This window comes from Psychrobacter vallis (genome assembly GCF_904846715.1).
Taxonomy (GTDB): domain Bacteria; phylum Pseudomonadota; class Gammaproteobacteria; order Pseudomonadales; family Moraxellaceae; genus Psychrobacter; species Psychrobacter vallis.
Window position 1 is genome coordinate 115,344 of record NZ_CAJHBU010000002.1, and the last position, 57,671, is coordinate 173,014.

Consider the following 57,671-nt stretch of genomic DNA (forward strand, 5'->3'; position numbering starts at 1 on the left):
GTGCAAGCCCAAACCTCTGATGGTAGCGTTAGTAGCCAAAACCCCAGCCAACCAAACTCTCAGCGCGTGCCTGTTTTTACACGCTCTGACGAACCTGCCAGTCGCCCTATGCTTATGAGCGAAGAACAGCATCAACGCTTACTGGAGCAAAATCAAGAATATGAGCAGCGAATGGCTGAGTGGGCAGCACAACTAGATGAATCCGTAATAGAAGAGCATGATCAAATTGAGCAAGACAAAAGAGAACAGCGCATAGAAGAGCAGCAAAGGCTTGGAGATTTCCGTAGTAAACAAAACAATCCTCCTAAGATTACCCGTCCTAGCGCGAATGATCGTAATATAGAAATAACCACTGGTAGCTCGGGTAAAAGCTTTAGCCTATCCGATGGTCAGTCTAGTATTTCTGGCGACACAGCCACGACTAGCCCTTCGAAAGGCAGCCGATCTGCTGCAAGTGGCAATAGCGGTGCCAGCAATAGTGAAATTATTGGCCTAATCAAACGCAACTACAATCCGCCTACCGCTGCTAAAGGCTCGACTCAAAGCGCTACTTTAACCATCACTGTCAATGCCAGCGGCAATATCATCAATGTCTCTGCTTCAGGACCTGATAGCGCTGTCAATGAAGCAGCCAAACAAGCGGTATTAGAGACTGGCAGACTACCGATCGATGCTGACGACCCAAAATACCCCACTTTTACCGTACAGTTTAGAGGCAGTAATTAATCAGTTGCTCACGCCTTATATTATTGATAATGTTATATTAAACGGCTTATATCACACCATTTTAGGAGCTCAACCAAATCATGCATACTCAAAAGAAACTATTCATCGCTTTGCTTGGTAGTGCCACAGCTCTTCTTGCTTCTCCTAGCTTGTTTGCAGCGCCTGTTGTCTTAGAACTGGATTACGACATTCCTGTGCAAAAGAACCAAGTCGCTTTTGTACCGTTCGCTGGTGACTCTGTTTTATCGCCTATTATCTTAAACAATTTAAGCAAAACAGAGCTAACCGTCACCAGCCAAAACCTACCACAGCAACCACGTAGTAGCAGTGAGTTGGCAGGCACTCTCCCCGTTTGGCAAAGTATGGGAATTCCTTATCTGGTCGTTGGTAGCACGCGCAGTAATCGCGGCAAAATAGTGACCGACTATGAAGTGATTGATGTCAAATCTGGTCGAGTTATCGAGGGCAAGCAAAGCTTGACGGCTGACAATAATACAGAAAGCATGCGTTATGCAGGTCATGTCATCTCCGACAAAGTATATGAGTTGATTACGGGTATTCCAGGTGACTTTTCGGGACGTATTGCTTATATAGAAGAAACTGGCGTTGGCAAAGAGAAAGTATCACGCCTCAAAGTGATGGATGCTGATGGCGAAAATGCCAAAACCATTACTGAGGTGGCAGGCTCTATCTTCTCGCCAACATGGTCACCAGACGGTAACCGTATTGCCTATTCAGTACAACGTGATAAATCATACCCTGTTATCTATGTACAAAATGTTAGCGGTGGCGGTGCCACATCTTTGACGCCTTTTGCTGGAAATAACTTGAGTCCTTCATTCTCACCTGATGGCAGCAAGATCCTGTTTTCCAGCAGCTTTGAAGGCAGTGCTGATATTTATGAGATGAGCGCCAGCGGTGGCCAACCTAGAAAAATCACCAGCTGGCCCAGTAGTGAAGTACAGCCAAGCTATGCCCCTGACGGTAAATCCTTTGTGTTCGTTAGTGATCGAGCAGGATTCAATAAACCACAAATTTATCGTTACGAGTTTGGCTCAGGACGTACGACCAAGGTATCCAATAGCGGCTATGCCACCAGCCCGCAGTTTAGTAGCGATGGCTCACAAATTGCTTTTTTAAGTGGTCGCTCAGCCGCCATCATGAATAGTAGCGGTGCAGTAACTGCCAATTTAGGCAATACAGGTATCGATGAAGCACCCAGCTTTTCTCCCAACGGCAAGCGTGTGGTATACGCCTCTAAGCAAGGCGGTAAAGGCGTTCTGACCATCAAATCACTTAACGGTGGCGAATCGTTTGGTAAATCTGGACAAGGTGTTATCCGCTCTCCAGTATGGTCTTCGGGCTCTCAATAGACGCTTTAACTCATAAGTTTTATGCATGAATAAAGTGTTAAACATGCCCTAATGCCGTCAAGTGCCTCCTGAGATACCATTATGAAGTTATTAACCTTCGTCTATTTATTGACAACAGCACTGTTATCTACAGGTTGCCAATCATTTCAATTTGTTGAAAGCCCCATTCCTGTTACAGCCCATCCCGCACCAATAGTTATCAATCAAAATACTGCGCCATAAGATAAAAAAACAGACATCGATTTGATGTCTGTTTTTGCCGTTCCATAAACAATTTTTAGTGATTTAATACTCGTTTTTAGCCTCTTAATACAGCCGGTTGATGCTTGATAATGGTTTTAGCAAGATGATCCCCAAACCAAATGGCCGTATCGATATCGCCAGATCCTGGCGTTTCTTCGGGTGGCCCATCAAGCGACTGCGTCATCAAACCCAAAAAACTGGATAGACGGTTTAAATCATGCGGCTCATGACCCGTTGGCATCAACGGTAATCCTATCCAGTTCATGCCATGCTGCATCGCATAGAGAGAAATCTGCTGTAATACCGCCAGCTTATCACCGCTTAGACCACCAGAGTTGGCAAAAGCAGCTGCCCATTTACCTTCCCATGTGCGCTGATACCAACGCTTGGACGTCTCATCCATAAAAGTCTTAAATTCAGCAGTTACGCTACCCATATATACAGCACTACCGAAAACCAACAAGTCGGCCTGATCCAAATATTCCCAATCAACATCGTGAACATCAACGGCTTTGGCCTGTGATTTTGGAAGTTGCTGATGAGCACCTTGGACGATGGCTTCGGCAACACGTTTCGTATGACCATAATTGCTATGAAAAATAACGGCAATGGACACATTAGGGATATTATCAGTGGGCGTTAAAGACGATTTGGCAGATATATTCATACAAACTCTAATAATGGCTGTAAATGGTTGAATAACGGTAACAAAAATGAAGAATGAATCGCGGGTGATATTTCCCGCTGGTCAATAGCGAATTCTTATGCAGAAACACCGCGCACGATAACCAGTGCCATACGCCCTGTTGCTGGCTGCTGCAAATGCGTCTGACGCCGATAAGAATAATAGTGTTCATCAGCATAACTACAGCTTATGAGTGATGCATTGTCTAACATCACACCAGCGGCGCTTAACTGGTCTGCGGCTAATTTTGGTAAGTTTAGCTTAATTTTTTCCGATGTCACTGTAGCATAACTTGATGGTTTATCAACTGTCTTATGTAAATGCTGAGCATTATCATCATGGTTCAAAGCCGTATCAGAATTTACTACATACAGCCGATTGAAACTGTCGATGCCGTCTAGGGTCAATGATTTATTTTCTATACAACCTTTGAGTAGCTGGGCGCGGACATGCGTGCCAACTTCATAATTGTCTTGACTGATACAAACGCCTATCCAAGCCTTAATAGGCCCAGATTCGGTAAAGCGCTGGACAGTCGATTGTATCACGCCGCATGCCAGCCCTTGCCAACCTGCATGAATCGCTGCTATCTGACCGCTTGCTGGTTGGTATAAGACAATGGGCACACAATCTGCCGTCATTATCGCAAGTCCAAGACCTTCTTGTTGACTGATCATCGCATCAGCAGCCATGGGTTTCATATTCAGCGTGGTGCCTTCAATATCATGAATCTGCTTACCGTGAATTTGATTGACCCAATGCAAGCTTTTAATCCATAAAGGCGGTTTACTCTCTAATGACAAGTGCGCTAATTTTTCATTGATGGCAGCCAGCAGACGCATGCGGTTGTTCAATACTTGTGCCGCCTCATCATTGACATGCAAACCCAAATTTAGCGTCCCATAATTGGCCTGACTTTGGGGTATTAACTGATTATTTTTTGCATTAGGCTCATTAATATCATCACTGATGAAAGCCGCCGTTTGAAAAACAGCCACATCATCAATGTGCGCAAGCAATGTCATAGGAAGTGTGTTAATCATGGCTGATCTACCCTATTAAGGATTCGTCATCGTAACCGTCGCTTAGCACTGCAATTAGTTGCTGCATATCTTCAGGCAGTGGTGTGGTGACTTCAATATCTTCACCAGTCGTTGGATGAACAAAGCCCAATGTATAAGCATGCAAGGCTTGACGCGGAAAGTTACTGATCGCTTGGCGCTGTGCTTCTGTTAGACCTGAACGTAATTGGCGACGACCACCATAGATACGGTCACCGACTATCGGATAAGTAATATGACTTAAATGCACACGGATTTGATGGGTTCGCCCAGTTTCAAGTCCCACATCTAATAAACAGTAATTGCCATTAAGGGGAGTGACGTTTAGCAAATGCGTGACCGCCTCACGTCCTGCCGTCATGACCGTCATTTTGGTACGCTGGGTGCGATGACGACCAATCGGTGCATCGATACGGCGATGGCGCATCAAGCTTGCCTGATCGCCTGCCACCACACACTGATAGTGGCGATAGACTGACTTGTCTTTTAATTGCTCCATCAATGCCATTTGGGCAGGCTTGGTTTTACCAATCAACAACAGCCCAGAGGTGTCTTTATCAATCCGGTGTACTAGACCTGCACGCGGCAGATGGTGCTGCTGTGGATAGTGATACAGTAACGCATTGACCAAAGTGCCTGTCTGATTGCCAGCGCCAGGATGAACCACCATGCCGACTGGCTTGTTAATCACCAATACTTCATCGTCTTCATAGACCACTTCAATCGCTATATCTTCTGGCTGATCTCCACTATGCTGTTGTAACGTCGTGGATAAATGCAAAACATCATCGGCCTTGACGCGAACTTTTGGTCGTTGCACACTGCCGTTGTAAAGCAAGCTACCGTCACTGATCCAGCCTTGTAACTGAACCCGCGAAAAATCCGTGAATACTAATGAGGCTAATTTATCGATACGCAGACCTGCCTGATCTTCTGTGACTGTATGCGTCATATCAATAACCACTGGCACTGCTTGACCAGCGATGGATACTTCATCATCGTCACTATCAGCAATGTCCTCACCATCTTCATCAACATCGTCGACTGTATTTTCGTCAAACTCATCACTCTCTTTTAGCATCGCAGCTTTTGACACCGCTTCTTTTGAACGGACATCGTCATATGCTTGTTCATCGAGCGCTGGCTGATTGTCGTCAGGTAACTCATTATTATTTAAAACGTCATTTGGCATTGGTGACTCTTGTGCTGATGAATCAGTATCTAGCGATTGATTCGGTGTTAAATTGGTGGTCATAGTATTATTATTCATAGCGGATTTATACAGGGTGAAGTTTCGAACAGAATTTTGTAAGGCAAGTTTAAAGGGCAACTTCAAAAAATAGTATTATAAAAAAAGACTGCCGTTCGCTGATTCATGGCGTATTATAAAAATAATCGTCGGCAAAAAAACGAAGGCAATATCGCGCTAGTGTATCATGCCGAGCGCTTAAGCCCTATAGAAGGTGTCCGTTATCTGTCGTTTTTTGATGATAAAGCGCTGCGCCAAACGTCAAACCCTAACTCTCTAAAACATGACATTGCTGTAATTTACTGTATATTTGCCAATACCAGCGACATTCGATATCGCTCACAACAGCCGCCCATGCTAAAATGCCAAGCTGAAATAAGTTATTTATGCGTGTTTAACCCATCCTAACTACAATATAGATGGCGAAAAAATAGACGAAGCAAACGTTATTCTATAAAGTATAGCCATATTTTACTGTATGCTATGGCACTACATTTTTAAAATAACGATATTTTATTAGCAGTAGACAGTTATCTGATGCCATAAGCATCATTTTTTATTATTAATATACAGCATAATAGCGCTGCTGCTATTATGCGACTTGTGTCGGAGAAGAAGTATGCAAGCTGTTGGCAATACATTTATCAAACTGTCCTCTATCACCCTACTGGCGTTAAGCATAAATCTAGTGGGCTGTCAGACTTTTAGTAATCTGACTGGCGGTAAAGATGTCGATGCGGTGGAAACTGCCGAAAAGTCAGAGCAAGGCTACTATAACGACGCCATCGCCCAGATTGATAAAGGTCGCTATACACAAGCCATCGAAGATCTGACCAATCTACGCACTTTTTATCCTACTGGACAGTATGCTGAACAAGCCCTGCTCGATATGATGTATGCCCAATACGCCAGTGGCAAATTTGAAACCGCTGCTGCCAGCGCTGAGCAATTTATTAGCCTTTACCCTTCTAATCCGCAAGTCAGTTACGCCTATTATGTGCGCGGTGTGGCCAATATGGAAGGGTCGTCTGAAGGCTTGAAACTGTTTAAATTAAACCAAGCTGAGCGTGATACGGCCTATTTACGAATTGCCTTTGCCAATTTCCAAGAACTTATTAATAAATATCCTAACAGCCCTTATACACCAGATGCTGCTCAGCGCATGACTTTTATTTACAACCAGTTTGCCGAAAGCGAGATGAGCGCAGCCAATTGGTACATCGAGCGTGAAGCTTATGTTGCCGCTGCAAACCGTGCCAAATGGGTATTTCAGTACTATCCACTGAGCGAATCCATCCCTGATGCTCTCGCTGTCCTCGCCTATAGCCATGAAAAACTGGGTCTAACAGACTTGGCACAAAAGTATAAAACACTATTGCAGATTAACTATCCAAACATGTTGACCAGTAACGGTAGCGTAAAACTGAGTACCAAACGTGATAGCTCTTGGCTCAATAGAATCACCTTTGGTAAGCTCGGGCGCTCAAGCGTAGAAGACACGTCGGTTGCGACTGGTGAGTACAACGGCGCAACCAAGACACAAATGATTCGTAACGCCGGTCAATTAAGATTGCCTAGCACGAATGTTGCACCGACTACTGCGCCTGCAGCCAATAGCTTTATAGCACCTAATACTGGTCTCAATATTGGTTTAGGTCTGCCTGAAGCGTCAGCGGAAAGAATCACTAGCCAATCAAGCACTGGCTCTACGGCTAGAGAAGCCAACGTTGACCCACAAAACATCAACCCAACGCGCCGCACGACGTTGCCTGAATCTGACCGTGATAGCATCTTGCTCACCCCATCTGATACCGATATGAATGATGATTAATTAACTCAGATTCAATCATATTAATGGACTTTACACCGTCTATTGCACGCCGTAAATAATAAGGTCAACGCTCTGTTGGCCTTATTTTTCTGTCTCTATTCTGTCCCCCAACATAATTGACCTATGGTAAACTGTTTTTTGTATGAGCATCCCCAACCATATCCTCGAGCAATTAAATAGCCAAGCTGATTTAATCAGTATTATTGGGCGTCATACCACGCTTAAACGTGCGGGAAATGAGTACAAGGGCTGCTGCCCGTTTCATGGTGAAAAGTCACCGTCGTTTTATGTCAATCCACAAAAAAACATCTATCATTGTTTTGGCTGTAGTGTCGGTGGCAATGCCATCAGCTTTTTGCGTGATTATGAAAACTTAACGTTTATCGAAGCGGTCAATGAGTTATCAAAGCAGACTGGCATTGAAGTGCCAAAAGAAGAACAGCAAAACGTCAGTTACCAACGCAGTGCACCCAAACCTGTTGCACCGCCGCCTCTGCCTAGTCCAACTATAGCTCACAGCAATGCCAATCACAGCAACATAGATCAGAACGAGATAAATCAGAATCCACAAGCGTATACAGACTCACCTCCCTATAATGACGACAATAGCTATGACAATTATCCACCACTAGACGCTTATGATTCAGCGCCTTATCTAACCGACTCGTATGGTTCAGACTATCAAAGCGGCAGTAACGATAGTAGTAACAGTAGTGACAATGGGTATCCGCCCCTGTGGCTGACAAATACCGATGAGAACACAGATCCGCACAGTATGAATAACCATGCTGATGAAGATGGCAATCTGTACGAGCTATTAGAACAAATACAGCAATTCTATCAACGCAATCTCACCATCCATCCTCACGCCAAGCATTATTTTTTGTCACGCGGTGTTACTGAAGAGATTTTTGAGACTTTTGGCTTGGGCTATGCACCGTTTGGCTGGCAGCACCTTGAGCATCAGTTCCCGCAAGATATCGCAGGCCTAAAGGCGCTCGGTTTGGTACGTAGCTCAGAGTCTGGACGCGATTACGATCTGCTACGTGACCGAGTGATTTTTCCCATTCGAGACAATCAAGGTCGCACCATTGGTTTTGGTGGGCGGGCGCTTGATGATGAGGTAAAACCCAAGTACATCAACTCCTCAGACTCGCCAGTGTTTCATAAGCAGCATGTGCTGTATGGCTATTATGAGTCACGCCAGCAGCGCGCCAATAGCTGGCTGGTAGTCGAAGGTTATATGGATGTAATTGCCCTTTATCAAGCGGGCATCTACGGGGCAATCGCCTCTATGGGTACTGCGATTAACGAGAGCCAAATATCGCGATTATTGACGCTTAACCCGACTTTGACCTTGAGTTTCGATGGCGATAGCGCAGGACAAAAAGCCGCTTGGCGTACGCTTGAAATTGCGCTCCCTGTGCTGGCCGATGACAAAGAACTGCGGTTTTTGACATTACCAAACAACCATGATCCTGATACGTTTATCAAAAGTCAGGGCAGCGATGCCATGCATGAGCAGATCGCTAATGCCATGCCACTGTCACAGTATATTTTTGCGTACTTGAGTGAGCGTTACGATCTAAGACTGGCAGAAGGCAAAGCCAAGCTGATGTCACAAGTGCGCGCTTTGACCACCGCCTTACCTAAAGGCAGCAGTTTTCGTTATTTGCTCAATAATGATATTTATCAAAAGCTTGGTGGCAAACGCAGTCAGAACGTTGAGGCCAAAGATGCGCTGCTCGATTTTGATGGAGATATGACCATCAGCCAGCAGTTGCAGCTTTGTTTTTTGTTTCAGCCGCGTGCATTGACAGACGATCCTATTGAATCGATTTGGCGGCAAGCAGGCATCAATGACTTACACTTGCCGGCACATATTAAACAAAAAGTCACACCCGACATTTTGCGCCCAGTTGCTTGGGAAGATTTACAAGACAGCGCCTTGATTGATATTGTTGGCACCATCAAACGTTGCCTCAATTATCTACCAAAAGATGCCAACGCTGCGGCACATTTTATATTATCGAATGTCAAACCAATGACCCAAGAAACCCTTAGTCGCAGCTGGGGCGGATTTTATAAAACGTTGACTGCAAGAAATATTTTGAGCCTTGATGAGATGATTGACAATTTGGTGATGCAACTGCTCAAACTGCATCTACAAAAAAAGATGCAAGAGCTGATAAAAAATCCCGATCATATTAAACTGGCGATTGTCCGTAAACAATCGCAGCTATTGAACGATTGGTTACGCGCGCAGCAAGCGGAGCAATCAGCGCAGATGGTCACGGTACAATCATAATCTGTGGCCTTGTTTTTTCTTTTGCAGCGCACGCCCTTTAAAAGCATCACTGCTGCCCCCACTATTAATGATTATACCCAGTAGCATGAGCCGCTCCTGAATCCTTTGACTGACAGCAAATAATCAGTAAAAAATGGTCGGTAGATACTACTACCTCGTGCTTGACGACTGTGGTCTGTGTTAAACTGTGTCGCTGTATATTGACAGCACTGCTTGGTGAACGATTGTGAGCATGCATCGTTAAGCACAAATTTTAGGTATTATTTTTACGTATCAGCTTTTAGATACCATTTTGCAGTCTTTTTAGCTTTTCTAATTTTTAGCTGTTTTTTAGCATTGTTATTGTAGTGTTTTGAGCCTTTATTCATATCAACTCATTTTTGATATTACTGACGACCTCTACGCCATATTTTGATCAATCGATTGATAAGATCAACGCACCCAGCCAGCGATAGCGAGTCACAATATAAAAATGTCCGATGCAAGTAAGCGAGTATTTATGAACGATAAGTCAGTTTCCAAGTCCACATCTCAACTGGCCACCTTAATCCAAATGGGTAAAGAGCAAGGGTATCTAACCTATGCTGAGGTGAATGACCAACTGCCCGACTCTATTACCGAAAGCGATCAGATCGAAGATATTGTGCAAATGCTGACCGACGTTGGTATTAAAATCTTTGAATCAGCCCCCGATGCCGATGACATCTTGATGAACGACGATTCAAGTGATGACGACATGGCAGCGGATGAGGCAGCGGCCGTACTAGCTTCTGTTGAGACTGAACCAGGTCGTACCACTGACCCTGTGCGTATGTATATGCGTGAAATGGGTACCGTTGACCTACTCACCCGCGAAGGTGAGATTGCCATTGCCAAGCGTATCGAAGAAGGCATTCGTGACGTGCAGCATGCCATGTCTTACTGGCCGGGTACGGTACAGTTCGTCCTTGATGAGTACCAAAAAGTACAAGATGGCGAAAAGAAACTGTCTGACGTCATTACTGGATTTTTAGATCCTGAAACCGAAGCAGATAAAATCGCAGCGCAAGAAGCCAAAGAAGCCGCGAAAGAAGAAAGAGAAAGAATTAAAGAAGAAAAAGAAAATCCGCCGATCATCAAGACAAAAGCCAAAGCGCTTGCGTTAGATGATGATGACGAGGATGAAGACAACGTTGAAGAAGAAGCCGAAGAAGAAACCAGTGGTATCGATCCAGAAGAAGTGCGCTTGCGTTTAGAAGAAATCGAAAATCTATTTATCAAAGCCAAGCAAGCCTTATTAGATTATGGCCGTGGTAGCGTACAAGCTGATACAGCTTATGCCCTGCTAGCAGAGCGCTTTATGATGTTGAAGCTCAACAACCGCTTATCAGATCAAGTCATGGCCATCATGCATGATGTCTATGATGACGTGCGTAAGCAAGAGCGTCAAATCATGCGTTTGGTCATTCGCCGTGGACGTATGCCGCGTGAAGAATTTCGTAAGACCTTTCCAAGCAACGAAACCAATGTCGATTGGCTGATTGAGCGTATCAAGGGCAAGCCTGCGTTTGCTGGTACGCTAGAAAAAGTCACCGACGATGTTATTTTATTACAACGCAGAATTCGTGATTACGAGCAACAGCTCGATATGCAAATTCACGATATGAAAGATGTGGCACGCCGTATGGCGGTTGGTGAAGCAAAAGCACGCCGCGCGAAGAAAGAAATGGTTGAAGCCAACCTACGTCTGGTTATCTCTATCGCCAAAAAATACACCAACCGTGGCCTACAGTTCTTGGATCTGATCCAAGAAGGTAACATCGGTCTGATGAAAGCGGTGGATAAATTTGAATATCGCCGTGGTTATAAATTCTCAACCTATGCCACATGGTGGATTCGTCAGGCGATTACTCGTTCTATCGCTGACCAAGCACGTACGATTCGTATCCCTGTGCATATGATTGAGACGATCAACAAAATTAACCGTGTCTCACGTCAGTTGCTACAAGAAATGGGACGCGAGCCAACGCCTGAGGAATTGGGCGAACGTTTAGAAATGGACGAAGTTAAAGTCCGTAAAGTGCTAAAAATTGCCAAAGAACCTATCTCTATGGAGACACCTATTGGTGATGATGAAGACTCGCATCTAGGCGATTTCATCGAAGATGGCACTATCTCAAGCCCTGTTGACGATGCAACGGCAGCTGGTCTGCGTGAAGCGACTCGTGATGTGCTGGGCAATCTGACTGAGCGTGAAGCACGTGTGCTAAAAATGCGCTTCGGTATTGATATGCCAACCGATCATACTTTGGAAGAAGTCGGTAAGCAGTTCGATGTGACGCGTGAGCGTATTCGTCAGATTGAGGCAAAAGCCTTGCGTAAACTGCGTCATCCTTCACGTTCTGAGCACCTACGTTCTTTCCTTGAAAATGACTAAACTCTCAAGGAAATACTGAGCCTAGATAATAGGCCTCAGGTATTCGTAACTACAAATAAAAAAAGCCGAGTATATCTCGGCTTTTTTGCGTTTATTAATACGGCATAGTCAGTAACCTGACATGACTATTAATTGAATATGATCAATGAGCGCCTAGATTTTGCTCAGCATCCGATTTTTCATGCACACCAAAGCTCTCTATCATCGCTTGGCTCGCTTCATTGAGACCGACAAGCTCAACGTCAGTCCCTTCACGGCGAAATTTGATAATAACTTTGTCTATGGCAGCGACTGCTGTCACATCCCAAAAGTGCGCTCGCGACACATCAATGATCACTTTAGAGACGGACTCTTTAATATCAAAGGATTCAGTCATACGCTCTGCTGATGAGAAAAAAACTTGCCCATCAACTTGATAATAACGCGTTCGCTCTGCTTCATCCATGTGGGTATGCACGCTCATATAGCGTTCAATCTTATTGGCAAAGAACAGCGCTGATAACAGTACGCCAATGAGCACGCCATACGCCAAGTTGTGAGTGGCGACCACTACCGCAACAGTAGTAATCATAACAATATTACTTTGCAATGGCTTGGTTTTTAGCTCTTTAAAAGAACCCCAGTTAAACGTACCAACTGAGACCATAATCATTACCGCGACTAATGCTGCCATTGGAATGATCTTTAACCAATCACTTAAAAATACAACCATTAATAACAGGAACACCCCTGCCACTAAGGTAGAGAGACGCGTATAACCGCCTGATTTGACGTTGATGATCGATTGACCAATCATCGCACAGCCTGCCATACCTCCGAAGAAACCGCTCACGACATTTGCGATCCCTTGACCTTTACACTCTTGCGTACGATCACCTTTGGTATCGGTTAAATCATCCACAATGGTCATGGTCATCATAGATTCAAGCAAGCCGACTATCGCCAGACTGATGGCATACGGCAAAATAATCAGCAAGGTGTCTAGATTTAGAGGAATATCAGGTAACAAAAATATCGGCAAGGTATCCGGCAGTTGTCCCATATCGTTGATGGTACGTGCTTCTGCACCTAAGAAAATAGCGATCGCTGTCACCAACACAATACTGACCAGCGGTGAAGGAATCATCTTACCGATTTTGGGAATGTACGGATAACCATAGATAATGATTAAGCCCAGCGCCACCAGACCATAGACGTGGACTAGGTTTGAGCCTGCTTGCGGCATCAGCTCCGGAATCTGCGACATAAAAATCAAAATCGCCAAGGCATTAATAAAGCCAAGGATGACAGATTGCGAAACATACTTCATCAAATTACCCAGCTTTAAAAAGCCAAAGATAATCTGTATAACGCCTGTCAATACACTGGCTGCTAGTAAATATTGCAAACCATGCTCCCTAACCAGCGTGACCATGAGTAATGCCATCGCGCCGGTTGCGGCTGAAATCATCGCCGGACGCCCACCGACAAAAGCAATCACTACAGCAATACAGAACGAAGCGTAAAGACCCACTTGGGGATCAACACCAGCAATAATAGAAAAAGCAATGGCTTCAGGGATAAGGGCTAAAGCGACGACCATACCAGCTAGGACATCGCCTCTAACATTAGATAACCAATGTTCTTTAATAGTACTCAACATGTTTAACTCAGTTTTTGGGAACTGCTTTAGTCTGTCAATAATCGTGATATCTAAAATAAAAGGTCTGACACATTTTCAGCTAGGCATAACGCCCATTAAATAAGAAATGTGAAAATGTGAACCATCATATTTAGCGAATTATTGTCATAACTTGCCTTTAGTAGCTTGCTCTTAATGACTCAATAGATAAATCGATTATGGATACAAACATTAAAGCAGTGCGTGTGCACAGGGAAAAGCGTAAGACGCTCTATGATAGAAATTGCTATAGGGAGCAATTATTTACTGAGGAGGGGTACAACTAGGGTGGCGTATTCATCTTTGTAGTAAACAGCTTTTTTGAGTATATGAAATAATATTTGCAGTTATTTTAACATAGATGAGTTCAATTCATAAAATACTATTTCTTTCAAAATCAATAGACTTTGAGGAACTTAGCATTACGTTTTGGCCACATTCGAAGGTATAAATTTCAGCTCACTTCCCTTAAGAAGTTTATATCGATCATACTCTATAATATCTATGGAAGGCACGCTCTCGCACCATTTAATAAGGTCTTTTGCATCAGTAAACAGACTATGCTAAATATAACCCTCAGCGCCGTAATCAACTTGAATTCGAATAATCAGATTAATCATTAAACATTTACTGTTTTATTTTTATTAAATTATCTTTACGGTTATATCAATCGTAAAGATAATAAGTCACTTTATTTTTCTCGGCTGTGGCCACACCATCAAGTTCTCATTAACATTACAGTTCAACGATCCTTGCACCAAAATCCACAAGCAAATCCAAAAATTCTGCTGGCTTTATCCCCAAACTCTCGGGTGTGTATAATGTCGCCTGATCGTCTGACTGCCATTTTTTAATAAACTCATTCAGTAATAAGCTTGAACACAGTCCGGTTAGCGCAGACTGACCTTTAGGAAACTCAATGGCTAGTTTGCGAGTACGCTCTACCCCAGCGTGACTTCCCGTGATGGATACAATGATTTCGGCCGCAGCCTTATCTTGTGTGTTTCTAAAAGAAGAGGTCTCACTTGCAATATCAAACCTAATATTTTTTGCGCCTGTTACGGCTCGTAAACTCACTGTATCAAGTGAAGCAAAGGACGTTCCTATGACCTCTCGACCATCAATCGTAGATATTTTATGATGTATAGCATCCTCGATTAACCATTTTCTCTTTCCATCCTCATAAGAAAATGCTGAGGGGACACCTGATTGTAATCGCTCCATATCCTCGAGTGCAGCAGGACCATAGATGTCTTCTGGATCGAGCACCACACCGATATTAAGTGTAGAAACTGAATCAAACTGCTCAGCCAAGTGTAGTGCTAAAAATGTCGAAGCACCTGCAGCCCAATGACTGGCGAGTAATACTGGGCCTGAGGTGGTCAATGCATATTCTACCAACTCAGCACCAATTTCAACCATGCCAGTCACAACATTCATATAAGGTATCTTGCGATTTTGTGCAAGGCGTAAACCATGCGTACCAGAATCTGGAGCAAGCATCATAACAGCACCGATCTCGATACGATCGTCTATCCCTAAGTTGTTCTGTTCTACATCAATTGCGAGTGAAGATGCATTGCCAGTTTTGAGAGCGAGTTCGTCAGCGAGCACCATGTTTCTGCCACCAACGTAAATGGCTTGTTCAGGATTAATCGTGCGAAACCACTCTATCGCTTGCTGACCAACAATGCCTGTCGCACCTGCAAAGAGTATAGGATGTTTAGTATTCAAAATTTTTCTCCTTTCATACATAAGAAAACGCATTTGAGCTTTTAAGACAATACAAGCCCACTTTATCTTTAATTTTTTATCTAACGCCCGTCATCTGGTAATCGTGCAATAACTTTTATCTCAAAATCAAAACCAGCAAGCCAATTCACACCAATGGCGGTCCAAGCTGGATAAGGGGCTTCTTTAAAAATAGTGTTTTTTATTTCCAGTATTGAATCAAGTTGATTTTCAGGATCAGTATGAAAGGTTGTCACATCTATAATGTCCTCAAACGTACAACCTGCCGCCTCTAATGTATGACGCAAATTCTCAAAGGCAAGTGCTACTTGCTTCTCAAAATCTGGCTCTGCACTGCCGTCCTGAAGGCTGCCTACTTGACCTGAAACGAATAGTAAATCTTTCGATTGAATGGCGGCAGAATAACCATGTTTCTCATAAAGAGAGTGTCTACCCGCTGGAAATACTGCTTTTCTTTGAGACATAATTTGCTCCAACATGTTTGAATTGATATATATTGAGGATTAAAAGACACGTAGCCCTTCTAATTGCGCTTATTGTCAGTTAACATACATTACGTATGTGAATTTAACACATACGCTGCGTATGTCAAGTTAATATACGTGGCGTATGTAATTTTTATCTTTTAATTTTTGAGGCAAGACTATGTCAAAACGTGCATTAAAAATGGCTGAAACTAGGAAAAACATAATCGCTGCGGCCAGAAAATCATTTGCCGAATATGGTTATTCAGAGACATCAATGGATAAGTTGACAGCCGATGTCAGTTTGACTAGAGGAGCGCTTTATCATAACTTTGGAAATAAAAAAGGACTGTTTTCAGCGGTTGTTGAACAAATAGATTTGGAGATGGTAGAAAACGCAAAGGCTAGAACAGAAGGGTGCAAGAATCTTTGGGAAGGATTGCTCATTGAGGCACAGACGTACATTGAGAGTGCGCTAGATCCAGAAATTCAGAGAATTATTTTATTAGATGGGCCTGCTGTACTGGGCGACCCTTCTCTTTGGCCCAGTCAAAACCGCTGCTTATTGTCTACCAAGCAGATTGTGACGCAGTTAATCGCAGAAGGAACGATGAAAGAGGTAGATCCGGAAGCCGCTGCCATGCTCATTAATGGTGCTGCTATGAATGCTGCCCTTTGGATTGCGGCGAGTACTGATCCAAAAGTCGCTTTACCCAATACAGTTGCTGCCTTCAGTACCATGTTATCTGGATTTAGAGCTTGACTTTAAGGTTTTGCGTCACTCGGTTGGTATGCGGAAAGCCCACCTCTGAGGAAAACCTATTTCAGCAAGACGCCATTTGACCTGTATCTCTTTTATTTTGGATTAGCTCCACCTTATCGCTAGGAAAAAAACATGATTGTCCGGCAAAAACCCCATCGTTTCAAAATATTTTTTACTCTTCGCGGATCAATCATTCCAAAAATCTATCCACAAGTGTTGTTGGTGACCATTCTCAGTACCCTTATAACCATTATTCAACACTGGCGTCCTGACTCCTTTCCTTATTATGGTACGGCTACCTTTACTTTATTAGGGATCGCTTTGTCGTTGTTTCTCGGATTTCGAAACAATGCGAGTTATCAGCGTTGGTGGGAAGCGCGAGGACTGTGGGGTCAGCTGGTCTATGATTCTCGTAGCTTAACTCGTCAAATGCTGTCTTTTATAGACGCAAATACCGAGACTGGGCGAGACATTCAACGTTCGATGGTTCATCTGACTATTGCTTTTGCGCATGCAGTACGCCATCGCCTTCGTAATACATCACCTTGGCAAGATATCGAACGCTTTGTTGATCCAAAGCATCATGCCAGTATGCTTCAAGCACGAAACTTGCCCGATTATCTGATGCGCCTGATGGGTAAGCAGCTTGGAGATATTCGACGTCAAGGGCTAGTGTCAGACCACATCATACAAAACATTGATGAGCGTCTGACCTCTATGACGATTGTCTTGGCGGCCTGCGAGCGCATTCATAACACGCCGCTGCCTTTTGCTTATATGCTACTGGTACATCGCACGACCTATTTGTATTGCATTATGTTGCCTTTTGGCTTGGTGGCCTCTTTGGGCTGGGCGACTCCGTTAATCTCCGCCGTGATAGCTTATGCCTTTTTCGGTTTAGATGCCCTCAGTGAAGAATTAGAAGAGCCTTTTGGTTTCGCTGCCAACCAACTACCCCTGACTGCCTTATCACGCACTATCGAAATTAACTTGCTAGAAGCGCTGGGCGACACAGATATTCCACCTGATATTACGCCTATCAACGGTTATTTACCTTAATGGTTTGGGTTGTTAACAATCTCTTGCCTTAGCCCTCTCAACACTTGAATAATCTCTCGTATGCCACTATAAATGCTAGATAAAACGATTATCTATACACTTGTCCAAATTTCAATAGCCCATATTTTCACAAAAGCGAGGCACACATCATGAGTGATGACCCAAAAGACACCAGCAACGCAGCACAAGCGAGTAAAAAATCGGTCAACGTGACCGAATTGGCAACCAATAAAAGTGCCTTAAAGGGCAAAAAGACAGACATTCAGAACCCAGAGCTTTGGGACTTTCCAATGGACTACCCTTTGAGTATCATTGGTCACGAAGGCGAGTACGCAAGCTTGCTCAATGAAGTAAAACTTATCTTGGGCAGTCAATTCCCTGATTTCGACCTTGCTTCTATAGAAATCAAGCCGTCTAGAACGGGGCGTTTTCACTCAGCACGAGTCAATTTATATTTAACAAACGCTGAGCAAGTTAATGCACTTTATGCCTCACTTGATAATGCCAAAACCGTACGCATGGTTTTATAAATAGTTATTAAAAAATGGCTTCCTACATTGTCCAAATCGTCACTCATATGGGTGGCGATTTTTTGTGGTTTGCTGTACAATCTGCGCCCTTATTATTATCCTCATGACGGCCTCTATCGGTCGGTGATTTACCAAAGAATAAAAAGCAAACAGCTATCCAATTTTTACAAAAAATTTATTGTTTGAGTCAATCGCGTCTAACCCTTACCCCATCGTCCTTTGCCAAAATTTGGACAGTCAGCAACATAGTTTCCCCCTAAAATCAATATAGTATTTTCAAAATTTTCCCGCTATATTGTGCCTACCAATTAACAAACACGCTATATGTAGTACTCAGTGATTTTAACCATCACCATGAGTAGTGGTAGCTTTTTGCCTGAAAAAAGAGCAGCTAATGCCATCATTCAACGTGATTTGATAAATAGTGTGATAAAAAACGTTGAGCGGGTTTTACCGCTTCACGAATAATATAAGCAACCAAAAATAGAGGCCAGCATGACACATATCGACAAAATCAAAGTGACCAAACGTGACGGACGATTAGAACTTATTGATTTGGATAAAATTCATAAGGTAATCGAATGGGCAGCTCACGGTTTGGATAATGTGTCGGTGTCACAAGTTGAGCTAAAATCACACATTCAATTTTATGAAGGCATCAAGACTCGTGACATTCATGAGACCATCATCAAGTCTGCTGCCGATCTCATTTCTGAAACAACCCCTGACTATCAATATTTAGCCGCGCGTTTGGCAATCTTCCATCTACGTAAGATTGCTTATAATAAATTCACACCGCCGCATCTATATGATCATGTCAAAAAACTGACCGACGCTGGCAAATATGATGAGCATATCTTGGCTGATTACAGCCGTGCGGAATTTGACGAGCTAGAAGAGTATCTCGATCACTGGCGCGATATGAATTTGGCTTATGCTGCCGTTGAGCAAATGGCGGGTAAATACCTCGTTCAAGATCGTGTGAGCAAGACTGTCTATGAAAGCCCGCAGTTCTTGTACATGCTGGTCGGTATGTGCTTGTTTAGCCAGTATGACAAGTCAGATCGCCTAGACTATGTCAAACGCTTCTATGATGCGACGTCTCAGTTCAAAATCTCACTACCAACGCCCATCATGTCAGGTGTACGTACACCATCACGCCAGTTTAGCTCGTGTGTATTGATCGAATGTGGTGATAGCCTAGACTCAATCAACGCGACCACTAGCGCCATCGTACGCTATGTGTCACAGCGTGCTGGCATCGGCATCAACGCGGGTCGTATCCGCGCCCTTGGTAGCCCGATCCGTGGTGGTGAAGCACAGCATACTGGCTGTATCCCCTTCTATAAATTGTTCCAAACGGCGGTTAAATGCTGCTCACAAGGTGGCGTGCGTGGCGGTGCTGCGACCCTTTTCTACCCACTATGGCATTTAGAAGTTGAGTCATTACTGGTACTGAAAAACAACCGCGGCGTCGAAGACAACCGTGTGCGTCATATGGATTACGGCGTCCAGTTAAACAAAACGATGTACACTCGCCTCATCAAAGGTCAAGACATCTCGCTATTCTCACCAGGTGACACCCCTGGCTTGTATGATGCGTTCTTTGAAGATCAAGACAAGTTCGAAGAGCTATATACCAAGTACGAAAATGATCCAAGCATTCGTAGCCGCCAAATTCCAGCAGCAGATTTGTTTAGTCTGATGATGCAAGAGCGCGCCAGTACGGGTCGTATCTACATCCAAAACGTCGATCATTGCAACACCCATAGTCCGTTTGACGCGACCGTTGCGCCGATTCGCCAGTCAAACCTATGTATGGAAATCGCCCTACCGACCAAACCGATGGATAACATCAATGACGAAGAAGGCGAAATCGCGCTTTGTACGCTATCAGCGGTCAACTTGGGTAAAGTCGAAAACGTTAGCGACATTGAAGAGCCAGCAGAACTAATCGTCCGTGCGCTTGATGCCCTGCTCGACTATCAAGACTATCCAGTCAAAGCCGCTCAAAACGGCAGTATGCGTCGTCGTACGCTTGGTGTGGGCGTGATTAACTATGCTTATTACCTTGCCAAAAATGGCGTACGCTATTCAGACGACAGCGCGCTTGGTCTGACTCATCAAACGTTTGAAGCATTGCAATTCTATCTCTTAAAAGCGTCAAACAAATTGGCAAAAGAGCAAGGTGCGTGCCCTGCGTTCAATGAGACGACGTACTCGCAAGGTATCTTGCCGATTGATACGTATAAAGCCGACTTGGATAAAATCTGCCAAGAGCCACTACATCTTGATTGGGAGACGCTACGTGGCGAAATCACAGAGCACGGTCTACGCAACTCTACCCTAACCGCCCTGATGCCGTCTGAAACCTCAAGTCAGATCGCCAACGCGACCAACGGTATCGAGCCACCACGCGGTCTGGTGTCTATCAAAGCGTCAAAAGATGGCATCTTAAAGCAAGTCGTGCCTGAGATTGACAAGTTAAAAGATCAGTACGAGCTACTATGGCAAATGCCAAACAATGACGGTTACCTAAAGCTGGTCGCTATCATGCAGAAGTTCGTCGATCAAAGTATCTCTGCCAATACCAACTACGATCCCGTTCGTTATGCAGGTGGCCGTGTACCGATGAAGATATTGCTAAAAGACTTGCTAAACGCTTATAAAATGGGTGTGAAGACGTTGTACTACCATAACACGCGTGATGGTGCGAACGATGCGCAAGCGGATATGGAAGATGATTGTGCTGGCGGGGCTTGTAAGATATAGATTCAAGCTCGAAATAAATGATGCAGATGAAACCTTAGTTTAATCTGCATCGCTATTTCTAAGACTCATAGTGACCTTATCACCTAATAAAGCGAGGTAACTTTTGAATTTATACAAATATAGAGAGTTGAATGAGTTTACACGTGAATCTTTGGAAGAAAACTATTTTTGGGCACCTTCAAAAGAAACATTAAACGACCCTTGTGAATGCTACTATTCTACTGAGTCATATAATACGTTCATGGATTTTACTTCCTTGATAGCACCTCAAATTAATAAGAATGAGCTTCATAATCAATTTGATTCAATCCAAGACATGATTAAAAGTTCAGGCATTTTTTCCCTTAGTAAGTCTTACAATATTTCTTCTTTATGGGCTAGTTACGCACAGGGTCATACAGGAATTTGCATTGAATATGATTTAGAAGATTTGATCGGTAAGAATAAAGGTCTTTATCAATGTTTTGATGTGATGTACTCAGATACTCCACCTGATATTGGAGTTGAGGATATTAGCAATGATTTTCTATTACAAAAAATGATTGGTACTAAGCATTTTGACTGGGATAAAGAACAGGAATTTAGAATCGTTTGTGATAATCAGGGTAAAAATCATCATCGTTCCGATGCTATTCGAAGCATAATTTTTGGATTAAAAACACCTGACGAAAGCAAGAATGAGCTTATGAACTTATTATCTAATAGAAATATTAAGTTCAAACAGTTAGTAAACGATGGTAAAAGCTATGGTTTTCATATACAAAATATTGTTAATCCGTTTGATAAAAAAGTCAGTTTAAATGGTAGTACTAATTATGAAAATCTAATTCCGAGTGAAGCTCATATTAAGGATGATCATAAAGTGTTTAGACCTTACTTATATAAGGTAGCAAGCTTTATGGAGTCTTATCCAGATTGTATAGAAGTAGCTGATATGGACTTCTCACAAATATCAACTACTGAAAACCCCATAATTTATGTGAATTTTAAAGAAAAAGATTCGATTTTTCCTTACAGTAAGAAAATTTTTAGAATTAAAGATATGGATTAAGTAAGCTTAGATTGCATTGAACTTGCGATACCAAACTTTTAGGCTTTTGGCTAAATTATGACTAGAGCACAAAGTACTTGTGATGAGTGCCAATCATCATATTTTATAGATAGCTCAAAGATGACAAGTTTATGTCCAAATTGCGCTAACAAACTTTATGGCTATCCAAGCTGTGATCATCATTTTGAAGATGGAACTTGTGTAAAATGTGGTTGGAATGGTCAAGAATCTGATCATATAAAAGAGTCATAGTTCATATAGACTTAATTGGGTAAAGCTAAGCTACAACTTATCTCAATTTATAAACAAGTATTCAATGAGATAACCCTTATGTTCGATACTTTATATGATGCAGACGGTGTACGGATTTATACCTACCATTCATTTGAAGTAAACGATAAGATCTCCGAAAACTTGGATTTTTTTCTAGATTACAAAGGCAATATTTACGCTGGTACTGCCTTTTCACTAAATTGCGTGATAGCATCTATGAAAGATACTGTCATAGATTCGCCATTTAACAACTACTTTTGGGCGCCCTATACCATCGTCATCAAAGAGTTCTCTAGTGAATATTTGATAGCATCAATACTGGAGATAATTAGCGATAAGACGGTAGTACTAGAAGACGTTGTTTGTAAGCAAATTTAAATCGCTCTACTTTGAAATAATGAGCTTCTGTAGGGTGCGCCCAGCGCACCGATGATATCGAAACTGTGTTTAAAGGTGCGCAAGGCACACCCTACAAATTACACGCAAAAAGATTAACAAATAAGACCTAATTTTCGTGCTAAAATTATCCCTATATTTAGAGCATAATTTTAACGGAGAATGAATCATGCAACCAATATTTGCGACACAAACAGCCAGTATCTCAGAGCTAAAAAACAATCCTTCTGCACTGATTAAACAATCAGATGGTGAGTCGATTGCCATTTTAAACCACAACAAACCCGTGGCTTATTTAGTCTCAACAGACGTTTTTGAGCGCATGATGGAAGCGATGGATGATATGGCATTAAGCCAGACCGTGAGCGCCCGGATGAATGATGGTCAGATACCTGTAAAGGTAACTTTAGATGACTTATAGTCTTGAGTTTCACCCGTTAGCGTTAAAAGAATGGAAAAAGATAGCACCAAATATTCAGCAGCAGTTTAAGAAAAAATTACAGCAGCGATTATCAAACCCTCATGTGCCTGCGTCAAAACTCTCTGGACACACAGACACTTATAAAATTAAGTTGCGCACCATAGGTTATCGTCTGGTATATACCGTCAAAGATGACGTGGTGGTCGTTTATGTATTAGCAGTCGGCAAAAGAGAAAATAACAAAGTATATGACAGTCTAGCGACGCGTCAACCATAATGAAAACACGTAAACAGCAATGAGAATAACGGAGGTCATGTGCAATATACCGCAATCATCAAAGACGGTGGTTTGTTTATCCCAAACGTATTTTCAGACCTAAACGATGGTGGCTCGCATATCGTACAAGTCGAGGTTGATATTGCAGAGGTGCGTCAGCAGTTAAGCACAAGCGTAGAGTTAAAGACAGACGCGCCGAGAGCACCCAAAAAACAAATGAAGAAGCAGACCAAAAAAGAAGTACAAAAAACATTGGAAAACGCTGATGTGAGTACCCTACGCAAAAGCGCACTTGATGAATTAGAAGCATTAGATGATAGTGAGCTGAGCGAGATGTTCAAAGCCTATATGAACGATGGACAAGAGTCGTCACAGATATCACTAGAGAACCTCTAAGCTATAAAGCTATAATCCGAAAACGTGTAATAACATCGAATCAAAGCCAGTCAAACCCATATAAATTCATAACCATATCAATTATAAAGGCAGTCCCATGACTTACTCGATTTTTTCTCAAACGCCAAACAATGCGCTAAAAGAGCCAATGTTTTTTGGTCAGCCGGTCAATATTGCCCGCTATGACCAACAAAAGCATCCGATCTTTGAGCAATTGATTGAAAAGCAGCTGTCGTTCTTTTGGCGTCCAGAAGAAGTTGATGTATCACGTGATCGTATCGATTTTAGCAATCTGTCCTCGCATGAGCAGCACATATTTTTGAGCAACCTCAAGTACCAGACCCTACTCGACTCTATCCAAGGTCGTAGTCCCAACGTGGTGCTATTGCCGCTAGTGTCTATCCCTGAGCTTGAAACGTGGATTGAGACATGGTCGTTCTCTGAGACCATTCACTCACGCAGCTATACGCATATCATTCGCAACATCGTCAATGACCCAAATATCATCTTTGATGACATCATGCAAAATGAGCATATCTTAGGACGTGCTTCTGATATTGCTCAGTACTATGATGATCTGTACCGCAACTCGCAGCTCTATAGCTTGTACGGTGCCGGTACGCACAACATCAATGGCGAGCAAGTTACGGTTGATCTGAGATCTCTGAAAAAACAGATGTATCTGTGCATCATGGCGGTCAATGTCCTAGAAGCCATTCGCTTTTATGTGTCGTTTGCCTGCTCGTTTGCCTTTGCTGAGCGCAAACTGATGGAAGGCAATGCCAAAATTATTAAACTGATCGCGCGTGACGAAGCGCTACATCTGACAGGTACTCAGCACATGCTGAACCTCATGCGTAATGGTCGTGACGATCCTGAGATGGTCGAGATTGCCGCAGAGTGTTATGAAGACAGTATTGAAATCTTCCGCAAAGCTGCCGAACAAGAAAAAGAATGGGCAGGCTATCTGTTCAAAGATGGCTCGATGATTGGTTTGAATAAAGACATTCTGTGCCAATATATTGAGTACATCACCAACTTGCGTATGGAAGCGGTCGGCTTGCCAGCGGCGTTCCCGAAATCAAAATCAAACCCGATTCCGTGGATCAATACATGGTTGTCATCAGACAACGTGCAAGTTGCGCCGCAAGAGACCGAGATTAGCTCGTACTTGGTGGGTCAGATTGATTCTGATTTATCAGACAGTGATTTTGATGACTTTGAGCTGTAACCGTTTTATGCGTTAATAGTAGCGGTAATAGCAAAGACATATCCCACTAGGATCAACTATGACTTGGGTAATGACCAGTAAAAAGCAGTTTTACTTGCATGATGACGAGAGTCTGCTTGATGGGCTACTGCGCACTGGGCATGAGGTTAATTATCAATGCCGCGAAGGCTACTGTGGCAGCTGCCGAATCAAGCGTATCGCCAGCTCACACGTGGTTGATTATCCTTTTGACCCACTGGCCATGATTGAGGAAGATGAAATTCTCCCTTGCTGCTGCCGTGTCCAAGGGGTGATTTATATCAATCATGAACCGCTCGCAAAGTAATGTGGTTGGTGCAAACAATAAATATTATCCTAGCCGTACGTTGTCATGGTTGTATTTCTTTACTTATGATCACCTATAACAAAAAGCGCGCTATCTTTTGAGATAGCGCGCTTTTTTATTGCTTATAAAATGCTAAATGTTGTTTTTATAAAGGGGCACCATCTCTTTCAAACAACTTTAATAACTCTTCACGCATACGGTCACGCTCTGCTTCTGACATCATAGGCACATCTTCTTGCGGCGTACTTTGTAAGCCTTGTTGACCAATACGCTCATCTTCCATCATGACCACTGGGCGCTCAATCGATTCTTGTACTGGACGTTCCTCTAACAATATCTCTACTTGTGCATTTTTGCCTTGACGCAATATCTGTGCATTCAGTTTGGTATTGGGTGATTTGCGAGCAACATACTGAATTAAGGTGTTAGCATCTGTCATCTCGACACCATCAATTGTCAAAATGATATCACCGATGCGCAGTCCACTCTTGGCAGCAGGACCTTCCGGTACAACACTAAGAACCTCTACGCCCGTAGACGTTTCAAGCTGCGTCGGATCACGCAACTGTGACTGTATCTCGATACCGAGCCAGCCACGACTCACTCTGCCATCTTTGATAAGAGCAGTCATGACCTGTTCGACGATAGCAGTAGGAATGGCAAAGCCAATACCCATAGAGCCACCAGAACGTGAGAAGATCACTGTATTAATACCGACCAACTCACCGCGAGCATCAACCAGCGCCCCGCCCGAATTACCGGGATTGATAGCCGCATCGGTTTGAATAAAATCTTCAAATTTGTTTACGCCCAGCCCAGTACGACCAGTCGCCGAAATGATACCTTGGGTGACCGTTTGCCCCACACCGAATGGATTGCCAATTGCTAGTGCCAAATCGCCCACCCGAATAGGATCTTTACGAAAGCCTAATGGTGTCAATCCTGTCATATCAACTTTGATGACAGCCAAATCACTGTCTGGATCCGTACCGACCACCTTAGCACGGCTCTTACGACCATCATTGAAGGCGACAGTAATTTCATCTGCTTTTTCGATAACATGAGCATTGGTGACGATATAGCCATCTTCTGACACAATCACACCAGAGCCCAAATTGGTGTTGCCCTGCCCTTGTGACGGCCCGCCATGATATTCAAAAAACCGGCGCAAAACGGGATCATCCATATAAGGATGCTCTGCCATCGTTTGTGTGGTATAGATATTGACGACCGACTGCGATGCACGGGCAACAGCATTATGATAAGAAGAAATAGGTGCTGGAGTATCGGCAACCGGAGCCGATGCTTGCTGTTCAGCAGGCGTGGTTCTTGGCGGCTCCCACGTATTCTCTGATGTCTTATTCATACTCGTAAACAACCAGATAAATGCAGCAATCACTATTAGCAATAAAACCCAAGGTAACCATTTTAATAAGGACGCCTTGTTACTGGTGTTCCGAGATGACGACATATAAAACCTCTATAAATTTGATACAAACAGACGAAAATAAATTAGATAAAGAAATAATGGTTTACTAAATATAAGTGATCAAGTCCCTCGCTAAAGCCTCACCGTTATATGACAATTCTTGGATAAGCTCACGTGTGTAAATTATAACCGTCAACACCGCCTAATTGTAACGTATCGTGTACCATTTCAGTTATTGGCCTTATCTACACTCTTACAGCCTCATGTTAAAATGGCTATGATAAAAACCGTTGAATATAAAAAAACTATTCATGGTCTATGAATACTTACTCCACTGCACTAATTATAAGTTATAAGGAAAAAAATAATGACAGCCAATCCTATCGCAACTGACGCGACGCCTACGACCATTAGCGTACAGGAGTTAACGCAATTTTGTGACGACTACTTATCGGCTGGTGCTTTTAAAGACTATGCACCCAATGGTTTACAAGTCGACGGTGGACGAGCGGTACAGCGTATCATCACTGGTGTCACCGCTTGCGAAGCCCTAATTGATGCAGCCATCGCTGCCAATGCGGATACGATTATGGTGCATCATGGATATTTTTGGAAAGGCGAAGCTGCCACTATCACAGGAATGAAAGGACGACGTATCCGTAAACTGATGCAACACGGCATCTCTATGATTGGTTATCATCTGCCTCTTGATGCGCATCCAGTCGTTGGCAACAATGCCAAACTGGCTGAGATGCTAGATATGACCATTGTTGGTGCTCTCTATCCTAGCGAATCCCATCCTGTTGGTAATATCGCGACTTGTATACCACAAAATGCTGATAGCCTCATTGCTCAGATTACCAAAGCCTTGGGACGCACACCATTACATGTTTCTGCCAATTATGCGCATGTTAGCAGTAATACTATTGCAAAAGGTGATGACAAGCTTATCGAACGTGTGGGTATTTGTACGGGTGGTGCGCAAGATATGATTGAGCAAGCCTCGATGATGGGCTGTGACGCATTTATCTCTGGTGAAATATCGGAGCGTACCACGCATATCGCTCGCGAGCTTGGCATTGATTATTTTGCTTGTGGGCATCATGCGACAGAACGTGGTGGCATTCAAGCATTGGGTGAGATCATTGCTCAGCAGTTTGGGTTACCAGTGACCTTTATTGATATTGATAATCCTGCTTAGCTGATTGGCTCTATAGTCAGATAAATATAAAGGAGATGCAGCAGGACTGATACAAATTTTGCTTACTGTGCCTGCTCTATTTTTCATAAACAGACACATAACGAGGCTATTTTTAACCGTCTATAGCTCGATTGTTAAGTTTTATCACTAATTTATTAACCACACTTGAATAATATAAGAGCTATCCGCATATTATATCTTGTAAGAAAGAACGTCTTGTCATGAGACTTCCCATTATTATAGCTTCCGGTTATGGCGCTCAAATGAAGGCGACTGCCTACAATCTTATTATCTTTTATGATTAATAAGCTTTTAGACTGTTTACCAATTGACATATGATGTCTATCATTTGAGTGTCGCAATAACGGTTTAGCATGATTTGCTTGCCCTTATGGCTGAACAATGAACTATCATCACTTATTTACTTTGTCATCAACAATTGAAAAAACAAAGAGTGATTGATATTTGCGTAGTAACGGTTGAACCAGTATGTAGTGTCAGTCACTAACGATGCGGTCGACCAACTCAATTCGTCTACGATTTTGTTTTAATAACTTATTCATGACCTTATCTGTGTTTAATCTATAGCTGTTTCGCTATTAACTATTTATTGTCGATGAAGGAATCATCTGATCCACATCCTTCGCGTTGCTGCGTGCAGATTTTAAGAGTGTTGTTCCAAACCTCTTAAACTCTACGCCGATAGATAGCTGATTGAGAAACTGTGCTGCTAATTTTATAAAATATTTATTAGCCACACTATTAGCGGTACTGTTAGCCGCACTATGATTAAACAGGATGGCATTGCGCTTTTATGATTAAAAAGTGCAATATCGTCTCAAATATGACATCGATATATGCGTGTTCTATGACTGTATATCAGTGTCACATTTTAGGATAAGCAGGATGGCTAAAATCAGGAGACATCCATGCAGCGTATTACTTATCGTGTAAAAGTATCTGCGCAAGAGGCAAAACGCCGTATTTCTTATTTACTGCGTCCATCCAAGCAACGACTAAACACTAAAAGTAACATCGTTTCATCCGTTACCCCAATAGCCTCGGCTCGTTTTGCCAGAACCAAAAAACTGGCGCAAGTCTCTAGCATCGCCCTGCTCTCTTTGCCTGCGCAGAGTCTGACGACGATGGGTGTGCAAATGCCAGCCTATGACCGTGTTATGTCAGAAGATACTTTAACCATTGCGGCTGTCCCAGGTGACAGCACGTATTTTGCCACCGATGGTTTTCAGCATGGTTTCGGCTTTGATTTGGTAAATAGTTATGCTGATGAACTGGGTGTCGATATCGACCTTAGAGCTTATGCCAACGAAGAGGCGGCATTAAAAGCGGTAAGATCAGGTCAAGCAGATATGGCATTGACAACAGCCAGCACTCAGTTAAAAAGCCAGCTTAATTTGTCATCTATCAATGTCAGCTGTGGTTATGATGCCAGTTTGACAAAAAATGGTTTGCACCCAAAGGTCAGCTGGACGTTTAGCTCGTCCAATGATCCGTTATCCAAAAAAGCCAGTTACTTTTTGTGTGATAATATCAAGCTACAAAACACGCAAAAACTTGCCGCATTTTATAATCAGAACTTACTCAAAGATGCTTATAGTCAAGACCACTTCAAAAAAACGCTGACAGAGAAGTTGCCTGATTATCAATCTTCCTTTGAAGAGCAAGCGCGCAATTATAATCATGATTGGGAGTTGCTTGTCGCAATGGGTTATCAAGAATCACATCTTGATGCCAATGCAGTATCACCAACGGGTGTGCGTGGCCTCATGATGCTGACCAATAACACCGCCAAAGCGATGGGCGTCGCTGATCGAGTAGATCCTTATCAAAGTATTGGCGGCGGCGCGCGATACTTAGAGCAAATGAAGGATTCGTTTGCTGATGTACCAAAAACTGACCGTATTTGGTTTGCGCTCGCTGGATATAATATGGGGCCAAATGCCGTAAAAAGTATTCAACGCAAACTGAGAGATCAAGGTATTGATGACAAAAGCTGGGCAAACGTTTATGCGTATCTGGCTGACAATAAAGCGTCTAATAGTCGCTATGGCCAAGCAATGCATTACGTCAGTAACATCAGAAGCTATCTTGAGACGATAAAGACTCAAACTGTTTAATTGATCAACATTGTCAGAGATTTATATATAAAAAAGCTGCTCTTTATAAGAGCAGCTTTTTTATGCGGTAAAATTTACATTCGATAAGCTAATGTTTATTTTAACCGTGCATTAGCGATTGGGTACTGTCAGACGCTGACCACGCTGTAACATAGTATTCGCGGCGATATTGTTCATCTCAGCCAACTCTTGCGTAGATATACCATATTTACGGGCTAAGCCAATTAAGCTATCACCTGATCCGACGGTATAGCTTACCGTGACCTTTGGCACTTTAAGGGTTTGGCCTCGCTGCAGCTGAGCATTGGTTGCCAAGTCATTGGTCGCTGCCAAATCCTCTACTGACACACCAAATTGACGTGCTAGAGCAATCAAACCATCACCTGACTTGACGGTATAGCTCTCAGTGTTGCCCAATTTTTTGCCACTACTGCTTGCAGTGCTAGCCGAACTGCTACTACTTTGCTTAGTGCTATTAGAAGCGCTAGCAGTTGTGACACTACCGCTGGCTGGAATAGTAATCGTACGACCCAATATGAGGTTAGCGTTGGTTTTTAGATTGTTGGCGGCGGCTAAATCACTTATCCCAATATTGTAGCGTTGCGCCACCCCTGTCAAAGTATCCCCTGATTTCACTCTATAACTGACTTGTTTGTCATTTAACTGACGATCTACCAATTCTTTAGACACTGGCACTTTGATGGTTTGTCCACGTTGCAAGCGTGCATTGGCATTAAAATTACTGTTGACCGCTGCAATATCCGCTGGACTGACCCCTACGCTATTAGCAATGCCGATCAAAGTGTCGCCTGATTTGACTTTATAATTAGTGGTAGCTACAGAACTTGAGCTGTTTGCGCTACTAGAGCTTGTAACAGCTGAATTAAAGTCAACACTAGCGGGTACTTTTAGGGTTTGTCCAACGTATAGCGAGTCTGTTGAACTTATACCATTAAGCGTAGCCAAAGTATTAGTTGGGATATTGAACTGACGTGCTAAGGCAATCAAACCATCACCCGCTTTTACTCGATAGTTTTTGGTCGCCGTATTTGATTGTTTTGGTGTGACTGCAGGTGCAGCAGGTGTCGTCGCTGGCGCGGTTACTTTACCCGGTATCAACCATAGCTTTTGACCTCTAAGTAGGTCAGCACGGCTGCTAAGGTTATTATAGCTGGCCAGCTGTGTGACTGATAAGCCAAAGCGATTGGCCGTACCGATCAAGGTATCGCCACTTTGTACCACATAGCTGTCAGGCTGACTGGCTGCGGTATTGCTAGCCTCACTTAACGGCTGGATGGTTTTAGCATTGTACAAATACAAGGTGCTACCAGACAACAGCTTAGCGCTGGCGTCTATTTGGTTCCACTCTGCGATGTCACGCCAGTTCACACCAGCGCGAGTAGCAATATTAGACAACGTATCACCACGCTTGACGGTATAGGTGGTACGCGCGCCTTGGGGTTTTGGTTTACTTACCGAAGTCTGCGCAAAGCTAAGTTTTTTCTCTCCACCACTGGCTTCTAGAATAGACTGCTGTGTCTGTACTGCCGATAGATTGATATTACCATCAGCATTGATGACGTTGGTCTCAGGCGTATTGCTTCGAATTTGATTGGCAATAAAGTCACGCTCTTCTTTGCTTAGCGGTGGTTCTTGGACAATCGTGTTGTTCCGTGTAATTTGAGCAGAGGTCGTCGGTAGACTGTTGCTGTTTTTGAGCTCAGTATTGATCTTGTTTGTTTCGGCGGTGGTTAATGGTGGCTCAGTACGAACTGACGCACTACCGCTATAAACAGAGCTGCTGGTTGGCTGAGCAGATGGTGAGATGTAGCTTGTCGTTTGCTGGGGTACACTGGCACTGGCTGCATAATCAGCCAAGGCACTACCAGTAGAGGGCAATGATGAAGACGTATATGGTTTACTATTATAATCTGGTGTGGTTGTGGTCGTGGTACTTGTGTTATTGGCTGCTGCCAATACATTACCCGTACCATTCCCTCTCAACGAGCTTAATTTAACATCGGTATTCAGGCTTACATCATTAGGAATGATGATACGCTGCGGGCCTGAAGAATCAACACGCCCTGAAGTCAATGCTGTATTCAAGCGCTGTAGCTCATCATAATTCACTCCTGTCAGCTGTGACACTTCAGCCAAACTGACGCCATAATTGACTGGCACACTACGGAAATGCTGACGGTTAGCAATAGCAGGTAGATAAACACCATACTGTTCAGGCTTTGCAACGATTTCGGCTACTGCCAAAAAGCGTGGCACATAATTCATGGTTTCAGTAGGCAGTTGAAGTGACCAATAGTCAGTGGGCAATCCACGCGCGGCATTGGCATCAATTGCCCTTTGTACACGACCAGGACCTGCGTTATAAGCGGCTAATGCCAACTCCCAACTACCAAACTGGTTGTGTAGTGCGGTCAAAAAGTCATAAGCGGCACGCGTCGATTCGATGACATCACGGCGACCATCATAGGTGCTGCTTTGATTCAAACCATAAATACGCCCCGTACTTGGAATAAACTGCCACAAACCTGCTGCGGCTGCACTACTGGTACCACTTGGATCGTAGGAGCTCTCGATCACTGGTAATAAAGCCAACTCGGTTGGAATATTACGGCGTTCAGCCTCTCGTACCGTATGGTAAATATAGCGACTGGCACGCGCAGTCAGACGGTTTAGATAATCTTGGCGACTGGTAAACCAACTCTTTTGTCCCTCAATACGCTGATTATAAATTGGCTGACCACCATTCATACGATAACCAGCACGTAGACGATTCCATAAATCACCGTATTGCTGAATGGCAAGTTTATTGCCTTCTACCATAGTCATGTCAGTGGCTTCTAGCAAATCGGCCAACTCATCCAAACTCTCCGCATCCAAATAGGCGGTTGAATAATCAGTACTACTTGATGTAGGCACTTGCGTAGCAGGACGTTTGGTAACGACAGACGTGCTATTGGTCGCACCTTGTTTTACCGTTGACGTATTACTACAAGCGCTGATAAGTAAAGTGGATACCGCAAGCGTCAATGGCAACGCAATAAATGAGCGAGAGTTTGATAGTACAGTAGACATGATATTAAAAGTTTCCTAACGACAAGAAATAATAAGAGAAAGTTGTTTGATAGCACAGTACCCAATGTAAAGTAAAGATCACGCTAATATAGTCAACCCACTATAAAATAAATAATGTTTCGTTAACTACCAGTTATTTAATTACTAGCTATTTAATTAATGGTTACTTGCGATACTGCACGCAGTAGCACCGCATTACCCGTCGCCACCGTCAAGGTCACTCTTGAGCTTGTAACAAACGAGACTTGTTTGCCATCTTTTATCCAGCTTTCATTGGTTGTGACATTGGCCTTGGCTTGCGAGCCTGTAATCACGATGTTGTCTACAGCAATATCATAGCGATAATTAGAAGTATCACTCCAACTGCTTTGCAGCAATCGTAGGTAAGCGTCTTTATCTAAGCTAGTAGACTTACCTTTTCGAGATAAAGAAATCAATGCATCGTCGGATACAAGACGAGCAACTTGATTGACATCTCGACTATTCGCTGATGACTTCATTGCTGCTACATAATTTTGCACCAACGACTCTGTCATGGTTGCCGCTTGCGCATTGACACTCACAGCACTTACTACTGCAACAATAGCTGCCACACCAGCACCTTTAATCAATAGCGCCAAAAGCCTCTTTCCCAATAATTGTTTCATGATAATCCTTAGCGGTACTGTTTTCGTTGTTGGCATACAGTGATGATTAACGTTTTTCTATCACTTAATAAAAGACAGCGATTTGGTTATAAACTGATCCGAGGCGTTTACTCTATGTCTTTCATTTTGATGGCTGTATTCTTAGCCGATATATTTTAATACTTATAACTAACAGCACATTTGTATCATAGTGTGAGACTATCATTTAATTCTCACAGCTATGTGACACCCTGTGTAATTATTGCGAATACCAAATTACCCAGCATATGAGACCGCTGATTTTGAAATAACGATGACCTCGCATTTTTCTCGCCAAGGTGAAGATCTATTTAACACTCTATCTTAAAACTTGGTTTCTGCACCGTTGTCTTCATATTGTTCATCGTCACTAAGCTTCATGCCCAAACGCTCTACTCGTCTGTCCATCATTTGCCGAGCCAATGCTTGCATGTCTTCGACCCGATCTATTTCATCCACAATTTCAAGACCCAATAAGGTCTCAAACACATCTTCTAAAGTAACCAAACCTTTGACTTCGCCGTACTCACCAACCGTAATTGCAATATGAATACGGTTTTTTAGCATGAGCTCTAATAAATCAAACAGTTTCATTTTGGAGAATACAAACGTAATGTCTCTTTTAAACTGAGTCAACGGCTTATGCATCGCATGATTGACTTTTGCCAATAACATATCTGTTTTTAATACAAAACCCGTAATATTATCTAGGTCACCATCATAAATTGGCAATCGTGAAAATGTGAGTTTTGGCCGATCAACCAGCAGTTCAGCAACGGTCTTATTCTCTTCAAATGCTAGCATCACAGAACGCGGGGTCATAATATCTTCGACCTTGATAGCACCAAATGCCAATAAGTTACGAATAATGCGCGACTCTAGCGGATCAATTTGTCCTGACTCTTCACCGATACTGGCAAGCGCAGCAAACTCACGACGGCTAAATGCTTGTGGTTCTTTGCCACGTACAAGCAGTTTTGTTAATCGCTCCGAAATCCAAATAAGCGGATAAAGCAGCAAGATAATACCGCGCACAAAGTAAGCGATCATACCACTTAACTGCCGCCAATATACCGTTCCCAGTGTCTTTGGAATAATTTCAGATAAAAATAAAATGGCCAAGGTCATCAATGCAGAAAATAGCCCAAACCAAGCACTACCAAACACAATCGTAGCCTGAGCACCCGCGCCGATAGAACCTAACGTATGAGCCACCGTATTCAAGGTCAAAATAGCAGCCAACGACTGATCGATATTATCGACCTTTAAGCGTCTTAGCATATTTGCTTTTTTTGGATTGCGTTCTTGAACATCCGCAATATAAGAAGGTGTCATGCTCAGCAATGCAGCTTCTGATAAAGAGCAGACAAATGAGATACCGATGGCAATAACCACAAAAAATATCAACAACAACACACTCATAGCAGTCGGCTCTGCGACTAGACTTTCTGTTGCTACGCCCCCCGCTGCCAAAGCGGAATGAGGCAATAATAACATCAGCATTGCTAGTAGTGCCGACAGCCTAGAGACTGACTTAGTAAGACTAAGAGGCTTAAAATCACGTGTCGTCGGAGGAGGTTTGGCAGACGCTTCTTTACAAGCGCGTGAACGACGTAAACGAGGTGCAAACATAAAAGTGGTGAACAAGTTGGGTAACCTAAACAGAGAAAAGTGAAAGAGATAGTAATATAATGAGCAAGCAACATGAGATAACAAAGGCAGATGCCAAATTAAGTCAAAAAGCCCGCAAAGTCATGATAAATAGTCCACTTTAAATTGAACTAATAACTCATATTAAATTTTAATTGTATCCCAAAGAACAGCATAATGGATGCAAATAATTACTACTTTTGATAGTAGCATTGATAATACTATTTCACAATAAGTCACTATTTTTAAGGCTTTATTTTTTGAGACGCTTTATGACACCACCATTGCCTAACATTCATTATATAGTTAAGAATGCTATACTCTGAGCACTTTGGCCTTACTTATGTAATTTGGTAAAAATGATTTGGTAAAAATGATTATCACGACAATTACTGGCTACTTGCATCTGATAGCTTCAAGAAAAACATACTCAGCCTATGATTAACAGTTACCAAGTCTGGGATTTTTTGCTACTATGCGTCTAAATTTATTTTTATCTATAACTTGTTGAGAGAAACTATGTTGTTATTTATCCAAGCTGCTCATGCTGCTGAAACTGCCGGTGCAGCATCACTGTTCGGTCAAATCTTATTGCCCGTCGCTTTTTTTGCGATTTTTTACTTTTTGGTGATTCGTCCGCAGTCTAAACGTACCAAAGAACACCGTGCAATGGTTAATTCATTAACGGTTGGTAGTGAAATTATTTTTGCTGGTGGCTTAATGGGTCGCATCAAAGACTTGGAAGGCGATTATGCTGTTGTAAGCTTAAATAATAATACTGATGTAAAAGTACAACGTGCCTCTGTTATTTCAGTATTGCCTGCTGGCACGATCGAAAGCGTTTAAGCAGTAATAGCGCCTTACTGATGACCATCCATTAGTTGTATCATGAGTAAGCGTGATGAATAAAAATGACCGTACATTATTTGCGGTCATTTTTCACTAATATAGTTCTGTATTACCTGCTCTACTGTTTTACGCTTTACTATCACCGCGGATGATCGCAATGGTGACTAACAACGAGTGCCAAATATAGCACTTGACCATTACTATCGCTAACTTCCCATCTGCTAACTTGTGGCTTACGTCGCCAGTCGTTTATCAACTTAAAGAAGTGATTATGCAATATCCCGCTTGGAAATACTTACTCATTGCCGTCGTGCTAATCATTGCCGGTCTGTATGCCGCCCCTAACCTTTACCCTGACGAACCTGCCGTGCAGATTACAAGCGCAGCAGCAGGTACACAGCTGTCTGAAGATATCCTGACCCAGTCGCAAAGCTTACTTGAAGAAGCGGGTCTTGAAAATCATGATGGGACGTTTGAGGGCAACAGTGCATTGGTACGCCTTAACAATCCAGTCGACCAGCTAAAAGCTCAAGAAGTGTTGCGTCAGAATTTGGGCGAAAACTATGTGGTTGCGCTTAACTTGGCGCAAACAACACCGCAGTGGCTACGTGATATCGGTGCAAAACCGATGAAACTGGGTCTTGATTTACGTGGTGGTGTGCGTTTTGTGCTAGAAGTCGATATGGACAAGGCTCTTGAGCAGCGTTTGACCAGTGCCAGTCGTGATATGCGTCGTGACCTACGTGCTGAGCGCATTGCGATTAAGGGTATTAAGACCGAAGATCGAAGCGTGGTCTTACATTTTGCTGATACAGATGCGCGTAACCGTGCACAAAACATCCTACAAGGCTCAATGGGTAACACGTTTAGTTTACAATCTTCTATTGATAATCAGGGTCCAGCATTAATTTTAGCGTACAACGATGCCACGCTCGACGAGATTAATAGCTATGCGGTCAATCAGAACTTAACGACCCTACGTAACCGTATTGCAGAGCTTGGTGTGACTGAAGCCTTAGTACAATCACAGGGTGCCAGTCGTATTGTGGTCGAGCTGCCTGGTGTACAAGATACAGCCGAAGCAAAACGTGTTCTTGGACGTACGGCAAACCTTGAGTTCCGCATGGTTGCTGAAGACAGCGAAAACTATATGGGTGGCATACCGCCAGCCGGTACTGAAGCTTTTCCATTCGAAACACTCGATGGCCCACCAGTATTGTTAGAGCGCCAAGCGATCGTTACGGGTGATAAAGTGACCAATGCGCAAACTGGCATTGATGAAAGCGGCTCTCCTGAAGTCAGTATTACACTAGACAGTGCTGGTGGTAAGCTGATGCAAAATGCTACCCGTACAGCTGTTGGTAAACAGATGGCTGTATTGTTCATCGAAAACAAGCAAAGGATTACTTATGAAGAAGACCCTGCGACGGGTGAGACTGTCGAAGTAAGAACGCCTTATGCTGAAATCAAAGTTATCAACCGTGCCAACATCCAAGCGGTACTTGGCTCGTCTTTCCGTATTACTGGTCTCGATAGTAGCGCTGAAGCAGCTGAGCTTGCCCTTTTACTACGTTCAGGCGCGCTTGCGGCACCGATGTATTTTGTAGAAGAACGCACCATTGGCCCATCATTAGGTCAAGAAAATATTGATAAAGGCTTATTTTCTACTCAAGTCGGTTACTTACTAGTCTTTGCATTTATGATTATCTTCTATCGTCTATTTGGCGTCATCGCTAACGTGGCGCTAGCAGTAAACGTTATTATTATCATTGCTATTATGTCAATCTTAGGCTCATCACTTACCCTACCCGGTATTGCTGGTATCGTCTTAACCATCGGTATGGCAGTCGATGCCAACGTGCTGATTTTTGAGCGAATACGTGAGGAGATTGCTAACGGGGTACGGCCAAAGTCCGCCATTGTGGCAGGTTTTGATCGAGCTTTTAGCAGTATTTTCGATGCCAACATTACAACCTTATTGGTCGCATTTATCCTATTTGCGATTGGGACCGGTCCGATTAAAGGCTTTGCGATTACGCTAGCTATTGGTATTGTCAGTTCGCTATTTACCGCCATTTTGGTAACACGCGCGCTGGTACAAATTGCTTATGGTAAGCGTAAATCTATCAAACGTCTGAGCATCGGTTAGGAGAATATTATGGCGATCGATAAGAATAATCCTTTAGAACAGCAGAATACCCCAGATCGAAATGGCTCAGGGGGCACAAACAGTGATGCAGCTAATGCAAGCACACGCCGCCGCAAAAAACCACGCCGTGATGGTAAAGGCAGCAATACCCAAACCAATAATCCCACGACTACAGCATCAAGTAAAAACAAAACTCGTCGTGGTGGTAAAGGCAGCGGACAAGACAGTCAAGCATTGGCTACTCAAACGCGTAGTGCGACCACTGCTATTGACCCTGATTTAGCGTTGGGCGATGCCGCTGATGACGCAGCAGCACAAGCTGAAGGTGGTATCAAAGCGGTTGGCAACCAACGTATTATTCCGTTTATGAAGATAGAAAAGCCAATGGCACTTTTATCTTTATTCATGGTCATTGGTAGCATCATTGCTATCGCAGTGAACGGTCTAAATTTAGGGCTTGATTTTACTGGCGGTGTTTCTGCAGATGTGCGTTATGAGCAGCCTGTCGAGCAAGTTGAAGTTGTACAAGCACTCGCTGATAATGGCTTTGATGATGCGGTGGTACAGTATCTTGGTACCCGAGAAGAGCTACTGGTACGTTTGCCGCCCCAGTCTGATAATGTCGATGGACTTAGTGCCAGCCTGACTCAAGCGTTGGCTTTGCCCAATAATACGGCTAACATCAGCAATGTTAATATTATCGGTAGCCAAGTCGGTAATGAGGTTTATCTCAATTCCGTCATGTCGTTAGTATTGGCATTGGTATGTATGCTTGGCTATGTCGCGTTACGTTTCCAATTTAAATTATCCCTTGGCGCGGTATTATCACTATTCCATGATGCTATTGTCACCATCGGGGTCTTTGCCTTATTTGGTTTCCCCTTCGATTTAACTGTCTTAGCGGCTATTTTGGCGTTGATTGGTTACTCATTAAACGATACTATCGTTGTTTATGATCGTATTCGAGAAAACTTCCGTCGTGTCCGTGGTATAACACCACGCCAAACGATTGATTTGTCTTTAACCGAAACCTTACGCCGTACTATTATGACTATTTCAACGGTTTTACTGGTGGTACTTGCCATGCTATTCTTGGGTGGTGATGGACTATATTGGTTCTCAGTGGCGCTCTTTATTGGTTTGCTGGCTGGTACTTACTCATCTACTTATATTGCAAGTTCCATCCCATTACGTATGGGTTTATCGCGCGATGACTTTGTGGTAAAAGTAAAACCAGAATTTGAAGAAGAAATCGTTACTTTTAATGATCCAAAAATGTTTGAACAAGACAATATTAAATAACGCTTAATTATCACTAGTTAAGACAGTGTTTAACTAGGCAAGTTTATGACCTGTTGTTGGCTTGAACGGTAACAATTTTTAAATAAAGGCATCTGAAACAAAAGGCACCTGACTCATTAATAATGAGTATAGGTGCTTTTGTCTTTGTAGCTGTTTTATCCTCACTACTCAACTTGTTAAACTGACTAGCCTCGTGGTGTCGATTAACGAACAGCACTCTTTTCATGGTTTAAGTATAAACGAGCCAAAAATGCCCATGACTACACCATCATCTAGCATGATGCCGCCCATCGATACTCGTTACACGCGTATTATTGCGATCGCTTTGCCAGTATTATTGGCAAATCTTGCGATGCCACTACAGAGCGTTATCGATACAGCAATTGTGGGCAATATGAACGATGCGGCCAAACTTGCTGGCATGGGTTTGGCAATACAATTGTTGTCTTTGCTGCTTGTCAGTTTTAACTTTTTACAATACGCTTCGTCCGGACTGTCGGCTCAAGCACTTGGACAGGCAGAGAATCATACTGATAGCACTATAAACAATTCGGTAAATAATGCGGCAAAACCTTTAAATCTAACGCCATCACCGCTATTGTCTATCTTACAGCGTGCTTTACTATTAGCATTTATGATCGGAGCCATTCTGCTATTGGCAAAACCGTGGCTGATTGACTTTGGTTTGCAGGCTCTATCAGCCAATCCTGATAGTGGTCGTGCCGCAAAAACCTATTTAGATGTACGCTTTTGGGGAGTCATCGCTGAGCTGATGAATTTTGCATTTATTGGCTGGTTTGCTGGTCAAGGCAAGACGCGTTATATGCTCTACCAACAAGGTTTTATTGCCATACTTAATATTATACTGACCTTATTTTTTGTGTTTACGATGCAAATGGGTTTGGTTGGGGTGGCGCTCGGCACGACCATTGCGTTTTGGTTAGGCGTATTGTTGGCGCTATGGTTAAGTCGTCGACATCTTAAAATATCTTGGGCAGCGCTATTTAAAGCCGATCGACAGCATTTTACTAAAGAAAAAATACTTAGGCTATTTTCGCTCAATAAAGATATTTTTATTCGCACGCTTATTCTGACGTTGAGCTTTGCTTGGATCACACGCCTTTCTGCCCAAAGTGGAGATATAATACTGGCGGCCAATGCTATTTTACTTCAAGTATTAAGTATTTCAGCCTTTGCGCTTGATGGTGTAGCAGTCTCTGCTGAAACGTTGAGCGGTCAAGCTGCGGGGCGACGTGATTGGTCACGCTTTCGTGTTATCGTAAAACGGACAGGTGTCGTCAGTTATGGGCTTGCCATAACATTAAGTGCCATATGGTGGCTTGTGATGCCAACATATTTGCACTTTATGACCAATATCGAACCCGTCTTTGCGCTGGCTTATGACTATCACCTTTATGCAGTATTACTGCCGCTCATCGGAGTCGGTGCTTATTGGTTAGACGGTATATTTTTTGGTTTAACGGCAGGCAGTGTCATTCGCAATGCTGCCTTAGTATTAGCCGCTATCTTTTTTCCAGTGAGCTGGATGTTCTATCAGCAATGGGGTATGACGGGGATTTGGCTAAGCGTATGGTGTTTATTGCTTTTGAGATTTATTATTTTAGGGGGTTTTTTATACCGCACCCAGCAAACAGGGAGCTATGAAAAATTACAACCCGATGTTTAGACCATCTTTTATGTTGAACTGACTATAATAAGAAAATTTAGGATGTCATGTGACGACTCATTCAAATGAATTAAACCAATCGCTTAAAATCAATTATGCTTGGGCTGAAGGCTTCAAAAAAAGCCTACCAGTAGCAATGGGATACTTACCTGCAGGCATTGCTTTCGGTGTACTTGCACAAGTTGCTGGTATTCCTATGTGGGCAATAATGATGCTCAGTATCGTACTGTATGCTGGCGCGGCGCAATATGCTTGTTTGCCGATGCTGAGCGCTGGCTTACCGATTGGCAATATCGCGACCAATATTGCTGCTATTAATTTACGCCATGTATTTTATGGTATGCCATTACTGCAATATCTACCAGAACACAAACTTGCCAAAACCTATTGCTTATTTGCGCTTACTGACGAGACCTTTTCGGTCATGACCAGTTTACCTAACGAGTCACGACAAGCCTTGATACTGCCTATAAGCTTGTTTAATCAAAGCTGGTGGGTGCTGGCAAGCGCGATTGGTGTGATGATTGGTAGCGCGCTTAGCGATTTGATACCCCATTTGGACTTTGCTTTGGTCTGTCTGTTTGCAATTTTAGCGTATGAACAATTTCAAAGCATCAAACGTTATTTTCCAATCGGCATTGCTGTGACCTCTTTAGCCGCAGCCTCTTTATTTACGAGCAATTGGTTATTGTTAGTGGCCATTACCATTTGTATGCTGCTGATTTTAGCACGGGGTATTTGGACACAACGCAGTCTGACAGGAGGGAACCATGAGCAGTAGTTATCTTATTTTTGCAACCTTTGCGATGGCCGCGGTTACTTTTGTCACTCGTGCCCTTCCCGCGTTAATACCCAAAAAGCTTTTGGATACGCCTTGGCTCCATCGATTGAACGAGAGCTTACCGCTATCGGTCATGGTACTGCTTATTTTGACCAGCCTTTCTTATCAGAACCTGTCAGTAACTACTGGTATTGATAGCGCCGAGTTGCATTTATTGATGGCACAAATTGGCGCGCTGCTCTTGGTATTATTCATTTATCATATCAGCCGTCAGCTCTTGATAAGTATGATTGTGGGTATTGCGGCAATTAATGGTTTATTGTGGGTGTTTACAAATTTCCTAGGCCAATAGTGCTATAGTCAGTGAAAAGTAATATCGATACAACGCGTACTGCTGGTGCGACTTTAAAACACTTCAACTATAGTGAATAATATTCGCTAAAAATAATGACGAAATACGCTAATAGCTCAAAAAACATTATTATACTTTGAGCATAAAAAAAGGCTGAACTCTCGCAAGAATCCAGCCTTTTTTACTTTCTGAGCTATTTTTAATCTTCTACTTTTTACATCTCTTCAACACCCGTCATATCGACTGGCGTATCAGCAACGATCTGCACGCCTTTTTTACCAGTCTTGGCAGTGTCATTACGTTGCTCTTGCAAATGCTCAAGGTACGCTTCATTGATTTGACCCGTGATATAACAACCATTGAATACCGCACAATCGAAACCTTCAACTTTACTATGCTTGGTGTCTTTTACCGCTTCAATTAAGTCATCCAAATCTTGAAAAATCAACCGATCAGCACCGATAATGTCACGTACTTCTTCAACTGTATGTCCTGAGGCAATAAGCTCACTACGTACGGGCATATCAATGCCATAAACATTGGGATATTTGACTGGCGGCGAAGCACTAGCAAAGAACACTTTGTTCGCACCAGCGTCTCGCGCCATTTGGATAATTTCGTGACAAGTCGTACCACGAACAATAGAATCATCAACCAACAAAACGTTTTTGCCTTTGAACTCTAGTGGTACGGCGCTAAGCTTTTGACGAACCGATTTTTTGCGTTGTTGCTGACCGGGCATGATGAACGTACGACCGATATAGCGGTTTTTCATAAACCCTTCGCGGTATTTGACATTCATCTTCAGTGCCAGCTCCATCGCTGACGTCCGCGAGGTGTCTGGAATAGGAATAACCACATCGATATCATGATCCTCGCCCCATTCTGCAAGAATTTTATCCGCCAGTTTTTCACCCATACGTAGGCGTGATTTGTAAACTGAGATATTGTCCATGATCGAATCTGGACGGGCAAAGTAGACATACTCAAAGATACAAGGAGTATACTCTTTTGGCTCAACGCACTGATGCGTGTGTAGCTTGTGATCCAAGTCAATAAAAATAGCTTCACCTGGTTTGACATCACGAATGATGCTAAAACCTGATCCTGTCAATGCCACTGACTCTGAGGCAACCATATATTCGGTGCCGCCATTTTCTGCCATACGCTTACCAAAAATAAGCGGACGAATACCGTTTGGATCCCGAAAAGCAAGTAGCCCATGACCAGTAATCAAAGCCACCACACCATAAGCGCCTTCACAGCGGCCATAAACAGCCGTTACCGCTTGAAAAATATCAGCGGCCGTTGGATGAGTTTTGTCCAAATTTTGCATTTCGTGCGCAAGTACATTTAATAGTACTTCGGAGTCTGAATCTGTATTCAGATGGCGACGATCTTCGCTGTATAATGACTTGGCTAAGCTCTCAGCGTTGGTTAAATTACCATTGTGCGCCAGCGTAATACCATAGGGCGAGTTTACATAAAAAGGCTGAGCTTCAGCACTGCTAGAGGTGCCAGCTGTTGGATAACGCACATGCCCAATACCGAACTTACCGACCAATTTCATCATGTGGCGATTCATGAAAACGTCACGTACCATGCCATTTTCTTTACGTAAATAGAGTCGTCCATCTTGCAAAGTGACAATACCCGCTGCATCCTGCCCACGATGCTGTAACATCGTTAAGCCGTCATAAAGAATCTGATTGACTGGCTCATGAGCTGCAACCCCAATGACTCCACACATAGTTATATCCTATTTTGACCCATATATTTGTACTACAATAACGGCAAAACTTCTGACAGTACCATTTGAAGTACTGGCTGACATTCAACCGTCTACCTGATGATGTTGGTTAGAAAATGAACGAATAATTGATTTGTTAATTATTTATCAATCGTCACTCATAAACCCTAACTGCTGTCCCATAAATTTTTATCAAGGATACAGTTGATACTAATAAAACAAAAATGATAAAAAGCATCACGTTAACATTGCAAGCGTAAATGCTTATGATTGATTGACTTGATCCCAAGCCATGCCCATGACGTCTGATACCAGCTCTTTACCCATTGGCGCATAAGGCATCAGTTCAGGTGCCAGCACTGAAGTTTGCCATTGCGGCATTTGTACCAACAACGGGGCACTAACACTAAGGACAACCAATACCATCAGTACGTTTTTGGCAGCTCCTAACACGCCGCCTGCCATCTTGTCCACGATACCCAAACGAAGGGTTTTGAGCACCCCTGAAAACACAAAAGCAACCAAATGCATGAGGGCCAATATAACAATCACCACTAATAAAAATGCCATTGCCATTTGCAAAACAGGATTTTGTACAATACCTGATAATTGGGGCGATACGGAGCCTGCTAGCCGAGTGGCAGCGATCAATGCGATCAACCAACCGACCAAGCCAACTGCGGTCTTAACCAGTCCTAATTGAAAGCCTCGCCATAAGCCAATCAAGACAACAATAGCAATCACGATATCCAGACCACTCATGTTTTATGCCTCATACCCTATTCGTTCTTATCGGATGTTTACTTAAGTTTCTATAATAAGATTGGTTTGTAATGATTCCATTTATCACCAAGCATTGCTTACTTGCTCTCGAGCGGTTTTAATGAGATACCAGCAGTTGATCGGTTGGCTAGAGTTCCATCGCATCGTAATAACCGCCGATTGCCTGAATACAAGACTGTACCAGCCCAGGCCCTCGATAGATAAGACCAGTATAGAGCTGCACCATATCCGCCCCCGCTTCAACCTTCTTAACGGCCTTGGCGCCACTATCAATACCACCTACCCCTATCAACGCTACTTTACCATCCAGCTGATCGGAGAATTGTTGTAAAATCTGAGTGCTAATGTGGCTCACTGGACGACCTGATAGACCACCCGTTTGGTTGCCATCATGCAAATCTTCAACACCCACACGGCTCAACGTTGTATTGGTCGCAATCAAACCATCAATCTCAAAATCTAGTAGCTGCTGTGAGATATAATCCACTTGCAGCGGCTCTAAGTCAGGCGCTACTTTAAGTACCAATGGTACATAAAAACCATATTCGGTCGCCAACTGACTGTGGCGATTTTTAATCGTATCTAAAAGCTGAGTGAGTGCTTCCCCACTTTGCAGATCACGTAAGTTTTTGGTATTCGGAGATGAGATATTGACGGTAATATACGAAGCATGTGGGTAGGCACGCTCTAGGCAATAGACATAATCATCAGCGGCCTGCTTTACAGGTGTGTCGGCATTTTTGCCAATATTAATACCGATATTGCCTTTGTATTTGCAGCGTTTGACATTGTCGATTAGATAGTCAATACCTTGGTTATTAAAGCCCATACGGTTAATAATGGCATCCGCTTGTTTGATTCTAAATAACCTTGGCTTTTCATTGCCTATTTGTGGCCTTGGGGTAACCGTACCCACTTCTATGAAACCAAAGCCCAGCTCAGCGAGCGCATCGATATAATCACCATTTTTATCCAATCCTGCGGCTAAGCCGACTGGATTAGCAAACTGTAATCCCATACAGTCTGTTGGCTGCATCGACTGACCGTATACCAAACCCAAAACACGCGCTTTATGAGCTTTATCCAATAAAGACAAAGTCATCTCGTGGGCGTGTTCAGGATCCATATTAAACAAAAAAGGGCGAAGTAAGGCATAAGACATAGAAAGGACAGACCCTGCTCGAAAGAAATAGTGAATGAAAAGTACGAATGACATCAAGCGCTGCGATTATATCAGCTTAACAGAAATAAGAGCAAAGTTTCATGCGCTAAATTTCTACAGTAAAACAGCGATTATTATGTATAGTCAGTGAAAAGTAATATCGATACAACACGTACTGCTGGTACAAATTTTTCTTGCTTGCTCTGCCTTCGCAGATAGAGGCTGCAAAAATTTACACCAGCAGTACTGTAGCGACTTTAAAGTATTTCAACGATATAAACTGAATTGCATGACTGCCATAAATCATAATCTCAACAGGTTTTTAGATCATAATTAAGGCACAGGACGACCATCAGTCAGTGCTATCCAACCACGAACAATGCGGTAAAGATGCCAAATAAAGGTAAACGTCATAATGAGAAGACCGAATCCAGCCAATAGCACTGAGCCAAGAGCGATGCTACCGCTATCCGCCAACATACTTACGCCAAACCCACCTAACGCAAAGGTGATAATGATAATACCTAAAAAGAACCACACGATACTGTACCAAAAGGTCTTGATCTGCCAATCGAAATGGGTGGATAGCCATGAGCCATCGGCATCACGGCGCTTCGCATAATTCATCACAATCGGGACGATCCACAGCAGACCAGCCGTAAAATAGCTAATCACATACAAAAAGTAGGTGATATGATTGTAGGTGATCAAAGAACGGCGTTTCGTATCACTCATCATATTGTGCTGTCCTCTTTGGGCAATCTCATGATCAGACATTGTACCAACGGGATCACGGTGATAACTGTCAGCCGTCTCAGTCGGCCGAGGTATTTGCTCATCAACTTTGTGCTCAGGAGAATGATTCATCGTAAATATCCATGTCTGATAGTGACTAATACTTGTTTGATTGTGCCAGACATGCGGTTTTTCAATGAAAATGGATTCAAATTAATGATTTAGAAAGCGTTTTAAATAAATCTTATTAAATTAGTCTAACTCTAACAAAACGTACTTTTACAAAGCGATTATTTATGAAGTGACTGTACAAGAAGTGACTTTCTATCAACTAAAATGCGTTTGACTATGAAGTAACGGTTGCTTGCACCTGAATAGATTTATTGGTCAGGTCTTGCTGCATAGACAGCTGCGTAAATTTCCAGCCTTGTTGTTCAAGCTTGCCAAGTGCTGCACTAACCACTGCTTGACTGGCGTGATTAAAGCTCAATTGCACCGCATCACCCGCCGCCACCACTTGGGCATTTGCAATACCTGAATTGTTCAACAGTGTACTAATCGTATTGGCAGGTGGCATTGCCGCGGCACCATCCACCGTGCTGGCAGCATTCATCGCATTGCTATCGATATTACCCGCTTGTGCCCGTAACCAAAAATAATCAGCCACCTGCTCCTGATAGTCGTTCTTGCTACTATTTGCGGCTTGATGCAGACTGTAACCACCGTAGCCCCCAACAAACAAGAGCAAAAATGCAGACAGGATGGCTAATGCCAATTGATCGCGTGGCGACAGGGCTTGCCAGCGTGACGATAGAATGTTTTGGTAACTGTCCATGCGCTCTGATAAGACATTACTGCCCATACCGACGCTATTATCAGAGGGGACGACAGTACGTTTTGCTCGGCGCTTTAATCGTTTCATTTTCTGACCTTTTCTCACCTTTATTGCCATAACTTAAATGACCGATAACTTATGATGCCGCCATATTTGTTTGGGTATCATTATTTTCTACGACAGCCACCGTCACTTGACCACTAAACTGCCCTTGCTCATTACTGTTTACTTGCGCAAGCTTGGCATTTAAACCCTGCGCAGTGAGTGTACTCGTAAATTGATCCAAACTACCACGGTCAGGCGCAATCAAAGTAAAGCTCAGTGTCGATGGCTGCATCACGAGCGCCTGCGCACGCAACGACGATTGTTTGATTAAAGGTGATATCCGCGCCAAGGCGGCCATATGTGCAGCTGGTGCTTGGCTGTCACTACGCAGCTTGGGTTGCAGCTGTACCTGCAATTTTGTCCGTGCGCTCAGTGGTTCATCCGCAAACCAAGATTGATACTGCCTAGCAATCTCTGTCTTAGTTGCCGCTGTCGCTTCTTTGTACTGATACCATTGCACGCCATCCGTTGCCATCTGTAGTACCAACGCTGACAAGGCGACCATTATTGCCACCCGCAGATATGGAGACAATTGTGAATCTGTAGATTTAATAAAGAAATTAAGCGCATGACGTTCAGGATTGTCAACAGGCTTTGGCGGCACAGATAGATTGGTGAATAGCAGCTGATGCTCAGTGATAAGACGTTCTGTTTGCGCTAAAATATCGGCTGTGGCTGAGGTCTCCTGTACAACCATACTATCATCATGCTCTATAGCATCCATTAAAGTATGGCCAGCAGATTGAGTGAACGAGAGATCGGACGTGTCAATCGGTGGCAATACGTTGACTTCACTTAACTGCGGAAAACGCTCAAAAACCAACGGCAAATAGCTAACAGCCATACCATGATGTAATGACTGACGCAGTAGCATGGTTTGGGTATCTTGGTACAGTGTGACTTGCTGGCTTGCAGGATCGAGTGGTATCGGCAGCAATAAAAAATCAGGAAGCAATGCCGTTATACTCATGCCAGCCAGTGTAGCGCTTTGCTGCCATGATTCGATATCGCTTTGCGCCAGTGCATACAGATGATGATTATCTGCATGATTAACTTGGCGAATGGACAGCTGCTCAACTGGCGTCAACGAGGTTTCTTCAAATAGATACTGCTTGCCACTATTGCCCAGTTGCTTAAGCTGAGCTGTATTCAGTGCAGTATCAACTTGTAATACATGGCTTGAAGGAAAATATAGACACAACGTCTTGCGTGCATTGGTCTTATAACTGCCATAGATAGCTTGCAGCTGTTGCCAACCATCGACCGATTGCCATCGTTGTACATCTTCATGCCAGACAGCTAGTGGGCTATGCTGCGCTCGTAACCAAACATGTAACACTAAGCGTGTCCTTAATCATTGAAGCAGTTATAGGGTTGATCCTAAATAAAAAAGGTACAATCATTGTCACGCTCTGCTAAGATAATATTTTTTTGATTGCTGTGCCTGCGCAGACAGAGGCTGCGACAACCTATCCTAGCAGAACTGTATTTATTAGCTTGATTATAGAAATGCCATTGCTATTAGTAAGGCTGTTCAGGAACAAAACGATCAACCTCACTGGCCATACCGCTCATCACAAAATCCATCTCGAATACCCGTGCTTCCGCTAAAGAGAAAGACTCAGGATACTCACCCGTTAGCAACCCAGCAATATTGGCAACGATAGACATATGACACACCACCACGAGACACTCTGCATCTATCTTAGCAATGTCTACTAGAGCCTTGTGAGCATCGTCAGAGGGCGTGATATTGTCCTGTACCGTTGAGGGCACTTGCGGCGCTCGCGATTGAAATTCTGCTAATGTTTGCTGCGCCCGATCATAAGGACTCACAACAAAACGATCTGGATGGTAGCGAGTCGTCACATATTCTGCGGTTTGTGCCGCCTGCTGTTGTCCAAAGTCTGTCAATTGACGCGCGCTATCTGGACGCGTCTCATCTTCTGCTTGACCATGACGTACTAGTATAATTTTCATAACCTTCCTTGTCATATGTTTTGGCGCACTATTTTAGGAGCGCTTCATTTCGTTAATACTATATATATCGCCTTAGCGCTGCTGTCATAGACATCATGTTATTTACTGTCTGTATCGTCTTTTTCATCTTCAGTGTGGCTGTTTGATGACTTCATCTGGGCAGTCAGCGTCGCATTACTATGATCATGAGCCATTACGAACTCAACGTCACTGCGAAAGCCAGCTTCCATCAGATGTAACGCAACGCCTAGTGCGGCTTTGTCTTCGTAAATGACCGCATAAAGCGCGTGAGTAATGGGCATATAGATGCCATCTTTGGTGGCTTTTTCGTGTACTTGCTGAATGGTATTGACCCCTTCAGCCGTTTGACCAAGCTTTTTCACTGCTGCATCGATATTCATACCACGGCCGAGCATGTTGCCGATACGATAGTTACGACTCAATTCTGAGCTACAGGTTGCGTATAAATCCCCGACACCAGAAAGCCCCAAAAAGGTCAACGGATTTGCACCAGCTTCTACCCCAAAACGGCTCATCTCTGCCAAGGCACGCGTCAATATCATCGCTTTGGTGTTTTCGCCTACATCATAGGCGGCGGCCATGCCCATCGCAATTGCGTAAATATTTTTGAGCGCGCCGCCAAGCTCCACGCCCTTAACATCATCGCTCGCAAATACGCGAAAAAAGGCACTGTGCAGCGCGGCTTGAACTGCATGACGTAGTGGCTCAGAATCACTGGCGATAACAGTCGCCGATGGCATGTTTTTCATAATTTCGATTGCAAGGTTTGGCCCTGACATCACCCCAAAATTCACTTCTGGCAATTCCTCTTTAATGATGTCACTCATCAACGCAAACGTATCTTTTTCCATTCCTTTAGTTAATGACACGATAGACTGACCACTGATAAAAGGCGCGATACTTTTTAAGGTTTCACGAAAAGCCAAACCCGGTACCGCGATAAAAATAATGTCTTTGTCTTTCACTGCCATTTCTAGATCATGACTGTACTTCAAACGATCATCTAGCTTATAACTTGGCAGATATTTTTTGTTGGTTTGGGTTTTCACCATAGCCTTAACCGCACGTTTGTTCCGTACCCATAGCGTAGTGTCACAGCCATTACGTGCCGCCAAGTTTGCCATAGCAGTACCAAAACTACCGCCCCCTAAAAATGCCAAACGCAGCTTAGTCGGGCTATTATGGATATCTGCCATGTTTTTTGCCACTGCTGACTCTACCGCGCTAGGATTGAGTTTTTTGCGACCGATACCTGATTTGCTAGCACGTTCGATGATACCTGCCAGCAGACTGTTTTGCTTCTCAGGCGTAGTATTGTCCACGTCACTATTGTCGTTACCAATATCTTTATTACTATTATTAGGGCTGGTCATGTTCTTTTATCCGTGTTGACTGACTTATTATTAATAATATGTATCATCATTGAGTTTTAAGACTCGCTTTTATATTCACCTATAGTAGAGAGCAAATAAATTGAGTCTTTTTTATGTCGACCTAACGATAACGATAGATAGCGATCACATATACTATGAATCATCAATACTATAATTCTTCAATACTATGACTCAAATCGTACTAACGGCTCGATATCCATTGGCTTGCGTGTGGCTTCATCTTTAGGAGCTGTGCCAGTATAAACAAAAGCCGTCACATAATCATCTGGGCCGACATCAAAATACGCTTTTACAGCAGGTTCGTTACATAGCAGCCCCGTCCGCCATACCGTACTAAATCCTTGCGCTTTTAACGCCAAAATTAGGTTTTGTACAGCAGCACCAGCGCTGAGCATTTGCTCAAAAGGCGGGACTTTTTTGTGTACTTGTATCTTAGTGACAACCGTGATGATGAGGGGCGCACGTAACGGCATGGTTTGCGTTTTTTTGATGTCTTTTTCGGACAATACTTCGCCCTCTCGCGTCGCTTTTTCTTGGGCGGCTTTAACCAAAGCATGGCCCAACTCATGACGCGACTCACCTTCTGTGACTATAAAGCGCCATGGACGCAGTTTTTTGTGATCGGGTGCTGTTGCTGCACACTCAATGGCCACTTCGATTTGGGCACGAGTCGGCGCTGGTGCATCCAAGTTGCCCATACTACGTCTTGAATTGATCCATTCAATCAGCGCTTTGGCAGTTATTTTTTCGTCACTTTTCTCTTGATCGTTTATATCAGATGAAAGCATTATCATTCCCTATTTATTATTATCTGTTGCTGTTTTTCACTCAAAAACGCGTTCTTTTATACTTGAACTATGATTGATATTCAATAACATGAAGACGCGACATTATGCCGCGTCTTCAACGCGATGCGCCATTCGCAAATAATCTTCTGACTGCATCTCTAACAAGCGCGAACGTGTACGCTCAATCTCAAACGCCAACTTTTCTCCTTGATACAAATCCAAAATCGATTGCTCTGCTCGGACTAGCAGCTTTACACGGCGATCATAAAACTCATCAACAAGGTAAATAAAACGACGCGTCGGATCACGCAGATCATCATCTAATACTGGCACTGAATTGACCAGTACTGTGTTGAATTTTTTGGCAATTTCAATAAAATCAGAGGCAGAGCGTGGCTCCATGCATAAATGACGAAAATCACAGAACAAGATATCTTCAGTACGAGCATTGATTTTGACTTCACGGCCATTAATAGTAATAGGCTCATTACTGATTTTTTGATTGTTAGATAAGCTGGCAAAACGGTTGGCGAGCCAATGATGGTTGGCTTTGGTCATGGGCGACTCATACAATTCGGCTTGCTGCAAAACCCGCAAACGATAGTCAATGCCAGAATCGATATTCATCACCGCCGTATGGCGCTCAACTTCTGCAATCGCTGGCAAAAAGCGATTACGATGTAGACCATCTTTATAAAGTCCTGACGGTTCAATGTTTGATGTGGCAACCAACGTAATACCGCGATTGAACAGCATGGTAAACAAATCGCCTAAAATCATGGCATCCGATACATTAGAGACAAAGAACTCATCAAAACAAATGATAACGGCTTCTTCATAGATAATATCAGCGACTTTCTCTAGAGGATCACTCTCGCCTTGTAGCTTATGTAGCTCTTGATGTACACGCTGCATGAAGTGATGAAAATGCAGACGCATCTTACGATCAATAGTCAAAGACTCGTAAAACATATCCATCATCCATGTTTTACCACGGCCGACACCGCCCCACATATATAGGCCTTTCGGTGCGGCAGGTTTAGACTTTAGAAAACTAAAGAAGCCCTTTTTTTGTTCCGCACTGTTGATGAGCTGATGATAAATCTCATCAAGATAACTCATGGCCTTGAATTGCTGCTCATCTCGAGTAAAATCGTCTGTACTGACGGCTTGCTCGTAACGTTGCAATGGAGATAGACTCATAATAAGACTCGTCGTTAGATAAAATGGATATTAAAATAATTGGTTAACGCTGCTTTGTGACATCGATACAACGCTATTAAAAGCCATTATTGAATAAAACTGCTGTGCTATGCTCTAACAATAACACTACTAATAGGTAAACCTACCGCTCGCTATCAAAGCTGTGTTTTTCCAATAAACCTTTCAACTCTGATAAGCGTCCATGAAAAAAGTGACCAGCGCCATCTACCACGCTGACGGCAATTCCTAATCTGTCAGCGAACGCCTGCATATTGTCAGGATCAATAACCTCATCCGCATTGCCATAAATCTCAAAAGTTCTGTCAGCTGGCAGGGTTAAATCGCTGCCATCGTTTTTTTCGACAGACGGCGCAATAAGGGCGATTTTAGCAATTTCAAAATCGCCCAATCCCCACACATGAGAGGCTTCCAGCACTTGTTCAGCAACGCGCGCGGTCACATAACCACCAAATGAGAAACCGCCAAGCCATAGTTTGCGTGCCGTGGTTTGCTCAGCAATCCATTGTAACACGGTCATTGCATCCACGACCTCACCTTCAGCATAATCATGTTCGCCCGTTGACTGACCCACACCGCGAAAGTTAAAACGTACCACATGCATACCGTTATCACGAGCGAAACGATACATGGTAGTCACCACTTTATTGTTCATCGTACCGTCAAACAGCGGATTGGGATGACAAAGCAGTGCCACTGTGTCGGTATTTGGATCGTTAGGATTGTCTTGTTGCCATAGCGCGTCAACTTCGAGCACGCCAGCAGGCGCAGGAATCAATTGCATAAAATTACTTATTGATTGAGAATGAATACGTCAATTATCCTAGATATGGTTTATATTTCAAGTGATTTGCTGTGTCAATATCTCTAATCAGTATAAAATTTCGCTACAGTATAGAAAACAATAACCACCTAGACACTCAAGGGGTGAATGGGTTAGATTCTGTTCATACTGATTAGACATTGACTCAACTCTTATGTTCAACTTACCGTCATTAGGAATTATCTATGAATACGTTTAATAAAACTGCAACCTTAACCGCCACTTTGGTGGCCGCTCTTGCATTGAGTGCTTGCCAAAGTACGCCTTCATCGCCTGTTATCCAGCGCGCCAATGCTACTTATGAAACCACTGGCATCGCAGAAACCAAAGTCAAAGCACAACAAAATGCGCTAGACAGTGCACAAAAAACCTGCCGTAGCAAACAAGTGATTATCGTCAATGACACTGTAAAATACAATGGTATTTTAGATGAACGCACTGGCCGTATGGTGGGTCAAGTGGGCGCGGTCGTTGGCTCAATCTTTGGTACTGGCTCGCCTGACTTATCACGTAGCGACGATTATGAATACACCATTAACTTTCGCTGTCAATAATGGCAATAGACCTCATAAATGCTAAATTGATCTCGGCCAAAAATTATCGAATATAGATTTTTATGTGTTTATATTTTGTCTGACTGGGGCATATCCTCATCAAAATCGCTCATAGCCAATAAGTCTGCGTGACACACTATCGCTACTTGTTGGCTTTACTTTTGGTATGAGCACTTTTGGGGTAAACTGTCTTCTCAAAAATGTTATTTATCATAATCAATCCACTCACAATCACAATCAGCCTTTACGTTTTAATCACCGTTGGTATCCTATTATGCGCAAGCCCAATCTTTCAAATATCACACAAGCCAAAGTATTAACGCCTGCCAAGGATTTGGCCACATTAGAGGCCGAACTGGCTGAGCAAGAAGACCATTTGGAAGACACCGTTTTGCGTTTAAGTGATTATTTGTCAGCGGTTGACATGGTCATCAAGCAAACCTTTGACCACCGCGTATGGGTAAAGGCAGAGATTCGCAATTTATCCAGCAAAGGTGGGCACTATTACTTTGAGCTGGCAGAAAAAGACGATGATGGAAAAGTAGTCGCCAGCTGCCGTGGCAACCTTTGGCGTTTCAAAGCCACGCGCGTGTTAGCAAAGTTTGAGCGTGCAACTGGCATGCCACTTGATCGTGACTTGACAGTATTGCTCAAAGTATCGGCAGGATTTCATGCGCAATACGGCTTTTCGCTGACCATTGAAGACATTGACCCCAGCTACACGTTAGGGGATTTGGCAAAGCAATATGCGCAAATGGTTGACCGTCTGACAGGTGAAGGACTTTTATATCTTAATCAGCAGCTACCTGCCCCATTTGACATCGAGCACGTACTGGTTGTCGCCCCTGAAAAAGCAGCCGGATTGGGTGATTTTCAAGCCGATGCTGATCGTTTAGCAAGTACAGGCGCGTGTCATTTTCATTACCATCACGCCACCTTTCAAGGCAATCATGCTCCCGCTGAGATTCGCCAAGCAATCGTCAGCGCTCAGCAACAATTTTATGATACGTATCAGCGTTTGCCCGATTTATTAGTGATTATTCGCGGCGGTGGTGCCGTGGGTGATTTGGCTTATCTCAACGATTATGAGCTGGCCGCCTTAGTCGCTGAGCAGCCTATCCCTGTCTGGGTCGGGATTGGTCACGAACGAGACAACGTTATCTTAGATGAGGTCGCACACACCAGCTTTGACACCCCATCTAAAGTAATCGCCGCCATCAGCAGTCATTTAGCCCAATTGGTCACTCAGACACTGCACTACCAAGCCCAAATCAAACAGGCTGCCCAGCGTCAGCTCAATATGGCTGAGCAACAAACTGCGTGCCAGTTAAATCAAATACAGTCGCAAACAATCGGTCAATTAACCGCATTACAAAAAGACAGTGATTATGCATGGCAGAGCATTCAGCAAAGCGCCACGCGCCAAGTAAAGCAAGCCGCTAAACAAACCACTGAGCTAAAGACCCAAATGCAAGCCGCGGCTTATCAGCAATTATCCATGGCTGCTACTGATAGTGAAAAACACCAAAAAGCCATTCGGAAAATCAGTCAGCAGCAACTGATACAGGCTCAGCGGGATAGCGAGCATTTGCGAGATATTGTGCTGTTACATAGACCCTCTCGTGTGCTCAAGCAAGGCTATACCATGCTTACAGATGAAAAAAACAAACAGATACTCACCAGTAGCACCCAACTTTATGCTGAGCAGACCATTCATATCATTTTAAAAGATGGCAAAGCAAAAGCGCGCATCCTTGATATGATCGATGCTAAATAAAATGGATACACGATATGATAACGCAAGACTGGGATAAATTTTTCTTGCTTGCTGTGCCGTTGCTGCCAGAGGCTACAAAAAATTTATCCCAGTCTCGCTGACTTTTTATATCCATCTGACTATAAATACACGATATTATGCCGCCATTATTTATCCATTTATTTTTTCAATATTAAAACACTCTTAGGACACACTATGACCACTCCGACTCGCAAACGTAAAAAAGCCGCCCCAAAAACCTTTAAGGCGGCTTACGATATTCTAAAAACCAATGCAGATCAATTACAGCAACAAGACGAGCCTGATATCGACAATCTAATGACCACAGTTGAAGAGTCTATTGCTGCGTATCGCATTTGCGAGACCCGCATCAATGCGGTACAACAAGCGCTAGATGCTGCCTTTTCTGAAGAAAATAAAGTAGAAAGCAGCGACAGCTAAGCGCTCTTTATTCAAACTCATCAACTTCAAAGACTTGGCGCAAATAGGCAAGATACGTGTCATTATTAATCATGGTCTTGCCTGGACTGTCGGACAGTTTGGCGACTGGTTGCCCATTGCACTCGACCAGTTTTAGAACGATATTAAGCGGCGTTATGCCCATGTCGTTGGTGAGATTGGTGCCAATACCAAAGCTGGTTCTAATGCGGCCCTTGAAATATTGATGCAACTCCCATGCCTTTTCGAGATCCAAACCATCGCTAAAAGTTAGAATTTTCGTCTTGGGGTCTATCTTTAATTTTTCGTAATGAGCAATGGCCTTGTCGCCCCAAATATAGGGATCACCACTATCATGACGTAGGCCATCAAAAAGCTTGGCAAAATACAAATCAAAATCCCGTAAAAACGCATCCATCCCCACAACATCGGTCAGTGCAATTCCCAAATCACCACGATATTCGTGTACCCACGCTTCAAGTGCCGCTTTTTGTGAATCACGCAGACGCACATCCAATGCCTGAAAGGCCTGCATAAACTCATGCGCCATGGTACCTATGGGCGTCATACCCAGCTTTTTTGCCAAATACACGTTGGACGTCCCGCTGACGATTTTTGGCTCAGCTTTGTGCAAAGTCTCAACCACATGAGCCTGCCACACTTTACTGAATCGTCTGCGAGTACCAAAATCAGCGACGATAAATGGCGGTATATCACGACCGTGTTTTGTCTGTTCTGCTGCATAGT

General features: G+C 43.3%; 50 protein-coding genes (2 of these 50 cut by a window edge). 28 read left to right on the top strand and 22 right to left on the bottom strand.

Annotated elements, in window-relative coordinates; genetic code table 11:
* Both JMY02_RS01840 and JMY02_RS01845 read left to right on the top strand, forming a co-directional pair.
* Positions 1-726, top strand: the 3' portion of a protein-coding gene (locus JMY02_RS01840) for a cell envelope integrity protein TolA (protein WP_201594617.1). Its footprint begins 264 nt before the window's first position; only the last 726 of its 990 coding nucleotides appear in the window; its start codon lies beyond the left edge, outside the window; the stop codon is at positions 724-726.
* A gap of 80 nt (positions 727-806) precedes the next feature.
* Positions 807-2,099 (top strand): PD40 domain-containing protein, encoded by a 1,293-nt coding sequence (locus tag JMY02_RS01845; RefSeq protein WP_201594619.1) that lies wholly within the window; start codon positions 807-809, stop codon positions 2,097-2,099.
* 298 nt (positions 2,100-2,397) lie between these two features.
* Here JMY02_RS01845 and JMY02_RS01855 read toward each other — a convergent pair whose 3' ends face one another.
* The 3 genes from JMY02_RS01855 to JMY02_RS01865 all read right to left on the bottom strand — a co-directional run bounded on the left by JMY02_RS01855 (position 2,398) and on the right by JMY02_RS01865 (position 5,343).
* Positions 2,398-3,009 carry a flavodoxin family protein gene (locus tag JMY02_RS01855; RefSeq protein WP_201594623.1) on the bottom strand — a complete coding sequence of 204 codons (612 nt, stop codon included), beginning with the start codon at positions 3,007-3,009 and terminating at the stop codon, positions 2,398-2,400.
* Between the two features lie 95 nt (positions 3,010-3,104).
* Positions 3,105-4,070, bottom strand: a complete 966-nt coding sequence (locus tag JMY02_RS01860) for a polyphenol oxidase family protein (protein WP_201594625.1) — start codon at positions 4,068-4,070, stop codon at positions 3,105-3,107.
* Positions 4,071-4,077: 7 nt separating this feature from the next.
* Entirely contained in the window at positions 4,078-5,343 is a 1,266-nt protein-coding gene (locus JMY02_RS01865) for an RluA family pseudouridine synthase (RefSeq protein WP_201594627.1), read from the bottom strand.
* Positions 5,344-5,463: 120 nt separating this feature from the next.
* Between JMY02_RS01865 and JMY02_RS01870 the strand changes: the two genes are divergently transcribed.
* The 4 genes from JMY02_RS01870 to rpoD all read left to right on the top strand — a co-directional run bounded on the left by JMY02_RS01870 (position 5,464) and on the right by rpoD (position 11,892).
* Positions 5,464-5,745 (top strand): hypothetical protein, encoded by a 282-nt coding sequence (locus tag JMY02_RS01870; RefSeq protein ID WP_201594630.1) that lies wholly within the window; start codon positions 5,464-5,466, stop codon positions 5,743-5,745.
* A 211-nt stretch (positions 5,746-5,956) separates the two neighbouring features.
* Positions 5,957-7,168: an outer membrane protein assembly factor BamD gene (locus JMY02_RS01875; RefSeq protein WP_201594632.1), complete on the top strand. Its 1,212-nt coding sequence runs from the start codon at positions 5,957-5,959 to the stop codon at positions 7,166-7,168.
* A 142-nt stretch (positions 7,169-7,310) separates the two neighbouring features.
* A complete protein-coding gene (locus JMY02_RS01880) occupies positions 7,311-9,476 on the top strand; it encodes a DNA primase (RefSeq protein WP_201594634.1) in 2,166 nt (721 codons plus the stop codon).
* A gap of 499 nt (positions 9,477-9,975) precedes the next feature.
* Positions 9,976-11,892 carry an RNA polymerase sigma factor RpoD gene (gene rpoD / locus JMY02_RS01885; RefSeq protein WP_201594636.1) on the top strand — a complete coding sequence of 639 codons (1,917 nt, stop codon included), beginning with the start codon at positions 9,976-9,978 and terminating at the stop codon, positions 11,890-11,892.
* 142 nt (positions 11,893-12,034) lie between these two features.
* Here rpoD and JMY02_RS01890 read toward each other — a convergent pair whose 3' ends face one another.
* From JMY02_RS01890 to JMY02_RS01900, 3 genes are all read right to left on the bottom strand, one after another.
* Positions 12,035-13,534, bottom strand: coding sequence for a SulP family inorganic anion transporter (locus tag JMY02_RS01890; RefSeq protein ID WP_201594639.1), 1,500 nt, complete (start codon positions 13,532-13,534; stop codon positions 12,035-12,037).
* Between the two features lie 753 nt (positions 13,535-14,287).
* Positions 14,288-15,286, bottom strand: a complete 999-nt coding sequence (locus JMY02_RS01895) for a hypothetical protein (protein ID WP_201594641.1) — start codon at positions 15,284-15,286, stop codon at positions 14,288-14,290.
* A gap of 80 nt (positions 15,287-15,366) precedes the next feature.
* On the bottom strand, positions 15,367-15,768 hold the full coding sequence (locus JMY02_RS01900) for a RidA family protein (RefSeq protein ID WP_201594643.1): 402 nt from the start codon (positions 15,766-15,768) through the stop codon (positions 15,367-15,369).
* 181 nt (positions 15,769-15,949) lie between these two features.
* Here JMY02_RS01900 and JMY02_RS01905 point away from each other — a divergent pair, with 181 nt between their 5' ends.
* From JMY02_RS01905 to yfaE, 11 genes are all read left to right on the top strand, one after another.
* Complete coding sequence (locus JMY02_RS01905; protein ID WP_201594645.1) at positions 15,950-16,531, top strand: TetR/AcrR family transcriptional regulator; 582 nt, start codon at positions 15,950-15,952, stop codon at positions 16,529-16,531.
* Positions 16,532-16,663: 132 nt separating this feature from the next.
* Positions 16,664-17,590, top strand: a complete 927-nt coding sequence (locus JMY02_RS01910; RefSeq protein WP_201594646.1) for a bestrophin family protein — start codon at positions 16,664-16,666, stop codon at positions 17,588-17,590.
* 149 nt (positions 17,591-17,739) lie between these two features.
* Entirely contained in the window at positions 17,740-18,120 is a 381-nt protein-coding gene (locus tag JMY02_RS01915) for a YbeD family protein (protein WP_201594648.1), read from the top strand.
* Between the two features lie 495 nt (positions 18,121-18,615).
* Complete coding sequence (nrdA, locus tag JMY02_RS01920; protein ID WP_201594650.1) at positions 18,616-20,892, top strand: class 1a ribonucleoside-diphosphate reductase subunit alpha; 2,277 nt, start codon at positions 18,616-18,618, stop codon at positions 20,890-20,892.
* A gap of 103 nt (positions 20,893-20,995) precedes the next feature.
* Positions 20,996-21,943 carry a DUF2971 domain-containing protein gene (locus tag JMY02_RS01925; protein ID WP_201594652.1) on the top strand — a complete coding sequence of 316 codons (948 nt, stop codon included), beginning with the start codon at positions 20,996-20,998 and terminating at the stop codon, positions 21,941-21,943.
* Between the two features lie 330 nt (positions 21,944-22,273).
* Positions 22,274-22,594 (top strand): hypothetical protein, encoded by a 321-nt coding sequence (locus JMY02_RS01930; RefSeq protein ID WP_201594654.1) that lies wholly within the window; start codon positions 22,274-22,276, stop codon positions 22,592-22,594.
* A 187-nt stretch (positions 22,595-22,781) separates the two neighbouring features.
* Positions 22,782-23,033 carry a type II toxin-antitoxin system Phd/YefM family antitoxin gene (locus tag JMY02_RS01935; protein ID WP_021814726.1) on the top strand — a complete coding sequence of 84 codons (252 nt, stop codon included), beginning with the start codon at positions 22,782-22,784 and terminating at the stop codon, positions 23,031-23,033.
* A complete protein-coding gene (locus JMY02_RS01940; RefSeq protein ID WP_021814727.1) occupies positions 23,023-23,310 on the top strand; it encodes a type II toxin-antitoxin system RelE family toxin in 288 nt (95 codons plus the stop codon). Before JMY02_RS01935 ends, JMY02_RS01940 begins: the two co-directional genes overlap by 11 nt.
* 39 nt (positions 23,311-23,349) lie before the next feature.
* Positions 23,350-23,706 (top strand): hypothetical protein, encoded by a 357-nt coding sequence (locus JMY02_RS01945; RefSeq protein WP_201594656.1) that lies wholly within the window; start codon positions 23,350-23,352, stop codon positions 23,704-23,706.
* Between the two features lie 97 nt (positions 23,707-23,803).
* Positions 23,804-24,937, top strand: a complete 1,134-nt coding sequence (nrdB, locus tag JMY02_RS01950) for a class Ia ribonucleoside-diphosphate reductase subunit beta (protein ID WP_021814729.1) — start codon at positions 23,804-23,806, stop codon at positions 24,935-24,937.
* A 58-nt stretch (positions 24,938-24,995) separates the two neighbouring features.
* On the top strand, positions 24,996-25,262 hold the full coding sequence (yfaE, locus tag JMY02_RS01955) for a class I ribonucleotide reductase maintenance protein YfaE (protein WP_201594658.1): 267 nt from the start codon (positions 24,996-24,998) through the stop codon (positions 25,260-25,262).
* Between the two features lie 145 nt (positions 25,263-25,407).
* Here the strand turns inward: yfaE and JMY02_RS01960 are convergent, their stop codons facing one another.
* Positions 25,408-26,733, bottom strand: a complete 1,326-nt coding sequence (locus JMY02_RS01960; RefSeq protein ID WP_201594660.1) for a S1C family serine protease — start codon at positions 26,731-26,733, stop codon at positions 25,408-25,410.
* A 325-nt stretch (positions 26,734-27,058) separates the two neighbouring features.
* On the opposite strand from JMY02_RS01960, the gene JMY02_RS01965 reads away from it, so the two are divergent.
* Both JMY02_RS01965 and JMY02_RS01970 read left to right on the top strand, forming a co-directional pair.
* On the top strand, positions 27,059-27,892 hold the full coding sequence (locus JMY02_RS01965; RefSeq protein ID WP_201594662.1) for a Nif3-like dinuclear metal center hexameric protein: 834 nt from the start codon (positions 27,059-27,061) through the stop codon (positions 27,890-27,892).
* Between the two features lie 929 nt (positions 27,893-28,821).
* Positions 28,822-30,030: a transglycosylase SLT domain-containing protein gene (locus tag JMY02_RS01970; protein ID WP_201594664.1), complete on the top strand. Its 1,209-nt coding sequence runs from the start codon at positions 28,822-28,824 to the stop codon at positions 30,028-30,030.
* Positions 30,031-30,141: 111 nt separating this feature from the next.
* Here JMY02_RS01970 and JMY02_RS01975 read toward each other — a convergent pair whose 3' ends face one another.
* The 3 genes from JMY02_RS01975 to JMY02_RS01985 form a co-directional block, all read right to left on the bottom strand.
* On the bottom strand, positions 30,142-33,123 hold the full coding sequence (locus JMY02_RS01975; protein WP_201594666.1) for a LysM peptidoglycan-binding domain-containing protein: 2,982 nt from the start codon (positions 33,121-33,123) through the stop codon (positions 30,142-30,144).
* 152 nt (positions 33,124-33,275) lie between these two features.
* On the bottom strand, positions 33,276-33,770 hold the full coding sequence (locus JMY02_RS01980) for a nuclear transport factor 2 family protein (protein ID WP_201594668.1): 495 nt from the start codon (positions 33,768-33,770) through the stop codon (positions 33,276-33,278).
* Between the two features lie 342 nt (positions 33,771-34,112).
* Positions 34,113-35,291 carry a hemolysin family protein gene (locus JMY02_RS01985; protein ID WP_406947714.1) on the bottom strand — a complete coding sequence of 393 codons (1,179 nt, stop codon included), beginning with the start codon at positions 35,289-35,291 and terminating at the stop codon, positions 34,113-34,115.
* A gap of 666 nt (positions 35,292-35,957) precedes the next feature.
* Between JMY02_RS01985 and yajC the strand changes: the two genes are divergently transcribed.
* From yajC to JMY02_RS02015, 6 genes are all read left to right on the top strand, one after another.
* Positions 35,958-36,284: a preprotein translocase subunit YajC gene (yajC, locus tag JMY02_RS01990; RefSeq protein ID WP_021814738.1), complete on the top strand. Its 327-nt coding sequence runs from the start codon at positions 35,958-35,960 to the stop codon at positions 36,282-36,284.
* Between the two features lie 274 nt (positions 36,285-36,558).
* Complete coding sequence (gene secD, locus JMY02_RS01995; protein WP_201594874.1) at positions 36,559-38,436, top strand: protein translocase subunit SecD; 1,878 nt, start codon at positions 36,559-36,561, stop codon at positions 38,434-38,436.
* 9 nt (positions 38,437-38,445) lie between these two features.
* Positions 38,446-39,738, top strand: coding sequence for a protein translocase subunit SecF (gene secF / locus JMY02_RS02000; RefSeq protein WP_201594670.1), 1,293 nt, complete (start codon positions 38,446-38,448; stop codon positions 39,736-39,738).
* 250 nt (positions 39,739-39,988) lie between these two features.
* Positions 39,989-41,425, top strand: coding sequence for an MATE family efflux transporter (locus JMY02_RS02005; RefSeq protein WP_201594672.1), 1,437 nt, complete (start codon positions 39,989-39,991; stop codon positions 41,423-41,425).
* A gap of 49 nt (positions 41,426-41,474) precedes the next feature.
* Positions 41,475-42,206: an AzlC family ABC transporter permease gene (locus tag JMY02_RS02010; protein ID WP_201594674.1), complete on the top strand. Its 732-nt coding sequence runs from the start codon at positions 41,475-41,477 to the stop codon at positions 42,204-42,206.
* On the top strand, positions 42,196-42,558 hold the full coding sequence (locus JMY02_RS02015) for an AzlD domain-containing protein (protein WP_201594676.1): 363 nt from the start codon (positions 42,196-42,198) through the stop codon (positions 42,556-42,558). Before JMY02_RS02010 ends, JMY02_RS02015 begins: the two co-directional genes overlap by 11 nt.
* A 214-nt stretch (positions 42,559-42,772) precedes the next feature.
* On the opposite strand, the gene purF is transcribed toward JMY02_RS02015, so the two are convergent.
* The 11 genes from purF to JMY02_RS02070 all read right to left on the bottom strand — a co-directional run bounded on the left by purF (position 42,773) and on the right by JMY02_RS02070 (position 54,116).
* The gene (purF, locus tag JMY02_RS02020; RefSeq protein ID WP_201594678.1) at positions 42,773-44,308 is read right to left on the bottom strand and encodes an amidophosphoribosyltransferase; all 1,536 of its coding nucleotides are present in this window, start codon (positions 44,306-44,308) and stop codon (positions 42,773-42,775) included.
* A 264-nt stretch (positions 44,309-44,572) separates the two neighbouring features.
* On the bottom strand, positions 44,573-45,070 hold the full coding sequence (locus JMY02_RS02025; protein WP_201594680.1) for a CvpA family protein: 498 nt from the start codon (positions 45,068-45,070) through the stop codon (positions 44,573-44,575).
* 148 nt (positions 45,071-45,218) lie between these two features.
* Positions 45,219-46,253 carry a quinone-dependent dihydroorotate dehydrogenase gene (locus tag JMY02_RS02030; protein ID WP_201594682.1) on the bottom strand — a complete coding sequence of 345 codons (1,035 nt, stop codon included), beginning with the start codon at positions 46,251-46,253 and terminating at the stop codon, positions 45,219-45,221.
* A 333-nt stretch (positions 46,254-46,586) separates the two neighbouring features.
* Entirely contained in the window at positions 46,587-47,120 is a 534-nt protein-coding gene (locus tag JMY02_RS02035) for a DUF4870 family protein (protein WP_227678372.1), read from the bottom strand.
* Positions 47,121-47,334: 214 nt separating this feature from the next.
* Positions 47,335-47,910: a type II secretion system protein GspM gene (gspM, locus tag JMY02_RS02040; RefSeq protein ID WP_201594684.1), complete on the bottom strand. Its 576-nt coding sequence runs from the start codon at positions 47,908-47,910 to the stop codon at positions 47,335-47,337.
* 49 nt (positions 47,911-47,959) lie between these two features.
* Positions 47,960-49,267 carry a type II secretion system protein GspL gene (gene gspL, locus JMY02_RS02045; protein ID WP_201594686.1) on the bottom strand — a complete coding sequence of 436 codons (1,308 nt, stop codon included), beginning with the start codon at positions 49,265-49,267 and terminating at the stop codon, positions 47,960-47,962.
* Positions 49,268-49,449: 182 nt separating this feature from the next.
* Positions 49,450-49,908 (bottom strand): SixA phosphatase family protein, encoded by a 459-nt coding sequence (locus tag JMY02_RS02050; protein ID WP_201594688.1) that lies wholly within the window; start codon positions 49,906-49,908, stop codon positions 49,450-49,452.
* A 98-nt stretch (positions 49,909-50,006) separates the two neighbouring features.
* Positions 50,007-51,302 carry an NAD(P)H-dependent glycerol-3-phosphate dehydrogenase gene (locus tag JMY02_RS02055; protein ID WP_201594690.1) on the bottom strand — a complete coding sequence of 432 codons (1,296 nt, stop codon included), beginning with the start codon at positions 51,300-51,302 and terminating at the stop codon, positions 50,007-50,009.
* Positions 51,303-51,487: 185 nt separating this feature from the next.
* Positions 51,488-52,117 (bottom strand): nitroreductase family protein, encoded by a 630-nt coding sequence (locus JMY02_RS02060; RefSeq protein WP_201594692.1) that lies wholly within the window; start codon positions 52,115-52,117, stop codon positions 51,488-51,490.
* A gap of 96 nt (positions 52,118-52,213) precedes the next feature.
* On the bottom strand, positions 52,214-53,314 hold the full coding sequence (gene zapE, locus JMY02_RS02065) for a cell division protein ZapE (protein ID WP_201594694.1): 1,101 nt from the start codon (positions 53,312-53,314) through the stop codon (positions 52,214-52,216).
* A gap of 142 nt (positions 53,315-53,456) precedes the next feature.
* Positions 53,457-54,116: an alpha/beta hydrolase gene (locus tag JMY02_RS02070; RefSeq protein WP_201594696.1), complete on the bottom strand. Its 660-nt coding sequence runs from the start codon at positions 54,114-54,116 to the stop codon at positions 53,457-53,459.
* A 224-nt stretch (positions 54,117-54,340) separates the two neighbouring features.
* On the opposite strand from JMY02_RS02070, the gene JMY02_RS02075 reads away from it, so the two are divergent.
* The 3 genes from JMY02_RS02075 to xseB all read left to right on the top strand — a co-directional run bounded on the left by JMY02_RS02075 (position 54,341) and on the right by xseB (position 56,927).
* The gene (locus JMY02_RS02075; RefSeq protein ID WP_201594698.1) at positions 54,341-54,709 is read left to right on the top strand and encodes a hypothetical protein; all 369 of its coding nucleotides are present in this window, start codon (positions 54,341-54,343) and stop codon (positions 54,707-54,709) included.
* 274 nt (positions 54,710-54,983) lie between these two features.
* Positions 54,984-56,486, top strand: a complete 1,503-nt coding sequence (gene xseA, locus JMY02_RS02080; protein WP_201594700.1) for an exodeoxyribonuclease VII large subunit — start codon at positions 54,984-54,986, stop codon at positions 56,484-56,486.
* Positions 56,487-56,681: 195 nt separating this feature from the next.
* Positions 56,682-56,927: an exodeoxyribonuclease VII small subunit gene (gene xseB, locus JMY02_RS02085; RefSeq protein WP_201594702.1), complete on the top strand. Its 246-nt coding sequence runs from the start codon at positions 56,682-56,684 to the stop codon at positions 56,925-56,927.
* A gap of 7 nt (positions 56,928-56,934) precedes the next feature.
* Here the strand turns inward: xseB and pncB are convergent, their stop codons facing one another.
* Positions 56,935-57,671, bottom strand: partial view of a nicotinate phosphoribosyltransferase gene (gene pncB / locus JMY02_RS02090; RefSeq protein WP_201594704.1) — the 3' portion only. 490 nt of this gene lie beyond the right edge of the window; 737 of the gene's 1,227 nt are visible here — the last part of the coding sequence; its start codon lies off the right edge, out of view; the stop codon is at positions 56,935-56,937.

Bases quoted from the DNA above. Each gene is read 5' to 3' on its own strand.
- JMY02_RS01930 (WP_201594654.1), top strand. From the start codon at position 22,274: ATGTTCGATACTTTATATGATGCAGACGGTGTACGGATTTATACCTAC.
- JMY02_RS02005 (WP_201594672.1), top strand. From the start codon at position 39,989: ATGCCCATGACTACACCATCATCTAGCATGATGCCGCCCATCGATACT.
- JMY02_RS01880 (WP_201594634.1), top strand. From the start codon at position 7,311: ATGAGCATCCCCAACCATATCCTCGAGCAATTAAATAGCCAAGCTGAT.
- JMY02_RS01965 (WP_201594662.1), top strand. From the start codon at position 27,059: ATGACAGCCAATCCTATCGCAACTGACGCGACGCCTACGACCATTAGC.
- JMY02_RS01980 (WP_201594668.1), bottom strand. From the start codon at position 33,770: ATGAAACAATTATTGGGAAAGAGGCTTTTGGCGCTATTGATTAAAGGT.
- JMY02_RS01845 (WP_201594619.1), top strand. From the start codon at position 807: ATGCATACTCAAAAGAAACTATTCATCGCTTTGCTTGGTAGTGCCACA.
- JMY02_RS02070 (WP_201594696.1), bottom strand. From the start codon at position 54,116: ATGCAATTGATTCCTGCGCCTGCTGGCGTGCTCGAAGTTGACGCGCTA.
- nrdB (WP_021814729.1), top strand. From the start codon at position 23,804: ATGACTTACTCGATTTTTTCTCAAACGCCAAACAATGCGCTAAAAGAG.
- JMY02_RS02055 (WP_201594690.1), bottom strand. From the start codon at position 51,302: ATGACCAGCCCTAATAATAGTAATAAAGATATTGGTAACGACAATAGT.
- JMY02_RS02015 (WP_201594676.1), top strand. From the start codon at position 42,196: ATGAGCAGTAGTTATCTTATTTTTGCAACCTTTGCGATGGCCGCGGTT.
- JMY02_RS02025 (WP_201594680.1), bottom strand. From the start codon at position 45,070: ATGAGTGGTCTGGATATCGTGATTGCTATTGTTGTCTTGATTGGCTTA.
- JMY02_RS01905 (WP_201594645.1), top strand. From the start codon at position 15,950: ATGTCAAAACGTGCATTAAAAATGGCTGAAACTAGGAAAAACATAATC.
- gspM (WP_201594684.1), bottom strand. From the start codon at position 47,910: ATGAAACGATTAAAGCGCCGAGCAAAACGTACTGTCGTCCCCTCTGAT.
- JMY02_RS01875 (WP_201594632.1), top strand. From the start codon at position 5,957: ATGCAAGCTGTTGGCAATACATTTATCAAACTGTCCTCTATCACCCTA.
- JMY02_RS01910 (WP_201594646.1), top strand. From the start codon at position 16,664: ATGATTGTCCGGCAAAAACCCCATCGTTTCAAAATATTTTTTACTCTT.
- JMY02_RS01985 (WP_406947714.1), bottom strand. From the start codon at position 35,291: ATGCTGATGTTATTATTGCCTCATTCCGCTTTGGCAGCGGGGGGCGTA.
- JMY02_RS02035 (WP_227678372.1), bottom strand. From the start codon at position 47,120: ATGAATCATTCTCCTGAGCACAAAGTTGATGAGCAAATACCTCGGCCG.
- JMY02_RS01975 (WP_201594666.1), bottom strand. From the start codon at position 33,123: ATGTCTACTGTACTATCAAACTCTCGCTCATTTATTGCGTTGCCATTG.
- JMY02_RS01900 (WP_201594643.1), bottom strand. From the start codon at position 15,768: ATGTCTCAAAGAAAAGCAGTATTTCCAGCGGGTAGACACTCTCTTTAT.
- JMY02_RS01855 (WP_201594623.1), bottom strand. From the start codon at position 3,009: ATGAATATATCTGCCAAATCGTCTTTAACGCCCACTGATAATATCCCT.
- JMY02_RS02030 (WP_201594682.1), bottom strand. From the start codon at position 46,253: ATGTCTTATGCCTTACTTCGCCCTTTTTTGTTTAATATGGATCCTGAA.
- yfaE (WP_201594658.1), top strand. From the start codon at position 24,996: ATGACTTGGGTAATGACCAGTAAAAAGCAGTTTTACTTGCATGATGAC.
- JMY02_RS02060 (WP_201594692.1), bottom strand. From the start codon at position 52,117: ATGATAATGCTTTCATCTGATATAAACGATCAAGAGAAAAGTGACGAA.
- secD (WP_201594874.1), top strand. From the start codon at position 36,559: ATGCAATATCCCGCTTGGAAATACTTACTCATTGCCGTCGTGCTAATC.
- JMY02_RS01860 (WP_201594625.1), bottom strand. From the start codon at position 4,070: ATGATTAACACACTTCCTATGACATTGCTTGCGCACATTGATGATGTG.
- JMY02_RS01970 (WP_201594664.1), top strand. From the start codon at position 28,822: ATGCAGCGTATTACTTATCGTGTAAAAGTATCTGCGCAAGAGGCAAAA.
- JMY02_RS01960 (WP_201594660.1), bottom strand. From the start codon at position 26,733: ATGTCGTCATCTCGGAACACCAGTAACAAGGCGTCCTTATTAAAATGG.
- JMY02_RS01935 (WP_021814726.1), top strand. From the start codon at position 22,782: ATGCAACCAATATTTGCGACACAAACAGCCAGTATCTCAGAGCTAAAA.
- JMY02_RS01865 (WP_201594627.1), bottom strand. From the start codon at position 5,343: ATGACCACCAATTTAACACCGAATCAATCGCTAGATACTGATTCATCA.
- zapE (WP_201594694.1), bottom strand. From the start codon at position 53,314: ATGAGTCTATCTCCATTGCAACGTTACGAGCAAGCCGTCAGTACAGAC.
- purF (WP_201594678.1), bottom strand. From the start codon at position 44,308: ATGTGTGGAGTCATTGGGGTTGCAGCTCATGAGCCAGTCAATCAGATT.
- JMY02_RS02075 (WP_201594698.1), top strand. From the start codon at position 54,341: ATGAATACGTTTAATAAAACTGCAACCTTAACCGCCACTTTGGTGGCC.
- xseB (WP_201594702.1), top strand. From the start codon at position 56,682: ATGACCACTCCGACTCGCAAACGTAAAAAAGCCGCCCCAAAAACCTTT.
- xseA (WP_201594700.1), top strand. From the start codon at position 54,984: ATGCGCAAGCCCAATCTTTCAAATATCACACAAGCCAAAGTATTAACG.
- JMY02_RS01870 (WP_201594630.1), top strand. From the start codon at position 5,464: ATGGCGTATTATAAAAATAATCGTCGGCAAAAAAACGAAGGCAATATC.
- yajC (WP_021814738.1), top strand. From the start codon at position 35,958: ATGTTGTTATTTATCCAAGCTGCTCATGCTGCTGAAACTGCCGGTGCA.
- JMY02_RS01940 (WP_021814727.1), top strand. From the start codon at position 23,023: ATGACTTATAGTCTTGAGTTTCACCCGTTAGCGTTAAAAGAATGGAAA.
- JMY02_RS01915 (WP_201594648.1), top strand. From the start codon at position 17,740: ATGAGTGATGACCCAAAAGACACCAGCAACGCAGCACAAGCGAGTAAA.
- secF (WP_201594670.1), top strand. From the start codon at position 38,446: ATGGCGATCGATAAGAATAATCCTTTAGAACAGCAGAATACCCCAGAT.
- rpoD (WP_201594636.1), top strand. From the start codon at position 9,976: ATGAACGATAAGTCAGTTTCCAAGTCCACATCTCAACTGGCCACCTTA.
- JMY02_RS02050 (WP_201594688.1), bottom strand. From the start codon at position 49,908: ATGAAAATTATACTAGTACGTCATGGTCAAGCAGAAGATGAGACGCGT.
- nrdA (WP_201594650.1), top strand. From the start codon at position 18,616: ATGACACATATCGACAAAATCAAAGTGACCAAACGTGACGGACGATTA.
- JMY02_RS01890 (WP_201594639.1), bottom strand. From the start codon at position 13,534: ATGTTGAGTACTATTAAAGAACATTGGTTATCTAATGTTAGAGGCGAT.